Below are 56,266 nucleotides of genomic sequence, written 5' to 3'. Positions count from 1 at the left end.
CTGGTCGGCCTCGCCGCCGTCGCCTTCGCGGTCGGCTGGCTGTCCCGTCCGAGGCGCTGACCCATTCACGCCTCGGCCAGCAATGCTTCGATCGCCGCGATCCTGAGCGGGTGATCCCGTGCGGCGTATCCGACACCGCATAGGGCCTTCACCCCGCCGGCAACCACATCCCGGTGTCGCGACATGATAGAAGCGTGAGGGAGTGATCCCAAAACGGTTCGCCGATGCGCGAGGGAGAGTCGATGGCACGCTTGAGCATCCGGATCGATCTCGGCCCGGACCATCGTGTCGGTCCCGGAAAGGTGCAACTGCTCGAGATGATCGCGGAGCACGGTTCGATCTCGGCAGCGGGCCGAGCGCTCGGCATGTCGTATCGCCGGGCGTGGATGCTGGTCGAGGCGATGAACAAGGGCTTTGGAAAGCCCGTCGTCGATGCGCAGATCGGCGGCAAGTCCGGTGGCGGCGCGCGCCTCTCGGCTTTCGGCGCCGATGTCGTCGCCCATTACCGGGCCATCGAACGGGCGGCGGAAAGATCGGCGCTGCCATTTCTGGCGAAGTTCTCGGCCGACACGGGCGAATAAGCATGCGCAGAGCGCCGCGATCCGGCGGCATGCCGTCGTCTGCGGAATGCGCAGCGCACTCTAGGCAAGCGCCATCGATTCCGGCACAGTCGCTATGTCTTTTTGGATATAGGGCAAGGCGCGGTATCCGTGATGCAAAGCCATCTGCAAGGTGGGCACGCTCCGCGCACGCCGATTGAGACCACCCCGCCGCCGTTCACGGCGGCGGAACGGGCGGAGCTCGCCGAGACGGCGCGCGACGGGATCTGTGCGCTCGCCGACGCGTTGCCGGGCTTCCGCGCCAGCACCGGCCGGGCGCGTGCCGCTGGCAAAGCGCCCATCGCCGTCCCGGAAGCGTCGGCTCATCCCTCGAGGATACCCGGCGCAGAACGGAGTGATCCGAAACGTGGCCGGATCGGCAAGCCCGCGCGGCGTCTGAGCGAAGCCCCAATCCGCCATCCCCAAATCCGCCCTCCCGAAGGGATCGACCGGATTTGGCATGACGGAGCGACGCGCGCCCGAAGCTGAGCCGGCTTCGTCATGCTCGTGCGGCATCTCTCGTTCTTCGTGACGCTGGCGCGGGAGCAGCACTTCGCCCGCGCGGCCGAGGCCTGCAACGTCACGCAATCGACGCTGTCGGCGGCGATCCGCAAGCTGGAGGACGATCTCCAGGTCGCCCTCGTCGTGCGCAATCAGCGGTTCCTCGGCCTGACCGTCGAGGGCGATCATCTGCTGGCCTGGGCCCGGCAGATCCTCACCGATTACGATTCCCTGCGGGAAGACCTCTCCGGCCTGCGCACCGGCCTGAAGGGGACCCTGCGCCTCGGGGTGGTGCCGGCGGCCATGGGCGCCATCGGCTTCCTCACCACGCGCTTTCGCCAGGCCCATCCCGAGGCCCTGATCGAGATCCGCTCGCTGTCGTCGCGCGAGATCCAGAAGGGCCTCGACTGTTTCGAGATCGAGGCCGGCCTGACCTACCTGGAGAACGAGCCCCTCGATCGCGTCCGGCGGCTGCCGCTCTACCACGAGCACTACATCCTCGCGATGGGGGCCGGCCACGCCCTTGCCGGGCGCGCCCGCGTGTCCTGGGCCGAGGCCGCCGGGCAGCGCCTGTGTCTCCTGAGCGAGGACATGCAGAACCGGCGCATCCTCGACAAGCTCGCCGCCCGCCTGTCCCTCACCCTCAGGCCCGTCGTCGTGAGCAACTCGTTCCTCGGCGTCTGCGCCCATCTTCGCCAGGAGGGTTTCGCCAGCATCGTGCCCCACACCTTCCGGCACCTCTTCAGCGGGACGCCCGACCTCGTCATGATCGATCTCGTCGAACCGGTGCACCGGCAGGCCGTCGGCCTCGTCCTGTCCGATCGCGATCCGCTGCCGCCCATGGCGGCGGCCCTCTCGCGCGTCATCCTCGACGCCGATCTGGAGAGCGCGGTCTCGGCGGCCGAGGCGCGGGCCGCCCTGTGATCGCCCGCGTCGATCAGGCCATTCAAGACTTTCGTTTGATGACCGCGCCGTCCCCGTGGAAGCTCTCCTCGTTCGAGACACCGGGCCGCACTCAAGATGGTCTCTGGAAGTCCCGAGCGGGGAAACGCCTGGACCGACCAAGATCATCGAAATGGTTCGCAGAGATGCGGCCGGGCGCGATCCCCTTTGTCCTCACAACAAAGGGATGGATCACATGGCCAAGATTGTTCTCGTGCTCTACGACGATCCCGTCGACGGATATCCGACCGCTTACGCCCGCGACGACCTGCCGAAGATCGAGCGCTACGCCGACAGCCAGACCCTCCCGACTCCGAAGGCCATCGATTTCCAGCCGGGTACGCTGCTGGGCAGCGTCTCGGGCGAACTCGGCCTGCGCCCCTATCTCGAAGGCCTCGGCCACGAACTCGTCGTGACCTCCTCGAAGGACGGCGCCGAGTCCGTTCTCGACCAGCACCTGCACGACGCCGAGATCGTGATCTCGCAGCCGTTCTGGCCGGCCTACATGACGAGGGAGCGGATCGCGAAGGCGAAGAACCTCAAGATCATCGTCACCGCCGGCATCGGCTCGGACCATACCGATCTCGACGCCGCCAACGCGCACGGCATCACGGTGGCGGAGGTCACCTTCTGCAACTCGATCAGCGTCGCCGAGCACGTGGTGATGATGATCCTCGGCCTCGTGCGCAACTACATCCCGTCCTACCAGTGGGTGATGAAGGGCGGCTGGAACATCGCCGATTGCGTCACGCGCTCCTACGACGTCGAGGGCATGCATGTCGGCACGGTGGCGGCCGGCCGCATCGGCCTCGCGGTGCTGAAGCGCCTGAAGCCGTTCGACATGCACCTGCACTACACCGACCGCCATCGCCTGCCCGAGGCCGTCGAGACGGAACTCGGCCTGACCTGGCACGCCAGCCGCGAGGAGATGTACGGCGTCTGCGACGTGGTGACCCTGAACTGCCCGCTCCACCCCGAGACCGAGGGCATGATCAACGACGAGACGCTCAAGCTGTTCAAGCGCGGCGCCTATCTCGTCAACACCGCCCGCGGCAAGCTTGCCGTGACCGACTCGATCGTGCGTGCCCTCGAATCCGGCCAGCTCGCGGGCTATGCGGGCGACGTCTGGTACCCGCAGCCCGCTCCGCAGGACCATCCGTGGCGGACCATGCCGCATCACGGCATGACGCCCCACATCTCCGGCACCTCGCTCTCGGCTCAGGCCCGCTACGCCGCCGGCACCCGCGAGATCCTCGAATGCTACTTCGAGGGGCGGCCGATCCGCGACGAGTACCTCATCGTCCAGGACGGCAGGCTCGCCGGTGTCGGCGCACGCTCCTACAGCGTGAGCGACGCCGGCAAGGAGAAGATGGGTAAGATCTGAGGATCCGGGCGGCCGGCCCGTTGGCCGGCCGCCCTCTTCTTCCACGAGCGGGTGATGGTCTACGGCACGATGTGGAAGGAGCTGATCCAGGAGGATTTCGGCGACGGCATCATGTCGGCGATCGATTTCGACATGACCATGGAGCGGGAGCCCAACAACAAGGGCGACCGGGTGAAGGTGACCCTCGCGGGCAAGTTCCTGCTGTACGAGTACTACGACAACGAAGACGGCATCCCGGAATGCGGCATTAAGGAAAGCTGATCCCTGGTCTCGGCGATCACGACTCCGTGTATCGTCCCCGCGTCACCGTTACCGGCCGCGAGAAAAGACATAGGGTCTCCACACAACCAGACGGCCCAAACCATGGCCGCTGCGGGGGGACGATACGATGACGGTTCGGACCGCGGATGCCGCTTCGTTCACGACGATCCGACCGGGATTCCTGTCCCGCGAACACATCGTCGCCAAGCCCGGCTTCAACCGCTGGCTGGTTCCCCCCGCCGCCCTCGCGATCCACCTGTGCATCGGCATGGCCTACGGCCTGTCCGTGTTCTGGATGCCGCTCTCCCGGGCGCTGAGCGTCGGCGCGCCTGCGCCCGCCGCCTGCCCGGACATGAGCATCGCCACCGCGCTGTTCACCACCACCTGCGACTGGCGCGTCAGCGACCTCGTCTGGGTGTTCTCCATCGGCATCGTCATGCTCGGCCTCTCGGCGGCCCTGTTCGGCGGCTGGCTGGAGCGCGCCGGACCGCGGAAGGCCGGCATCGCCGCCGCGTTCTGCTGGGGCGGCGGATTCCTGATCGGCGCGCTCGGCGTCTTCCTGCACCAGCTCTGGCTGGTCTGGCTCGGCATGGGCCTGATCGGCGGCATCGGCCTCGGGCTCGGCTACATCTCCCCGGTCTCGACCCTGATCAAGTGGTTCCCCGACCGGCGCGGCATGGCCACCGGCATGGCGATCATGGGCTTCGGCGGCGGCGCCATGATCGGTTCGCCGCTCGCCGACACCCTGATCAAGAGCTTCAGGACCACCGACACGGCCGGGGTCTGGCAGACCCTGGCGCTGATGGGCCTCGGCTACATCCTGTTCATGCTCGGCGGCGCCTTCGGCTACCGCGTGCCGCCCGCCGGCTGGAAGCCGGAGGGCTGGACTTCGCCCGCCTCGAAGAACCCGATGATCGCCTCGGGGCACGTCCACCTCGACGACGCCCACAGGACGGTGCAGTTCTGGCTGCTCTGGGCCGTGCTGTGCCTCAACGTCTCCGCCGGCATCGGCGTCCTGGCCCTGGCCTCCCCGATGCTGCAGGAGATCTTCGGCGGGGCATTGATCGGCCAGCCGGGCGTCGGCTTCGCCGGGCTCGACGGGCCACAGAAGGCGCAGATCGCCGCCATCGCGGCCGGCTTCGTCGGCCTGCTGTCGCTGTTCAACATCCTCGGGCGGTTCTTCTGGGCCTCGATGTCGGACAGGATCGGCCGCAAGGTGACCTACGCGACTTTCTTCGCGCTGGGCTGCGCGCTCTACGCGGCGGCGCCCTGGGCGGCGCATCTCGGGTCGCAAGCCCTGTTCGTGGCGTTCTTCTGCGTGATCCTTTCGATGTATGGCGGCGGGTTCGCCACCATCCCGGCCTATCTGGCGGACGTGTTCGGCACCCAGTTCGTCGGCGCGATCCATGGCCGGCTGCTGACCGCATGGTCCACCGCCGGCATCGTCGGCCCCGTCGTCGTCACGAAGATCCGCGAGTTCCAGGCGGCGTCGGGCGTGCAGGGTGCCGATCTCTACGGGCGCACCCTCTACGTCCTGGCCGGCTTCCTCGCCGCCGGGTTCGTCGCCAACCTGCTGATCCGGCCCCTCGCGCCGCGCTGGTTCATGAGCGAGGCCGATGTGGCGGCAGCCCAGGCGGGGCTCGTTTCTCCGACGGCCTCGAAGGGTCCGCTCCCCGACGGCCCGGGCATCGGGCGGGGCGGATTCAGCGTCGGGGCCGCCTTGGCCTGGGCCCTCGTCGGCCTCCCGATCCTCTGGGGCGTCTGGATCACCCTGTCGAAAGCCCTCATCCTGTTCCGGTAGCCCTCCCGGGCTCTCCACCGATCCGAAGCGCGGGCCGGGCATCGCGGCAACTTCCGTCGTCCCGCCGGCCGCACCCGTCTCGGATCAAGGGATGCGCCCCTGTCCTGAGGGCTATGCAAACAAATCCTCTCCATGGGACGCCGGAGGTGGTCATGATCACCTCAGGTCAGGGAGAGATTCCGAATGCGCGCATCGACCGAGAAAATGGAGGCCCGCATCATTGCGCTGGAATACCTCGTCAGCGTCTTGATCGACTGCCTGAGCGACAAGAGCATCGTCGATGGGGTGAAAATCTCGCGCCTCCTTCAAAGTGCCGCCCAGGACCCCGAATCCGCGCGGCACAATCCAGAAGTGCCCCGGAGCCTGATGGACCTGTCGGAACGGACACCCTGATTCGGGGCAGGCCGGTGTCCGAACTCCAGGAGAGAGACAGGAGACGCAGCGGGCCACTTACCGTGCGGGGAGATGCCCCTCGACCCCGCCTACGACGGGCGGGCGCTCTCCACCGTCTCGGGGGCCGGGATCATGATGCCCCCACCGACACGATCCCGATGGCGACCATCGTCCCGTCGATGGCGCTGAAGACGAGAACCGGCGGTGGTCGGGCGTTCTGCGAGGCACTCCAAGCCTCGCCCATTCACGGAACAGGGGCCGGACCCTGCGTGTTGATGGGACAAGCTGCGCCGTTATCGCCGGCGCTCCCCTCAGACCCGGAGCCAGCCATGAGCCTCATCGGACGCCTCGTCACCAAGATCCTCGGCAACGAAGACCGCCCCGTGGTGCGCGACGAGCGCAACTACGAGTCGAGCAGCCCCATCGGCCGCCTCGTCACCAAGCTGCTGCGCAAGTAATCTTGATCTCAGAGCGCCGCTGGCCTTCGGGTCGGCGGCGTGGCCTTTCCCGCGTGAGAAGGCAGGCATGCAAGGCGCTGCGGCGAGCGGCTCACGCCGCCTTGCGCTTACCCTTCTTCTCCCGTCCCTGCCCCGGCGCGCGCTGGCCGGCCCGGGTGCGGTCGAGGACGAACCGGGCGTAGTCGTCCATATCCCCAGCGAACGGCTTGACGGTGTTGTCGGCCGCCAACCAGAGCCGATCCGCCACCAGCTCCATCAGCGAGCGGTCGTGGGTGATGAGGATCACCGCACCGGCGTAGTCGTTGAGCGCGTCGAGGAGCGCGCGTCGGCTGTCGATGTCGAGGTGGTTCGTCGGCTCGTCGAGGATGAGCAGGTGCGGCGCCTGCATCGCCACGAGGTTCAGGAGCAGACGGGCCCGCTCCCCGCCGGAGAGCGCGTCGACCGTCGTCTCCTGCTTGTCGAAGGCGAGGCCGAAACTCGCGAGCTTGGCCCGGCGCGCGGATTCGCTGTCGTCCGGCCGCTCGCGGCGGATGATGGCCAGCGGCGTGTCCTTCGGGTCCATGGCCTCGATCTGGTGCTGGTGGAACCAACCGACCTGCACCCGGCCCTCCCGCACCATCCGACCGTCGCGCACGGACAGCGCGCCCGCCGCCATCTTGGCGAAGGTGGACTTGCCGGCGCCGTTGACGCCGAGCAGGCCGATGCGGTCGTCGACGTCGAGGGTCAGGTTGAGGTCGCGCAGGATTGGCGCGTCCTCGCCGTAGCCGATGCTGGCATCGGTCAGGTGCATCAGGGGTGGGGCCAAGGGCCGCTTCGGCGACGGCAGGTGGAACGGCGCCACGTGCTCCTCGATGGTGGTGGCGATGGGCTCCATCTTGGCCAGCCGCTTCATGCGCGACTGGGCCTGGGCGGCCTTGGAGGCGGACGCCTTGAAGCGATCGACGAAGCTCTGCAGGTGGGCGCGCTCGGCTTCCTGCTTCACCTTGGTCGAGGCCTGCAAACGCGCCTTCTCGGCCCGGCGCTTCTCGAAGTCGTCGTAGCCGCCGGTGTAGAGTTCGAGCTTTTCCCCCGCGACGTGCAGGATCGCATCGACGGAATTGTTCAGGAGTTCGCGGTCGTGGGAGATGATGAGGGCCGAGTGCGGGTAGCGCTTGAGCCGCGCCTCCAACCACAGGGCGCCTTCGAGATCGAGGTAGTTGGTCGGCTCGTCGAGGAGCAGCATGTCGGGCTCGGCGAAGAGGGCGGCGGCGAGCGCCACGCGCATGCGCCAGCCGCCGGAGAACTCGGCCATGGGGCGTTCGAGATCGGCGACGGAGAAGCCGAGGCCGGCCAGGATCTCGCCGGCCCGCGCCGGGGCCCGGTCGGCGTCGATCTCGATGAGGCGGCCGTAGATCTCGCCCATGCGCTCGGGCTCGGCGGTCTCGAGTTCGAGATTCAGGGCCTCGCGCTCGGTGTCGGCGGCGAGAATCGTGTCGATGAGGCTGATGGGGGTGGCCGGGTGCTCCTGATCGACGCTCGCCACGCGGGCGGTCTTCGGCAGCAGGATCGCGCCGCCATCGGGCTGGAACTCGCCGAGGATGATCTTGAACAGGGTCGACTTGCCCACCCCGTTGCGGCCGACCAAGCCGACCTTGGAGCCGGGCGGGATCGCGACGCTGGCGCGATCGAAGAAGCGCCGGCCCCAGGCGCTGAAGGTGAGGTCTTCGATCTGGATCATGCGGGGGCCACGGCTACGCGAACGGCGCGGGCGAGGAAGCGACCCACGGGGAGACCTCCCCTACCGCATTGCAGCATGCAGCACGAGAGCCGCGCCCGCAGGGGTGGCCCTCGTCGCGCGGCCCTCTCGGTCAGCGCGCCTCGGCGACGGTCTTCAGCAGGGGCGAGGTCGGCACGTTCTTGCGCCAGAACGTCCCGGTGCGGCCGGCTTCGTAGCCGCTCTGGTAGAGGCTGCGCATGTAGGCCGTGTCGAAGCCCCGCGCCGCGGTGGTGTTGGGCGCCGATTCGTCGATGTAGGCCAGGTTGAAGCCGATGCCGTTGGCCCGGGTGAAGGCGTAGGTTGTCGCCATGGTGGCGCGGCTGCGGGCGCGGCTTGCCGTGGTGAACGCGCGCTCGACGATGGACAGGGTGTTGTTCTGCGCCAGGTCGAACTCCGGCTCCAGGCGCCCGTTGATGATCACGTAGATGTCCGACTTGGCGCCGGCCTTGAAGCGCCCGTCGCGCAGGAGAAACGATTGCGGCAGGGTGAACACCGGCGTCACCACCGAGCCGTCAACGTGCATCTCCTGGAAGTCGCGGCCTTCCGCCTGCACGTCGAGGAGCTGGGGCGGGAACACCGCGGGGATGCTGGCCGACGCGGTCAGCACGTCGGCGAACAGGTCGAGGGCGGTCGGGCCGCCATTGGCCGCGATGGCGCCCATGTTCCAGATCACGGCGCGCTGCGAATCGAGGTTCGTCGTCACCACGAGGAGGCGGCGGCCCTTGGCGTGCTGGATGGCGATCGCCGCCAGGAGCTCGGGCGTGACGTAGCGGCGCACGAGGCCGCGCAGGCGCCCGTCGCCGAACAGGCCGGAGCCGAACAGCACGTTGGCGACGCTCGGCGACTGCACCAGGGTGGAGGCGACGCCGCTGGTGTAGATGTCCTTCAGGACCGCGTCGTATTCCGGGCCGACGAACGCGAAGGGCGCGATGAGGGCGCCTGTGGAGACGCCCGAGACCAGGGAGAATTCCGGGCGCTTGCCGGATTCCGTCCAGCCATTGAGGATGCCGGCGCCGTAGGCCCCGTCGCCGCCGCCGCCCGAGAGGGCGAGGTAGGCGAACGGCACCTTCTTGTTCTCGGGCCGGGCGGCCATCTCGGTGAAGGTCTTCTCCGCCGCGTCCGCGTAGGCGCGCACGGAGAGGTCCATGCCCGGCACCGTGGCGGCGGCGGCCTCGCTCGCCGTGTAGGAGACGCGGGGGGTCGAGCCGCAGGCACCGAGCTGACCGGCGACGAGGAGGGCGAGAACGCCGCGCGACCATCCGAGACGACGAGACATCGACATTTCCTGAAACTGCCCGACCCCGGGGGACATGCGTAGCACGAAAGAACGAGCTTGGCCGTTGGAGCGTTCCCGCTGTCCCGTCTTCCGCGCCGACGCGTGGCATCGGGGTCACAGACAAGGCTTCGAACCGGGCTCCAAAGTCACGGACGGGCCTCCGGCGGGCGGCGTCTTCGTCAATTCCCGGAGGGATTTGAACTTCTTCACGCGCACGGCATTTGAAGCGGTGCACGGCAACGGTTACGAACCGGACCGGCCCCCATTCTCGAAAACCCGACCTGCGCCACCGCACCGGGCGCGAAACCGGCAGGCCCCAGCGATGGGTCCGGTGTCGGGGCGAAACCGGACGGCGCGGAAGGGATCCGGCAAGCCCGGGACGGCAGGTCAGAAGGCAGGACGATGGAACGAGACGACGCCTGGCACCTCACGGACGACCTGATGGTCGAGCACGGCAAGGGCGATCCCTTCGCCGCCGCCATCCGTGCGACCCGCATGGCGATGATCGTCACCGACCCGCGCCGGGACGACAACCCCATCGTGTTCGTCAACGACGCCTTCCTCCGGCTCTCGGGCTACGAGCGCAACGAGATCATGGGCACCAACTGCCGGTTCCTGCAGGGGGCCGACACCGATCCCAGCGCCGTGCGGCAGATCCGCGAAGCCGTCGCGGCGCGGCGCGACATCGCCATCGACATCCTGAACTACCGCAAGGACAAAACGCCGTTCTGGAACGCGCTCTACATGAGCCCGGTGATCAACGAGGCCGGCGAACTGCTCTATTTCTTCGCCTCGCAGCTCGACATCACCGATCGGGTCGATGCGCAGATGCGGACCCAGAACGAGAAGGAGCATTTCGAGCGCGAGGTCGGCAAGCGGACGCGGGAACTGACGGAGGCGCTGGCGGCGAAAACCATGCTGGTCCACGAGGTCGACCACCGGGTGAAGAACAACCTCCAGATGATCGCTTCGCTCCTGACCATGCAGACCCGCGCCATCGTCGACCCGACGGCGCGGGCGGCGATGAAGACGATGCTGACGCGGATCGAGGCGCTGGGCACGGTGCATAAGCGCCTGTACCAGTCGCAGGACGTCCAGCGCTTCGATGTGGCGGAATTCGCCCGCGAGCTCGCCTCCGACCTCGTGCGCGGCTCGGGCCGCACGGGCATCCGCCTGCGTTTCGACCTCGAAGCGGTGGAGGTGCCCGTCGAGAAGGCGCCGCCCATCGCCCTGATCATGAACGAACTCATCACCAACGCCCTCAAGCACGCCTTTCCCGACGAGCGGCCGGGACGTCTCTCGATCACCGTGAAACCCGACGGCAATTACTTCGAGATCGGGATCAGCGACGATGGGGTCGGCATGCCGCGCGAGGTTCTGGGCAATCGCTCCTTCGGCAAGCGGCTGATCGAAAGCTTGGCACGTCAGTTGAACGCGAGTATCGCTTGGCAGCCGGCCGGTACCGGACCTTCACCGGGAACCTGGATCGACATCCGCCTGCCGCGTGAAACGGCCGGCAGCAGGGAGACCACGTGACCGAACCCCTTCGGGTCCTGATCGCCGAGGATGAGGCCCTCATCCTGATGCAGCTTGAATTCCTGCTCGAGGATTGCGGTCACGCCGTCGTCGCCACCGCCGCCACGGCAGGGGACGCGATCCGCTTGGCCCGGGAGACCCGTCCCGACATCGTGTTCGTCGATCTCCAGCTGCGCGGCGGCTCGTCCGGCCTCGACATCGTCCGGACCCTGCGGGACGAGTCGGACGTGGTGCTCGTGTTCGTGACCGCCAACGCGCGGCGCTTCACCGACGATTTCGAGGGCGCGGCCGGGGTGATCGCCAAGCCGTTCACCGAGGCGGTGATCCTCGACACCATGACCTATCTCGAAGCCTGCGTACGCAACCCGCCGCCCGGGATGGACGCCCCGCTCGGCCTCACCCTCGCGCCGGATTACCGGGCGCACCTGGAGAGCCTGCGGGCCTGACGCGGGCGCGACGGCCTCAACGGTACCCGGCGGCCTGCAACTCGAACAGCTCAGCGTAGCGCCCGCCCTTCGCCTGCAGTTCCGCATGGGTGCCGGCTTCGAGCACCCGGCCGCCGTCCAGCACCAGAATGCGGTCGGCCATGCGCACCGTCGAGAAGCGGTGCGAGATGAGCACCGCCGTGCGGCCGTGGCTGAGGTCGCGAAAGCGCCGGAATACCTCGAACTCGGCCCGCGCATCCAGCGCCGCCGTCGGCTCGTCGAGGATGAGGATCTCGGCCTCGCGCATGTAGGCGCGGCTGAGGGCGATCTTCTGCCATTGGCCGCCCGAGAGATCGACGCCCTCGGCGAACAGCTTGCCCAGCGGCTGGTCGTAGGCGAGCGGCAGGCGGGCGATGACCGCGTCGGCGAGGCTCCGCCCGGCGGCGCGCCTGACGCGCTCGGGATCGTCGCGGGCCTCGATGCGGCCGACGGCGACGTTCTGGCCGGCCGTGAGGTTGAAGCGCACGAAATCCTGGAAGATCACGCCGATGCGGCCGCGCAGGTCGTCGAGGTCGTAGTCGGCGAGGGAGCGGCCATCGAGGAGGACGCGCCCCTCCGTCGGGTCGTAGAGGCGGGTCAGCAGCTTGACGATGGTGGTCTTGCCGGCGCCGTTCTCGCCGACCAGCGCCAGGACCTCGCCGGCGCGGAGATGAAAGTCGAGGTGGCGCACGGCCCAGATGTCCGTGCCCGGATAGCGGAAGCCCACATCCGAAAAGACGATGCCGTGCGTCACGGGGTTCGGGAACGGCACGGGGGAGGCCGGCGAGCGGATGGCCGGGACGAGCGCGAAGAACGCGAACAGGTCGTCGAGGTACTGCGCTCCGGATGCGATCTGCGAGACGCCCTGCAGCAACCCCTCGATGAGGGCGCGCAGGCGCTGGAACGAGCCGGCGAGGAACGCGAGATCGCCGATGGAGAACTGCCCGGCCGCCGTGCGCCAGACGAGAGTGGCGTAGGCGGCGTAATACGCGAGGCTCCCGAGCGCTGCGAAGCCGCCGCCCCAGGCGGCGCGGCGGAGCGCTAGGTCGCGGTTGTCGGCGATGAGCTTCTCGGCGAGCACCGCGTAGCGCTCGGCGATGTAGCCGTTGAGGCCGAACAGCTTCACCTCCTTGGCCGATTCGACGCTGGCGCCCAGGGTCCGCAGGTAGTCGATCTGGCGCCGCTCCGGGGTGCGGGTCCAGGCGAGGCGATAGCCCTGGCGATTGAAGTGGGTCTCGTTGAGGAAGGCCGGGATCAACGCGGCGGCCACCAGCAGGATGAGCCAGGGGGCGTAGGCGGCGAGCCCGATGGCGAAGGCGACGAGCGTGATGAGGTCCTGGCCCTGGCCGAACAGCCCGAACAGCAGGTTCGAGCGGCCGGTGACCTGCCGGCGCGCCCGCTCCAGGCGGTCCTGCTGGGCCGCGTCCTCGAACTGGGCGAGATCGAGGGCGGCGGCGTGGCGCATGAGCCGCAGGCTGGCGGCGTTGCCGTAGCGGTCGGCGACGATCCCGTCGACGAGGCTGCTCGCCCGGCCGAGGAGATCGGACAGGATGGCGAGGCCGAACTCGAGCCCGACGAGGCCGGCGAGGTGCCTGAGCGCCGGGTCGACCAGCCAGGCCTCGAATCCCAGGCCGCTGGGGTGCGGCCGGGCGTGCTCGGCCACGATGGCGTCGAGGATGAGTTTCGCCACGTAGAGCATCCCGACGGGCAGGCTCGCCCGGGCCAGCCGCAGGGCGAGGCTCGTCGGCAGCAGGCGCGGGCTCGCCGCGTAGACGAGGCGGGCCAGTGCCGGCAGGTGGCGCAGGGCACCGAAGCGTTCGGCGAGGGCGCCGCCCGGCGGGGCGGAGACGGGATCGGGGCGGGGTGCGGGCATCGGCGCGGACCATGACGGCGGCGGGCCCGGGCGTCGATCCCGCCCGACCGCGCGCGCCTGTCGCAGGGGTTGCACGGGGCACGAGGTCCGGGCGGATCTGATCGAAGCAACCGGCCGGCGACGAAGAAGCGATCTTATCGACAGGAGCTTGCGGCCGGCGGCGACCGCGTCGAGACTCCGATTCGTCCCCCATGGTAAGCGGACTCTTCTGTTCTCGTGCGTGAGGCCGCCTCGATGCTCAGCGGTTCAGCCTTCCTGAGGGTCGTGGTCCTCCTGGTCGTGGCGGCCGGACTGGCGGGGATCATCCAGCTCTACTGGTCGCCCGCCCCGGTGGAGACCGATCCGGAGCCCGTGGTGATCACCGCCGAGCCGTCGCGCCCGGTGCGCCGGGCCGAGCCCGTTCCCGCGCCTGTCCAGCCCAGCCCAGCGCCTGTCCAGCCGGCGCCTCCGCCCCAGGCGCAGGCGATCTCGCCCGTCGCCCCCCCACCGCCCGCAGCACCCGCCCCCGCCGCCCCCGCTCCCCTGACGTTCGAGCCTTCCATCGCCGCCGGGGAGGACGACGTCGCGAGCGCGTCCGACAATGCCGGTCCGCGCGCCATGGCCATCGTCGATCTCAACAGCGCGAGCGTCGCCGACCTCAACGGCCTCAAGGGCGGCGGCATGATCGGGCGCGCCATCGTCCAGAAGCGGCCCTACACCTCCGTGGATCAGCTCCTGTCGAAGCGGGTCCTGAGCCGGGGCACCTACGAGCGGATCAAGGATCAGGTGACGGTGCGTTGAGGGTGCGTTGCGGGTAGCGCCCGACGCGGCGGATGCCTACACTGAGGCGCGGCGACGCCAGCCGTATCGAGCCCAGGACCGACCATGTTTGCGCAAGCCGGTGGCGTGACCTTTCGCGAGGATCTCGGCGTCGAGGAGACCACCGAGACCGACAACGTCGTCCGCTGGGACGGCGAGAAGCTCTACGTCGAGCACGACATCTACCACAACGGCCAGCTCGTTCACCGCAAGTACCGCAAGACCGTCACCGAGCCCGTGGCCCGGGCCCTTCAGGCGATCATCAACCGCGCGCAGCAATAGCCCCGCGTTGCGGCGCCTCGCCCATATCTCCGACCTGCATTTCGGCCGCACCGACCCGGCCGTGGTCGAGGGCCTCGTCACCGAGCTGAATCACGACCGGCCCGACCTGATCATCGCGTCGGGCGACTTCACCATGCGGGCGCGCAAGGTCGAGTACGAGGCGGCCCGCGCCTTCCTCGCCCGCCTCGACGCACCCTGGATCGCGGTGCCGGGCAACCACGACATCTCGCCGTTCCACCTCGTGCAGCGCTTCCTGCGGCCGTTCGCGCGCTATCGCCGCTACATCGCGGTCTCGACCGAGCCGACCCATCTCGACGACGAGATCGGCATCGTCTGCCTCAACACCGTGCGGACCTGGGCGCCCGAGGCCGACTGGTCGCAGGGCAAGATCCGGCACCGCCAGATCGTCCAGGCCGAGGCGCGGTTGCGGGCGATGCCCGAGGGCGTGTTCCGGATCGTGGTCGGGCACCACCCGTTCATGCCGCCGCCCTGGGACGAGGAGGCCCGCCTCGTCGGCCGCGCCGACCTCGCGCTCGCCGCCTTCCGGCGCCAGGGCGTCGGGCTGACGCTGGCCGGCCACCTCCACCGGCACTACGCCCGCTTCGCGGAAGCCGACGGGGCGGGTGCCGAGAACGACACGGTGGACCAGGGCGTCATGCGCGGCCGGCGCGGGCATCTTCTCGCGGTGCAGGCCGGGTCGGCGACCTCGACGCGCCTGCGCGGCTCGGAGCCCAACGCCTACAACCGCATCGTCATCGCGGACGGCGCCGCCACCGTGACGGTGCGGCTGTGGCACGGCAGCGGCTGGCGGGACGCCGAATAACCCCGGCTGCGCCGCGTGTGCATGCCCCTATCCTCTGCAGACTACGGAATCAGCCACACAATTGGGACGGTACCGATGGCCCCGACTACGGGAATGAAAATGATCCACTTGGGCAGGTTCGCGTCACAACGGCACTCCCTCTCCTGAAAGGAGAGGGTTGGGGTGAGGTGTGGGACATCTCCGGAAAACTCACACACCTCACCCTGTCCCTCTCCTTCTAGGAGAGGGGACCCGCGCTGCCCCCGAGATGTCTGAAGACCGTCGCCCGCAGAGGAGGAGGGTCGCGCCTTGTCCGGCCTCTACTTCCCGATCCAGTCGTGCCCGGCCACCACCACTTCGACGGGCCGGGTCCACGTGCCCGGCTGGTCGGTGGCGCCCGAGCCCAGGGCGCACTGCACCATGACGCTGTCGCTCCAGCGGCCGTACTTGTAGCCCACCGCCGGCAGGAGCCCGACGCGCACGAAGCCGCAGGCCTCGTGGAGGCGCAAGCTGGCCTCGTTCTTCGCGTCGATGTAGCCGATCATCTGGCGGTAGCCGCCGGCCGCGCAGGCCTCGATGAGGGCCGGCAGCAACCGCCGGCCGATGCCCGCACTCAGGTGTTCGTGGTGGACGTAGATCGAGTGCTTGAGGGTGTAGCGGTAGGCCGGCCGCTTGCGGAACGGCACGGCGTAAGCGTAGCCGGCCACCACCCCGTCGCGGTCGGCCACGAGGTGGGGCAGGCGCTTCTTGCGCATGGCCTTGCGGCGCTTCTTGAGGTCGTCCGGGTGGAGCGGGTCCTCCTCGAAGTCGCCGACGTCGCCGACCCCGCGCCGGATGTGGTGGGCGTAGATGTCCACCATGTCCGGCACGTCGGCATCCGACGAGGGCCGGATGACGAGGTCGGGGTCGCCGGCGAGCGCCGCGCGCCCCGGCATCAGCGGGTCTCGCGCATGACGTGGGGCTCTCGCATGACATACGTGTGGAACCGGATGGTGCCGTCGGGATCGACGTTGCGGAACACACCCTGGATCTCGGCCTCGAAGCCCGGGAACAGGTTCGCCGAGCGCTCGAACATCTTGAAATAGTCCAGCATGGGTTTGGCCCGCTCGTCCAATCGCTCGCCCGGCAGCACCGTGCCGATGCCCGGCGGGTAGACCAGAAGCAAGGTCGTCGCCACACGCCCCTCGGCCTCCGCGATCGGCACGTAATCGACGTTGTTGCGGGTCAGCTGCTGCACCGCTTCCTTCGGGGTCATCACCATCTCGGGCAGGTGCCCCGGCTCGAACTGCTTGCGCTGGAGGGTGCTGGTGCCGGCCTCGCGGTGGAAGGCGTGGAAGTCGGCGCAGAGATCGCGCAGGCGCACGCCCTTGTAGCGGTTGGGCCGGCGCCGGACGAATTCCGGCATCGCCTCCTCCAATGGCACGTTGTCGTCGTGCAGGCGCTTGAAGGCGACGAGGCCCGAGATCAGCGTGCCGGCCTTGGAGGATTCGACGCCGGGCGTCAGCAGGAAGAGCAGCGAGTTGAGGTCGTTCTTCTCCGGCACGATGCGGTTTTCACGCAGGTACTGCGCGACGATGGGCGCCGGCACGCCGTGATCGGCGTATTCGCCCGTGCGCCGGTCGAAGCCCGGGGTGAGCACGGTGAGCTTGTTGGGGTCGGTCATGGCGTAGTCCGGCACCACGTGGGTGAAGCCGTGCCAGGCCGCCCCGGGGGTGAGCTCCCAGTACTTGGCGTTGCTCGCGAGTTCGTCGGTGGAGATGCTCTCCCACGGCACCTTGCCGTCCGGTCCCTTCACGGTGTCGGGCACGAAGGGGTCGAAGAACCAGCGCTTCTGGGGATCGCCCTCCTTCTCCTCGAACTCGCGGCGGATGGCGCGGACCTTCTTGCGCCACTCGATGCCGAGCCGGATCGTGTCGTCCCACAGGACGACGCCGGAGCGGCCCTTCATCATCTGCGCGCCGACGTCCAGCGACGCGAACAGGGGGTAGAACGGCGAGGTCGAGGCGTGGACGAGGAAGGTCTCGTTGAAGCGCCGGTGCTCGATGCGCCGGGTCTGGCCGCGGATGTGGCTGTCCTTGGTGTGGATCTGCGAGGCCTGGGAGAAGCTCGCCAGCTGCTTGTGGGTCGATTGGGTGGCGATGATGCCCGGCGAGGTCTCGTCGAGCCCCTTGAGTCCCATGGCGAAGCGCCCGGCGAAGAGCGGGTGGAACTTCATGAAGCCCGCCCAGGCCTCGTCGAACAGGATGTAGTCGCAGAGGTGGCCGATCTTATCGAGGATCATCTGCGCGTTGTAGATCGTGCCGTCGTAGGTGCATTGCTCGACGACCGCCACGCGGAACGGGCGCTCGCGCTTCCACGCGTCGGGGTCCTTCACCAGGGGGTTGGTGCGGATCTTTTCGCGGATGGCGGTCTCGTCCAGGGCCTCGGCGTACATCGGACCGATGAGGCCGAAGCAGTTGCGGTCGGTCTCGAGGAAGACCGGCACGGCGCCGCCGAGGAACAGAGCGCCGTGATGGGCCGCCTTGTGGTTGTTGCGGTCGAACAGCACGAGGTCGCCCTCGGCCACCAGGGCCGACAGCACGATCTTGTTGGAGGCCGAGGTTCCGTTGAGGACGAAGTAGGTCTTCTCCGCCCCGAAGATGACGGCGGCTTCCTTCTGCGCCTTCAGCGCCGGGCCCTCGTGGACGAGGAGGTCGCCGAGATCGAGGACCGAGTTGTCGAGGTCATCGCGAAAGATCGCCTCGCCGAGGTGCTCGACGAAGATGCGGCCGATGGGCGAGCGGTTGTAGAAGATGCCGCCGTTGTGGCCGGGGCAGGTCCAGAGCTGGTTGCCCTGCTCGGCGTAATCGACCAGCGCGCCGAAGAACGGCGTCTTCAGGGTCTCGGCGTACTGCTTCACCCGGCTCACCAGGCCACGGGCGATGTATTCGGGCGTCTCCTCGGCGAGGAAGATGTAGCCGTCGATGAAGTCGAGCACCTCGACGGGGATGTCCTCCAGGCGCTTGCGTCGGACCATGATCACGATGGGCATTTCCAGCCCGCGTTTCCGCATCAGGTTGATCAGCGCCGCCGCCTTGCCGTCGAGCCCGCGCTTGCCCCAATCCACCACCATGCAGCCGATGGCGGCGTCGGTCTGGACCGCGATGGCCGCGTCCTCGACGCGCCGCGCCCGCACCACCTCGAAGCCGAGCTTCTCGATGGAGCTGAGAATCTGCTGGACGCGCACCCCCTCGAGGTCGTCCGGGTCGAAGTTCGGCGCGCACATCAGCACGGTGAAGCGGCGGAAGAAGTCCATGCGGGGAAAGGCTCCAGACGGGGTTTGGCGCACCGTTCGCGCCGGGAGGTGACGCTTCGATGACGGTTGCGCGCGGATCGCGGTGGTTTCAGGCCATCCGCCGCGCGGCAGAGCGCCGGCTTACGACCGGGCGCGGCGTTTGACGAGCCCGAGCCGGCGGATCACGCCGTAGACCGCCAGCGCCGCGAGGCCGCAGATCGCGAGGGCCAGGAACGACCCGTTCTCGAACTCGCCCAGAAACAGGCCCTTGGTGTTCATGCCGAACACGCCGGTGACCAGGGTCGGGGGCAGGAACAGGGCGGTGAGGATCGACAGGGTGAAGAGCTGGCGGTTGGTCTCGGCGGCGGTGCGGCCGGCGATCTCGTCCTGCAGCAGGCGCGTGCGCTCGGACAGGACGTGCATGTCGCGGTGGAGCGAATCGAGGCGCTGGACCACGCGGGCGGCCATGGTCACCACCGCCTCCGGGAGCGCGTCGTCGTCCTCGTCGGTCTCGGCTTCCAGGCGGTGGAACACGGCGGCGAGGCCCGCGAGCTGACGGTGCTGGCGCACGGCTTGTCGCCGGATGGGAGCCAGGGGCTTCGGATCGTCGGCGCGGGTCTCGTCGAGGACGCGGTCCTCGATGGCATCGAGCTCGTCGGAGAAGCGCTTGGCGCAGGCGTCGAGGGAGGCGACGACACCCTCGACGAAGCGCTCCAGCAAACGGGCCGGCGACGTCACGCGGGCGCCGGCCAGGACGGCGTCGCGGGCGGCTTCGGCGCCGGCGGTGGCGTGGCGCCGGCCGCTCACGAGGATATTCGGGCCGAGCACGCAGTGCAGACGCCCCGTCGGCTCCTCGCCGATGCCGCCGTCGAAGGCGCGCTCGCGGTCGGCGATGACCACGCCGAGGCAGGCGCCCTCCACCACCACGCGCTGGTGTTCGTCCCGGGCGAAGGTGGCGGCCGACAGGCGCGGCGGCCCGAACCGCCCGGCCTCGACGAGCCCGGCGACGCGGGCGTCGATGAGATCGATATGGAGCCAGACGAAGCCCTCGCCGTCCGCATCCGGCGCCGGCAGGTCGGCGGCCGACGCGATGGGCGTGGCGCGGCCCTGCCCGTCGAAGCGGAGGGCGAACAGCACGCCCGGCAGGACGGCGTCGTCGGTGAGAAGGCGCGGCATGGGCGTTCGCCGTGTCCCGTGCCGGCAAAATGCCGGATTCCTCTCCGGCACATGGCAAAATCGCGCGACAATGTCGTGACGCGGGCAGCCGTATCAGGCGGGCGTATCAGGACTGTCACATGCGCCTGCTCTAACGCGACCAATCGGGACTTCGAGCGACGGACGGGACGGCGGGCATGGATCACGGGCAGCGGGCGGGCAGCTTCGACATCGAGGCGATCCGGCGGGAGGTCGCCGACGATTTCGACGAGGAGCTCGAGATGGAGCTGGAGGAGGAGCGCCTCGAACAGCTCGCCGACGCCGTCGGGGGCGCCCCGCGTCCGCCGCAGATGGACCGGAAGCGCTACTTCCGCGAGCTGTTCCGGCTCCAGCACGAACTGGTGCGCCTGCAGGACTGGGTGCAGAGCCAGAAGCTGCGCGTCGTGGTGATCTTCGAGGGCCGCGATTCCGCCGGCAAGGGCGGCGCCATCAAGCGCATCACCCAGCGCCTCAACCCCCGCGTCTGCCGCGTCGCCGCCCTGCCGGCCCCGAGCGAGCGCGAGCGCACGCAATGGTACTTCCAGCGCTACGTCAGCCACCTGCCCGCCGGCGGCGAGATCGTGCTGTTCGACCGCTCCTGGTACAACCGCGCCGGCGTCGAGCGGGTGATGGGCTTCTGCACCCCCGACGAGGTCGAGGAGTTCTTCCGCTCCGTGCCGGAATTCGAGCGGATGCTGGTGCGCTCCGGGATCATCGTGCTGAAGTACTGGTTCTCCATCACCGACGAGGAGCAGGAACTGCGCTTCACCATGCGCATCCACGACCCGCTGAAGCAGTGGAAACTCTCGCCCATGGACGTGCAGTCGCGCCGCCTGTGGGAGGATTACACCAAGGCCAAGGAGGTGATGCTCGCCCGCACCCACATTCCGGAGGCGCCGTGGTGGGTGGTGGAGGCCGTGGATAAGAAGAAGGCCCGACTCAACTGCATCGCGCACCTGCTGTCGCAGATCCCCTACGGCGAAGTCGAGCATCCCCCCGTCCACCTGCCCGAGCGCGAGCGCCACGACGACTACGCCCGCCAGCCGGTGCCGCCGGAGATGTTCGTGCCGGCGGTGTTCTGAGGCGGCCTCCCGCCCCTACGGGCAGGCGAGCCCGTAGGGCGCCACCACGATGTCGCCCTGGCGCGGGTTGTTGAGGGCGACGGGCTGGGTGCCGCCGCGGCCGGCCTCGACGTAGCAGCGGTCCATTACCGCCACGGTGTCGAACGAGGCTTGGTAGGCGGGCTCCTGATTGACGGGCTCCAGGCCGGCGACCCGCGACCGGCAATAGACCGCGACATCGACCTGTCCCGACCGGCGGTACAGGATGGTGTGGGCGCGGCGCGGGCGCACGGTGATCCCGGGGCCGCCATCCTGGCTGAACACCACGTCGTGGGCCGTCCGGTTGATCACCTGGCGGATGCAGCCGGCCTCCGCCGCTTGCGCCGTGCCGAGGGCCAGCCCGAGCGCAGCGGCGCCGGCCACGTATCGCATCCATCCGCGCATGGGTCGTCTCTCCCGAGGGCGCGGCCATCGCGCGCCGAATGCCAAATCCGAGATCAACGGACGCATCCGGCGGGCGTTCCCGTCCGGGTTGATCCCAGTCAGGTTGATCCTGGCGAGGTTGATCCTGGCAAGGTTGATCCTGGCGGCCGGGATGGGCAGACCGGGGGCACGTCCACGCCACCCCGGACCCGCCATGAACGCCACATCGACCCCCACCGACGAGATCCTGTTCGCGCAGGACGCGGCCGGCATCGCCCGCCTCGTCCTCAACCGGCCCCAGGCGCGCAACGCCCTCACCTTCGCGATGTACCAGGGGATCATCGACCACTGCGCGCGCATCGCGGACGACCCGTCCGTGCGGGTGCTGGTGATCGCGGGGGCGGGCGAGAAGGCGTTCGCCGCCGGCACCGACATCGCCCAGTTCCGGGCCTTCTCGTCCGCGCAGGACGCCCTCGACTACGAGCGGTTCATGGACCGGGTGATGGGCGCCCTGGAGCGCCTGCGCGTGCCGGTCATCGCGGCGATCGCCGGCGCCTGCACCGGCGGCGGCGCGGCGATCGCGGCGTCCTGCGACCTCAGGATCGCCACCCGCGACGCCCGCTTCGGCTTTCCCATCGCGCGGACGCTGGGCAATTGCTTGTCGCTCGCCAACCTCAAGCGCCTCTCCGGACTGATCGGCCCGGCACGGGTCAAGGACATGATCTTCACCGCCCGCCTCGTCGGGGCGGACGAGGCCTTGGCCATCGGCCTCGTCGGCGAGGTCGTGGCGGACGCTGCCGCCCTCCACGTCCGCGCCACCGAACTCGCCGGCCTCGTCGCCGGCCACGCCCCCCTGACGCTCCAGGCCACCAAGGAAGGCCTGCGCCGGCTCCAAGATGCCGACTTGCAAGATGCCGACTTGCAGGACGCCGGGGAGCGTCCCGGCGACGACCTCATCCGCCTCTGCTACACGAGCGCCGATTTTCGCGAGGGCATGGAGGCGTTTCTGGGCAAGCGCGCACCGGACTGGACCGGGCGGTGAGGCTTTTCCGGCTGAGGTCGAGTCATGCCGGCGAGGAGCGATCGGTCATCGCAGATGCGCAGATTTGTTCGACTACGACCTGACCAAAGCCAGAAGCGGCTCGAACGAATACATTGCAGGCCGGCGCCCAGATGCTGGAGACAAGGTTCTCAGAAGCCCCGCCTCGACCAGGCTTCTTACGAACCGATGGGCCGTGGCTGAAGGTATACCGGATTTACTGGTAAAGACATTGTTTCTAAAAATCGGCCTCGTAAAAACAAAATCGAGCGCCGATATATTCCACTGAGACGAAAGCGTCTCACGAAATTGCTCTTTCATTTTCTCATACAGATCGCGAATTTCTTCTGCTTTCTTCAAGTTCTCGTTTGCCTGCGCCTCTAATGCTTCCAGGAAGAACACAATCCAATCCGTCCATGCGTCAGAGGCAGAAACCTCGCGCATGCGATCGACATACTCGTCCCGACGTTGCTCTAGATACCCACTCATGTAAAAATAGGGCTGCGAAATAACACCAGATCTCCAGAGCATAAGTGGTATCAACATTCTGCCAATACGGCCGTTCCCGTCCTTGAATGGGTGAATAGCCTCGAACTCCAGATGAACGAGTGCAGTTCGAATCAAGATTTCCCAGTCCTCATTCTCCATAAAATGGAATAAGCTGTCGAGACCATCATTCAGACGTTCCGGACTGATGGGAACGAAAAGGACTTTTCGTTTTATACGATCCGCCAGATAATTCTGCTCCGTTTTGAACTCGCCCGGAGACATACTGGCGCCGCGGCCAAATCCGAGCAGCATCTTGTGTGTGGATCGCAGGAGCCACTTCGAAATCGGCGCCCCATCCTTGATGCTCGATTGAGCGACATGCATCGCCCTGCTGTAAAGGTGGACCTCGACAGCCTCGCTACGATATCTCTGCTCCGCGTGCTCTTCGTCGCCTTCTTGATCCGCTTCGTAACGCAAGACCTCGTCGAGCGTACTGATAGTCCCTTCCATGCGCGAGGAGACGACGGCTTCCTGGCTCCTCAATGGGGCGAGAAGAATTTCGCTATTGTGCATCCCTTTGAGCATTTGATCATATCTGGCCAGCGCGGACGCCGCTGCAGAAATGGGTTTTATGAGCCTCTGATAGTCCGTTATTTTTGGAGGAAAGCGTTCGTAGTGATAATCCACCGCACCATTGAGCTCCAAGCCAGATGGTGTCTTGGTCATCTTCCTTGACTCTCCAAGCGGCCGCAAGATGCAAGCCTAGCTCGCTTGGCAGCACTCTGTACGAGACAACGGACTTTGTCTATCAAATCCATCTATTTTTGATATACAAACCGCATTGAGTCGCACATGCGATAGGCAAATTCGCTTGCCTCTCGAAATGCCCACGAAACGGGAGTCAATGCGACCGATCCTCCGGGGCGTCGATGCAACCCCCGATTTCCATTGCGACTCTGCATCTGGCGGTCTGACTTCGACTGGAAACGGCGGGGAAAAATCCTCCCGCCGTTCCTGTTTCTCATCGCGTCGACGGCAGCAGCCAGTTCGGCAGCCAGAGGGCGATGCCGGGGACGAGGCAGAGGATCAGGATCGCCACCGCCATCAGCATCACGAAGGGCAGCGTGCCCCAGATGATGTCCTTCAGCGGAATGTCGGGGGCGATGTTCTTGATGACGAAGATGTTGAGGCCCACCGGCGGGTGGATCAGCCCCATCTCCATGGTGATGGTCATGACGACGCCGAACCAGACGAGGTCGAACCCGGCGGCCTTCAACGGCGGCAGGATGATCGGCGCCGTCATCAGGATGATCGAGACCGGCGGCAGGAAGAAGCCGAGCAGGATCACGAGGCCCAGGATCGTCACCAGCAGCACCCAGGGCGAGAGCTGCATCGCCACGATGGCGTTGGCCGCCGATTGCGAGATGTGCAGGTAGCTCATCACGTAGGCGTAGAGGAGCGACATGCCGATGATGAGCATCAGCATGGTCGATTCCCGCAGGGTCGCGGCGAGGATCGGATTGACGTCCTTCGGGCGCCAGACGCCGTAGATGATGGCGATGAGGCCGAGCGCCAGGAGGCCGCCGAGGCCCGCCGTCTCGGACGGCGTCGAGTAGCCGCCGTAGAGCGCCACCATCACGCCGGTGAGGAGCACCACGAAGGGCAGCACCCGCGGCAGCGTCGAGAAGCGCTCGCGCATGCTGTAGGTGTCTTCCGCCAGGATCGGCGAATGGGTGCCGTTGCGCTCGAAGGCCACCTTCGCGGCGGCGTATTCCGCGCGGAAGCGGTAGACCGACCAGGTGGCGAACAGGCCGACCAGCAGCAAACCCGGTCCGATGCCGGCGAGGAACAGGCGGCCCAGGGACTGCTCGGCCGCCACCGCGTACAGGATCATGGTGATGGAGGGCGGCAGCAGGATGCCGAGGGTGCCGCCGGCGGCGATGATGCCGGCGGCGAAGCCCGGCGAGTAGCCGCGCTTGCGCATCTCCGGGATGCCCGCCGAACCGATGGCCGAGCAGGTGGCGGGCGAGGACCCCGCCATGGCGGCGAACAGCGCGCAGGCGAAGACGTTGGCGATGCCGAGCCCCCCGGGGATGCGGTGCATCCAGGCGTGCATGGCCGAGTAGAGGTCCTGGCCGGCTCGTGAACGCCCGATGGCCGCGCCCTTCAGGATGAAGAGCGGGATCGACAGCAAGGTGATGGAGGCCATCTCCTCGTAGACGTTCTGCGCCACCGTATCGAGGGAGGCGCCCGGCATGAAGAAGTACATGAAGGCGAGCGCCACGAAGCCGAGCGCGAAGGCGATGGGAATGCCGGCCAGCATCGCGCTGAGGGTGGCACCCGCGTAGAGGAAGCCGATGGCCGCGACGCTCATGGGTGGGGGCTCGTCTTGAGGGAGTCAGGGTTCAGTTCGGACCCGAGTCCGACTTTCGGATCGGCCCAGCCGGCGGAGCGCGGGCCGTAGTTCAGGGCCTCGGCGATCTGCAGCAGGAACTGCAGGGCGAGGAAGCTCATGCCCAAAGCCATCAGCGCGTAGGGAATCCACAGGGGCGGCCCCCAGGTCGATTGCGAGACCTGTCCGTCGACCCAGGCCTCGTGGAACAGGGTCCAGCTCTTCCAGGCGAAGAACGTCACGAACACGATGCTGATGACGTCGGCCATGAGCAGGCGCGCCCGGTTGACCCGGGGCGAGAGCAGGCCGCTGAGCGCCTCGATGGCGACGTGGCCGCGCCTGGCCTGGACGGCGGCGGCCGAGAAGAAGGTGGCGCCGACGATGAGGAACACCGCCATCTCGTCCTGCCACTCGGTCGGTTCCTTGAACCAGTAGCGCACGAGCACGCTGTAGCTCAGGACGAGGCAGGCCCCGACGAGGGCGAGGCCGCCGAACACCATCACCACGCCGTTGATGGCCTTCATCACGCGGTCGATGGCCCCGAGCAGGCCGGGGACCCGGGGTTCGGGCGCCGCGCTCGTCGATTCGGATGCGGCCGACGCCGCGTCGAAGGCGTGGCTCACGACACCTGCTCCGCCAGCTTGAGGAGTTCGGCGCAGCCCGCCGATTTGCCCGCGAAGTCCTTCCAGGCGGTGTCCTTGGCGATGTCGCGCCACTGGCCGAGCGTCTTCTCGTCGAGGGGCTGCACCTTGGCGCCCGCCTTGGCGAACACCTGCTCGACGCGGGTGTCGTCGGCCTTGGCGCCGGCCTGCCCGAAGGCTTCGAGCTCGGCGCCGATGGTCATGATGAGGTCCTGCTGGTCCTTCGGCAGGCGGTCGAACACGATCTTCGACATCATGATCGGCTCCCACATGAGCCAGTAGGTGTGCTGGGCGCCCGAGGTCAGGGACTTCGACAGCTCCTCCAGGCGGAACGAGATCAGGCTGGTGGAGGAGGTGATGACGGCATCGCACGCGCCCGTCTGCATGGCGGCGTAGGATTCGTTCGACGGGATCGACAGGGTGGCCGCACCCGCCGCCTTCATCATCAGGTCCATCTCGCGCGAGCCGCCCCGGACCTTGAGGCCCTTGGCGTCACCGGGCGTGAAGAGCGGCCGGTCGCGGCTGGCGACGCCGCCGGCCTGCCACACCCAAGAGACGACGACGACGCCCTTGGACTCGAGGATCTCGGTGAGCTTGCGGCCGACGGGGGCGGTCTTCCAGGCCATGGCCTGCGCGTACGAGGTGACGAGGCCCGGCATCAGGCCGATGTTCATCTCCGGCACCTCACCGCCGGCATAGGGGCTCGGGTACAGGGTCATGTCGAGGGCGCCCTTGCGGATGGCGCCGAACTGGGCGTTGGTCTTCATCAGGGACGAGCCGGGATAGACCTGGAGCTCCAGGGCGCCCTTCGAGCGCTCGGCCAGCGCCGCGGCGAACTTGCGGCAGGCGCGATCGCGAAAGTCGCCCTCGTCGATGGTGCCGCCGGGGAACTGGTGCGAGATCTTGAGGGTGGTGGCGGCCCGGGCGCGCGAGCCCAGGGACAGGATGGCGGGCGCGGCCAGGCCGGCGGCGACGAGGGTGCGGCGTGTCAACGTCATGGGGGTCTTCCTCCTTCGGCAAGCTGGCCGCCCGCCCGATTTTGCAGTGCAGCATTTATACTGCACTGCCCATTCGTTATACCAGAGAACGATGCCTTGTATATTTTGTCAACCTCGCTGCATAAGGTAGAGGGAAGTAACCGTCCCGGCGCGGGGATGAGGCCCATGGCGAAGGAACCGGACCGATGGAACCCGAGCGCGTGAACCAGTCCCTGCGCCTGCGCCAGACCATCGAGACGGAGATCGTCGATGGCCGCCTCGCCATCGGCGCGCGCCTCGACGAGACGGAGCTCGCCGAGCGGTTCGGGGTGTCGCGCACGCCGATCCGCGAGGCGCTGCTGCAGCTGGCCATGACGGGACTCGTCGAGATCAAGCCGCGCCGGGGCGCCCTGGTGAGCGCGCCCGACCCGCAGCTGCTCATCGCCATGTTCGAGACCATGGCGGAGATCGAGGCCGCGTGCGGGCGCCTCGCCGCGCGCCGGCTCGTCCCGTCCGACGAGGCCGACCTCAAGGCCTCCCTCGCCGCCTGCAGGGTGGCCGCCGAGGCGCACGACCCGGAGGCCTATTACGGGGAGAACTACATCTTCCACACGGTGGTCTACCGGGCCTGCCGCAACGCCTTCCTGGCCGAGCAGGCGCGGCTGCTGCACCGGCGCCTCGCACCGTTCCGCCGGATGCAGCTCCGGGCGCGCCACCGCCTCGGGCAGTCGCTGGCCGAGCACGAGGCCATCGTGGCGGCCATCGTCTCCGGTAACGAGACCGAAGCCTCCGAGTTGTTGCGCGCCCACGTGATCGTTCAGGGCGACCGTTTCTCGGATCTGGTCGCGAGCCTGCGGGCCATCAACGACGCGGCGTGAACCGCCCGTGCATGTCGCAAGATGACGGAGGGCCGATTTCGACGCGAAGACGGGCAAACAAACGTTAAGACCTCCCCGCCATGGTTTCCGGACACTTGCGAAGCCTCGTAGACTTGTTCGGACACTCCATGCGCCCCTCGATCAAAGCGACCCTCAGCGGGCTCTTCGCCGTGCTGGCCGTCATCACCGCCGTCCAGGGCATCGTCTCCCTGCGCAAGCTCGACGCCATCGGTGCGCGGATCGAGGAGCTGGCGGGCAACGCCCTGCCGTCGGTCGATTCGGCCCACGCCCTCGGCGCCCTGGCGATGCGCTTCCGCCTCTGGCAGTTCCGCTACCTCATGGCCGAGACCGAGGCGGAGCGGGCCACGAGCGTCAAGAGCGCCGACGAGATGATCCAGAATCTCGAGCAGGCGCGGACCGCCTACGACGCCCTCGTCAATTCCCCGGAGGAACGGGCCCAGTTCGCGACGTTCGGCGCCCAGTGGCAGGCGATGCGGGCGGGCTGGGACGCCCTCCGGAGCATCGATCCGGCCGACCGCGACGGAATCCTCGCGCGCTTCCGCGGCCCGATGAACACCGACTATCTCGCGGCGACGGGCACCGGGCGCAAGCTGGTGGACCTCAACCGCAAGGCCGGCGCGGAGGCGGGCCTCGCCGCGCGGGCGGAGCAGGCCGCGGCCATGCTCACCACCCAGGTGATGCTCGCCGCCGCCCTGGCCTTGGCGCTCGCCGCCATGGCCTTCGCGTTCCTCGGCGTCGCCCGCCCCATCGAGGCGATGACCGCCGCCATGCGCCGGCTGGCCGCCGGCGACACGGACACCCCGATCCCGAGCGTCGGCCGCGGTGACGAGATCGGCACCATGGCGGGGACCCTCGACACCTTCCGCGACAGCCTCGTGCGGACCCGCGCCCTGGAGGCCGAGACGGCCCTCGCCCGGGCCGGGGCGGATGCCCAGCGGCGGGCGGCGGCGCTGGCCCTCGCGGATGGATTCGAGAGCGCGGTGGGCGGCATCCTGACCCGGGTGACGGCGGCGGCGACCCAGCTGCGCGCCACGGCCCAGGGCATGGCCGGCACGGCGACGGACACCGCCCGGCAATCCGTGGCCGTCGCGGCGGCCGCCGAGCAGGCCGGCGCCAACGTCACCATGGTGGCGGCCGCCGCCGAGGAACTCGGCTCGTCCGTGCAGGAGATCGGCAGACAGGTCGACGGGTCCTCGACCCTGGCCCAACGGGCCGTGGACGAGGCGGCGCAGACGGGCGCGCAGATGCGCGACCTCAGCGAGGCCGCCGCCAGGATCGGCGACGTGGTGGCGATGATCGCCACCATCGCGGGCCAGACCAATCTGCTGGCGCTGAACGCCACCATCGAGGCCGCGCGGGCCGGCGAGGCCGGACGGGGCTTCGCCGTGGTGGCGGCGGAGGTCAAGGAACTCGCGAACCAGACCGCCCGGGCGACCCAGGAGATCGGCGAGCAGATCACCCGGATTCAGGGCTCGACGGGCGGGGCGGTCGCGGCCATCGCGGCCATCACCACGCGCATCGAGGAAATCAGCGGGGTCGCCACCTCCATCGCGGCGGCCGTCGAGGAGCAGGGCGCGGCGACGCAGGAGATCGTGCGCAACGTCAACCAGGCCGCGGCCGGCACCGGCGAGGTCACGGCCAACATCTCGGGCGTCGCCGGTGCCGCCGAGGAGACGGGCGCCGCCGCATCCCAGGTCCTGGCCTCGGCCTCCGAATTGTCGCGGGAATCCGAGCATCTCAACGCCGAGGTCGCCCAGTTCCTCGCCACCGTCCGGGCGGCCTGATCGGACCCGGATCGGGGCGCGACGGATTGCGACCGGCCGCGAGGCCGGTCGTTCTCGGAGACGGCCGCGCGCGCCTCGCCCCTCGCGGGGCGAAGAGGCGCGTCTCCGCATGATGGGAAGAACCGTCGCGCGGCGCCGAGGCGGTCTTGCACCCCGATCGATGCCGTCAATCCGTCGGAACCGCCGGTCGGCCCGGAGCGCCGATCGGTCGGGAACACGCGGGACGGCCGAAGCCCACCACCGACGGAAGACCGCCGGTGAGATCAGTCGGCGCGGGGCCTCACTCCACCTTCTCGTAGGGGTAGACCCCCCACAGGCGCTCCTGGCGGACGTAGCCGTCCACGTCGCCGCGCTTCTGCGGCAGGGCGACGACGACCCGGCACCACGTGCCGGTGCAGCTCTTCACGCTGCCGATGACGCCGGCCTGGAGGCGCGCCTCCTCGGCCGACGCGTCGTCGGCGCGGGCGTAGAGGGAGGTCTCGGCCTTCGCCTCGCCCTTGTTATCCCCCTTGCCATCCCCCTTGCCCCCGGCCCTGGTGGCCGTGACGATGGAGGTGCGCCGCCCCGACAGCAGGGAGTGCAGCACCCAGCCCTCCGTGCCTTCCGAATCGCGGATGCGGCGCCAGGTCTCGAACTCGGCCACGATCTCGACGGGCAGGCCGGCGCGCTGGAACACCCACAGGGTGCGGTGATCCTTCGACGGTCCCTCGCGCAGGTTCACCCGGTCGGTCTTGAGGCTGGCGTAGCGCGGCAGGGGCAGCCCGGTCTTCGAGCCGACGGGCGCGCCGGGGACGGCCGCCGGCGGTGCAGGGGCCGCCACGGCCGACACGACGGGTCCCGCCGCGAGGGCGAGCCCGAGGGCCAGGGTCGGGATCAGTCGGGAGGGCAGGTCAGGCGCCATCGTCCAGGGTCCTTCCGCGCGGGGCATGCCGATCCGGGCCGGCATCCCAGCCCTCCGCAGCGTGCATTGTGTTCCAGCGCCTCTCTGGTAGAGAGGCCGTCAGGGCCGGAGACGCGCAGCGGATCGCCGCCGACCTCGGCCCCTGTGTTGTCCTGATCTGTCTTGGCCGATGCGTGGTTAACGCGCCGTAAGCCGCCACGCCATCCTGGGGATGGCAGACCATCCCGGGATGGCACGCCATCCCGCGGACGGCAGGCCGTCCCGGGGACGAGAAAAGGGCGAGCCGAAACTCCGGCCGGACCCGGACAGGGCGGATCGGGGGTCGTTCGCGTCGAGGAGGGTGCATGTCGTCGCTCAAGCGCAAGCCGCTGGTTGTGGTCACCCGCCGCCTCCCGGAGGTGGTCGAGACGCGCATGCGCGAACTCTTCGAGATCCGCCTCAACCCCGATGACAAGCCCTTGTCGCAGGAGGCCCTCGCCGCCGCCTTCCGCGAGGCCGACGTCCTCGTGCCGACGGTGACCGACGAGATCGATTCGGGTCTGCTCGCCCAGGCCGGCCCGAACCTGCGGCTCATCGCGAATTTCGGCAACGGCGTCGATCACATCGATGTCGCCGCCGCCCTGGAGCGCGGCATCACCGTCACCAACACGCCGGGCGTGCTGACGGAGGACACCGCCGACATGACCATGGCGCTGATCCTGGCGGTGGCGCGCCGGGTCACCGAGGGCGCGCGCATCATCCCCGACGACGCCTGGGATTCGGGCTGGTCGCCGACGTGGATGCTGGGCCGGCGCATCACGGGAAAGCGCCTCGGCATCGTCGGCATGGGCCGCATCGGCCAGGCGCTCGCCCGCCGCGCCAAGGCGTTCGGCCTGCAGATCCACTATCACAACCGCCGCCGGGTGCCGGGCACCATCGAGCGCGACCTCGACGCCACCTACTGGGAATCCCTCGACCAGATGCTGGCGCGCGTCGACATCGTCTCGGTGAATTGCCCGCACACGCCGGCGACCTACCACCTCCTGTCGGCCCGCCGCCTCAAGCTGCTCAAGCCCGAGGCCATCGTGGTCAACACGGCGCGCGGCGAGGTCATCGACGAGAGCGCGCTCGCCCGGCTCATCGAGGCCGGCGACGTCTCGGGCGCCGGCCTCGACGTGTTCGAGCAGGAACCCGCCGTCAGCCCCCGCCTCGTCAAGCTCGCCCGGGCCGGCAAGGTCGTGCTCCTGCCGCACATGGGCTCGGCCACCCACGAGAGCCGCATCGACATGGGCGAGAAGGTCATCATCAACATCAAGACCTTCATGGACGGCCACCGGCCGCCGGACCGCATCCTGCCCAGCATGCTCTGAGACCCGATCCGCCCGATCGAAGCGGATCGGGTCGCGGCACGGCCGCGCGGCGTCCGCCCGGACTCGTTCGGAGGGGACAAGTCCCGAACCTGTCCCGCGCGCCGGAACGGGCCGGGACACGGCACGTTGACGGGCGTCCGGCATGTGGTGGGCCGGACGACAGCGCGCAGATCGGGAGCAACATGGCCGCGGACACTCCGTCGAGCGAGGCAGATCCGGGCCATGCGGAGCCGAGCGACGCGTTCCGGCGCTTCTCGGATCTCGTGCCGTTGATGATGTGCCGCTCGGATGCCGAGGGCAACGCCATCCACCACAATGAATCCTGGCTCAGGTTCACCGGGCGCACGCGCGACGAGGAACTCGGGAAAGGCTGGCTCCGGGGCCTCCACCCCGACGACGTCGACGCCTTCACCCAGGTGGTCGGGGAAGCCCGCGCCGCGCAAAAGCCCTTCACGGTGGAGTTCCGCCTGCGCCGGCACGACGGCGCCTATCGCTGGCTCCTCGACACCGCCAAGCCCCTCTACGCGGGCGCGGAATTCCAGGGCTACATCGGCACCAGCTTCGACATCACCGACCGCAAGCAGGCCGAGGAGGAATCCGAGCGGGCGCTCGTCGAGAAGGAGGCCCTCCTGGCGGAGGTCTACCATCGGGTGCGCAACAACCTGCAGGTCATGGTCAGCCTCATCGGCCTCTACGGCCGAGCCGCGCCGCCGCCGTGCCGGGGCAGCTTCGAGGCCCTGGGCCAGCGGGTGCGCGCCATCGCCCTGGTGCAGCAGCACCTGCACGAGGCGCCCCACATCGCCTCCATCGACCTGCGGGACTACCTGCACCGCCTCGCCTCGGGGCTCGGCCAGCTCCGCCGGGCCGGCCGCATCGGCGTCACCATCGACGGGGCCGGCACCAGCCTCGTCGAGCCGCGCACGGCCAACGCCCTGGGGATGATCGTCGCCGAGGTGGTCTCCGAATGCCTCGACACCACGGCCGAGAACGTCGCCTGCGCCATCGGGATCACCATCGATGCGGCGGCCGGCGCCCCCGTGCGCCTGTCCATCGTCTCGGGCGGCGATGCGGGTGACGCGCCCTCCGGCAAGGTCGAGGTGCCCAATCTCGGGCCCCGCCTCATCGCCGCCTACGCGGCCCAGGCCGAGATCGCCGCGCGGGGGACCGGCACCCGGGCCGAGCCCCTCCATCTGCAATTGCCCGAGGTGCTGGTGCATCCGATGGAGTAGGCGGCGGGTTCGAAAGGGGTCGCATCCGGCGGCCGGGCCCCTATATCGGAGGCTTCCCGCTGGCCACGAGACCGTCCCCGCCCATGCTGCCGCCCATCGCGACCATCCTCGAGAACTTCGGCATCCTCGACGAGGGGCCGGACCAGATCGAGTACCTGATCGAGCTCGGCCGCGCGTTGCCGCCCTTCCCCGACGCGCTCATGACCGAGGCCAACCGGGTCCATGGCTGCGAGAGCCAGGTCTGGGTGGCGTCCCACATGGACGATTCGCAGGAGCCGCCCCGGTTGAACCTGCGCGGCACCAGCGATTCCGTGGTCACCAAAGGCCTGATCGCCCTGGTGATGGCGCTCCACGACGGACGGACCCCGCAGGAGATCGCGGAAATCGACGTCTTCCGGGTGTTCAAGGAGATCGGCCTCGGCGCTCACCTCACGTCGAAGCGGGCCAACGGGGTCCGGGCCATGGCCGAGCGCATCCATCGCGATGCCGCCCGGCTCCTGGCGGCCTGAGCGGCGGCGGCCGCGAACGGACTTTTCACGGCCGCCGCTTCCGCGTCGCGGTCAGGGCCGCCCGGCCGCCGGGGCCGCCCGCCACAGGCGCATCCGGCCCCGGTCCGGCCCGACCGCCTCCCGCTCGAGGCCGTAATGCTCGGCCAAGCGCCCGAGGGCGATGCGGGCCACCACCTTGGCCGAGCGCACCGGCCAGCGTCGCTCGGCCTCGATCCGCTCCAGCCCCTTCAGAAAACCGCACAGATCGAGGAGCAGCCCCGAGAGGTCGCTGCCCACCGTGTCGAGCGCCGCGCGCACGCGCTGGCGCGCCGCCAGCATGCTGTCGGAGGCGCTGGACGGATCGCGCGCCCCCGAGCCGTCGACCTTCACCCCGCTCCAATCCGCCCCCATGCGCGGCAGCATCACGGCCTGGGTCAGGTCGCGGCGCAGGCGCTCGCCGGCCTCGTAGCAGGCCGCGTCGATGAGCGGCACGCCGTCGCGGTCGCGGCGCCGGGCCATCCAGGCGAGCGGGCTCTCGGCGGCGTCGCGCAGGGGACGAGCGCCCTTGCGGCCGTCCCCGCCGTCGGTCTTTCCATCGATCTTGCCGTCTGTCCTGCCGTCGCGTCCGCCCTCCTCCACGAGGTCGAGGTGCTGGGCGAGGTAGGGCGGCTGGGCCCCGGCACGCTCGCGCCGCAGGCGGGCGCGCCCCGCCGGGCTGATGGTGAGCCGCGCGTTCCGACCATTCGTCCGCTCGGCGAGGTCGGCGGACAGGAGCGCCGCCCCCGCCGCCGCCGCGAAGCGTCCGGCCCCGAGGGAGACGCCAACACCGCCGCTCCGCACGATCAGGCCCTCCCCCTGCGCCGTCGGGTCCGGCAGGGCGTAGGCCCCCTCCGCCGCGAGAGCGCCGAGCAACCGCGTCGCCTCGCGTCCGAGAACCGGCGCGAGGCCGGCGGGACGGGCCGAGACGCGGGTCGCCGACGGGACGGAGCGAATTTTGTTCATGTTTTGTTCCATAAGCTACGCGGGCGGGGCACGCCGCCCTGCAACCCATGGTAAAGGACATAAATCCTAAATCAAGCCCCGTTCGACACACCGCGCCCGCTCCGCGGCCCGCCCGGGCCAAAGGCCTTCCGGGCGCCGTCCCGTCCGAATCCCGGAGGGGCGGCGCCGCGATTTCCCTGAAGAGCCGAGTTCTCCGAAAGAGCCGAAGCCGGATCAGGCGGCTTCGTCGTAGTTCCCGTTGCGGGTCTGTCCGAGGCCGATGGCCTTGGCGAGGTCCGAGCGAGCCTTGGCGTAGTTCGGCGCGACCATCGGGTACTCGGGCGGCAAGCCCCACTTGGCGCGATACTGCTCGGGGCTCATGTCGTACTTCGCGCGCAGGTGGCGCTTCAGCGACTTGAAGACGCGGCCGTCCTCGAGGCAGATGATGTGATCGGCGGTCACGGACTTCTTCACCGACACCGCCGGCTGCTGCGGGGCAGAGGGGGCCTTGGGCTCTTCCTGCCCGCTGCCGATCTGGACCAGCGAGCCGTGAACCCGGGCGATGAGCTGTGCCAGCTCGGCCGAGGGAACAGGGTTGTTGCTGACGTAGGCCGAGACGATGTCGACCGTCAATTCCACGTAATCCACTGAATTCTCGATTTCACTCATAGACTTAAGGTTTCCTTCCATGCGCCATGATCGAGGGACCGCTGCAGAATGATCGATCCCGCGACCTATGCCTTCATGGGTTGATGCTGGTTTACAGCATTGAATGCCGCCCTCCCGCAGGAGTGTAATCTATGGCGTCATCCAATGCTATGGCGCGCATGTGAGATAGACAGTTCGAAGTCGAGAAACAAGGCATTCGAACCCGTCACACTGCGCGACACTGGATTGAATAATAATTCATTTGTTTCCAACGCGCCGTCCGACACGGGCGCCCCTCCTAAGCTTCGACAGCGTGCGATAAGGTACTATCGATCCAGTCGATCGCGACCCCGGAGGCTTGACCGGACCGGGTGAGGTTCCGGCACCGGCTCGGGATTTCCGCCTTGCCGACCGGGCGCCGACACGGCACACGGCGGGTACGATAGCGCGTGGACCCCGGCCGGATCATGCCAGGCCCTTCCGCCCTGTCTCGCGCCAGCCCGATCCGAGGACTTTGGCCATGGTATCCGACCGTACTCCCATCACAGTTCCGTCAGCCGCACCGGTGGCCGAGGCGCGACCCCATGCCTTCACGGTCCACGACCGGACGATCACCGACGATTATGCCTGGCTCAAGGCGGAGAACTGGCGCGCCGTCCTCAAGGACCCGGCCGCCCTGCCGGACGAGATCGGTGCGTACCTGAAGGCCGAGAACGCCTACGCGGACGCCGCCCTTGCGCCGGTCGCCGAATTGCGAAAAACCCTGGTGGCCGAGATGCGCGGCCGCATCCGCGAGGACGACAGCGGCGTGCCCGAGCCCGACGGGCCGTTCGCCTACTACACCCGCCACCGCGACGGCGGTCAGCATCCCCTGGTGTGCCGGCGGCCCCGCACCGTCGTGGTGATCCCGGGGCAAGGCGCCGAGACCGCCGCCGAGGGCGGGCCCGAAGAGGGCGAGGTGATCCTGCTCGACGGCGACCACGAGGGCGCCGGCCTCGCCTTCTTCGAGATCGCGGCGGCCGTCCATTCCGACGACCACGCGCGGCTGGCCTGGAGCGCCGACACCAACGGCTCGGAACTCCACACCATCCGGGTGCGCGACCTCGAGACCGGCCTCGACGGCCCTGACCGCATCGAGGCGACCACGGGCGAGGTGGTGTGGACGAAGGACGGCGGCGCCTTCCACTACGTGGCGCTCGACGACAACCACCGCCCGGCCCGGGTGATGCGCCACCGCCTCGGCACGGCGCAGGCGGAGGACCTTCTCGTCTACGAGGAGGCGGATTCGGGCTTCTTCGTCCACATCGAAGAGACCCAGTCGGGCGACTACCTCGCCATCACGGCGAGCGATCACGAGACCTCGGAGGTCCACCTTCTGGATCGCGCGGGCGCCGACGCCGTCCCTCGGGTCGTGCAGCCGCGAACCCCGCTGCTGATCTACTCTGTGGAGAACTGGGGACCCCACCTCTTCATCCTCACCAACGCCGGCGGGGCGGTGGACTTCAAGATTGCCACCGCCCGGATCGAGACGCCGGGCCTCGAACACTGGAGCGACGTGGTCCCGCACCGGGCCGGCGTGATGATCCGCCATCAGCACGTCATCGCCGAGCACATCGTGCGGTTGGAGATCGAGAACGCCCGGCCCCGCATCGTCGTGCGCGACATGGCGGGCTCCGAGCACGTGGTCGCCTTCGCCGAGGAGGCCTACTCGCTCTCGCTCCAGCCGGGCCACGAATTCGAGACGGCGGTGATCCGCTTCACCTACTCGTCGATGACGACGCCGGCGGAGACCTACGACTACGATTGCGTCACCCGCTCGCGGCAGCTGCGCAAGCGCCAGGCGATCCCGAGCGGCCACGCGCCGCAGGACTACGTCACCCGCCGCCTGTTCGCCACGGCGCCGGACGGCGAGACCGTGCCGATCTCGCTCCTGCACCGGCGCGACCTCGCGCTGGACGGCACGGCGCCCCTGCTGCTCTACGGCTACGGCTCCTACGGCACCCTGATGCCGGCGGCGTTCCGCACCAACCTGCTGTCGCTCGTCGACCGCGGCTTCGTCTACGCCATCGCCCACGTGCGCGGCGGGACCGAGAAGGGCTGGAACTGGTACCTCGACGGCAAGCGCGAGAAGAAGCCCAACACGTTTTCGGATTTCGTCGCCTGCGGTCGCGCCCTGATCGAGGCCGGTTACACGGCGCAAGGCAACATCGTCGCCCATGGCGGCTCGGCCGGCGGCATGCTCATGGGGGCGGTGGCCAACCTCGCGCCGGAGCTGTTCGCCGGAATCGTCGCCGACGTGCCCTTCGTCGACGTGCTCAACACCATGCTCGACGCCGACCTGCCGCTCACCCCGCCGGAATGGCCCGAATGGGGCAATCCGGCCGAGAGCGTTGCCGCGTTCGAGACGATCCTGTCCTACTCGCCCTACGACAACGTGGCCCCGAAGGCCTATCCGGCGATCCTGGCGCTCGGCGGTCTCACCGATCCCCGCGTGACCTACTGGGAGCCGGCGAAATGGGTCGCGCGCTTGCGCGCCACCATGACGGGCGGCGGCCCGGTGCTCCTGCGCATCAACATGGAGGCGGGCCACGGAGGGGCGGCCGGCCGCTTCGACCGCCTGGAGGAAGTCGGCCTCATCTACGCCTTCGCCCTCCTGGCGGTGGGTCGCGCGGAGCGTTAGGGCCGGACGACCGGCCTGCTTCGGTCCTGCTGCCGTCAGGCAGGGCGCTGGCACAGGGATACGCGTGGCCTGCGCATGAACGCGGACGATCCGAGCGCATCCCCTCTCCCCGCGTGCAGCGCAGGTCCCCTCTCCTAGAAGGAGAGGGAGCACCGATGCGACCGCTCGATCCGAAGGGATCGACCGGATTTGACATCCCCAGTCTCGAACCCGCTCCAAACGGCGAAATCCATCGGCCGTCGCCCTTCCACACCGGGGGAGAAGGGACCCGGCACGGCCGCAGTTCTCGCCATGGAGGTCAGGGCTGAGGGGCGGCCTGCGGCTCGGGGGCCGCGTCCTGACGCCGGGCCGCCTCCTCGGCCGCGCGGGCCTGCCGGGCGGCCTCGGCGGCGCGCTCCGCCGCGGCCTTCTCGGCGCGCAGGCGGGCCTGTCGCGCGGCCTCCTCCGCCGCGAGCTTATCGGCCAGGGCCTTCTCGGCGGCGGCGCGGTCGGCGGCCGCCTTGAGGGCGGCGGCGCGGGCCTTGTCCATCTCGATGCGGGCGCGCCGGCGCAGGCGCTCGGTCTGGTCGGCCTCCAGGAGCTCGATGCTCTCGAGTTCCCGCTGCAGCACGAGGGCGGCGAGGCCGTTGGTGGAGGGGCCGGCATCGACCTGTCGCGCGGGCGTCGCCACCGGCCCGGAAAAGCCGAGCTGGATCGCGGGCGCCCCGCCCGTCCAGGCCTTTGGAGCGGTGGCGGCCGTGAGGGTGCCGCGCGCGTCGAGGCGGCCGCTGCGCAGGTCGAGGCCCAGCGTGCCGGTCCAGCGCGCGGGCCCGAGGTCGAGGGTCAGGGGGCCGCCGCGCAGGTTGCCGCCCACCAGGGTCACGGGCGTGGTGACGGGGCCGGGCGCGGTGAGCGGCCCGGCGCCGAGTTCCTCGGCCACCAGGGCCTGGAGGCGGCCCTCGCGTAAGGGATCGTCCTCGGCCAGCGCCCGGTCGAGGGCGCGGGCGAGGCCCGCCGGGTCGGCGCCCGGCAGGGTCAGGGCCGCGAGGGTGAGGGAACCGCTGCCGCCGAGGTTGTTGCCCAGCGCGGCCGGGGTCTCGCCCGACGTGCCGAACCGCAGGCTCGCGCCGAGGCGGCCGGAGACGGGGCCGGGGCCGACGAGGCCGGCAAGCCCCGCCCCGCTCAACGCGCCCTCGCCCGCGATGGACGCCGCTCCGCCCTGGCGCGACAGGGTGACGGCGCCGGTGAGGCGCCCGCCCGCCAGGGTGCCGGCGAGGTCGGACAGGCCAAGGGTCCCGTCCTCCAGGCGCGCCGTCAGGGTGGTGCCCGTGGCCACGAAGCCGCGCCCGAGGTCGAGGCTCTCGACGCCGAGGGCGAGGACGATGCGCGGGCGGATGGCGGGCGGGGCGGAAAAGCGCGCGAAGGCCGCGTCGGCGCCGGGCCGGCCCTCCGGCATCACCAGGGCGGCGGCGAGCGCCGGCACCGACAGGCGCCCGAGGCTGGCGCGGCCGGTGATCTCGCCTCCGGGGGCGATTCCGATCTCGCCCGAAACGGCGCTGCCGGCGAACCGCCCGGTCACCGCCACGCGGGCCTCGTCGCCGGCCCGCGACAGGCCGAGGGTGAGGTCGGCGGGCAGGGTCGCGGGGATCGGCGCGGTACCGCCCACGAGGCGCACGAACGGCGCGAGGTCGGGGCTGCCGAGACGGATCTCGCCGGCGCGCGCAAGTCCGAATCCGGCCTCGCCGTCCAGGAGGATCGGCCGGGTGGTGGCGATGGTGAGGTCGGCGACCGTCCCGGTCACCCGGAGGGCGAGGCCCGACGCCTCGCCCTCGGCCCCGGCGGCGCGGATGCCGGAGAGGTGGAGGCGGGCGGGTCCGGCGAGCCCCGCCCCGCCGGCGCGGCCGAACCAGGTGGCGGCGGAGGGGGCCGCCAGGGTGAGGTCGAGCTGGCCGATGCGGCCGGCGCGGCTGACGAGGTCGAGGTCGAGGCTGCCGCCCGCCGCCGCGCCCTTGGCCGTGGTGCGCAGGGTGTCGGCGGCGCCCGCGTCGCGCTCCAGGGTCACCCCCAGATCGAGGCCGCCCTCGCGAAACGCCTGCGGAACGAGGCGCGCCTCGGCGATCCAGGCCTTGTCGAGCAGGGCCAGCAGCGGCGCCGCCACCGGTGCGGAGACCCGGCCGGCGATGCGCCCGGCCCCGTCGGCGCCGATGCGGCCGGACAGGCTGGCGTTGGCGCCGGCGAGGTCGGTCACGTCGAGGCTGTCGATGGCGAGACTCGCCCCGTCCGACTGGATGCTCGCCGCGATGGTGCCGTTGCCGGAACTCGCCGGACCGTAGCGCACGTCGCGGGCCTGGAGCACGAGGCCGAGATCGTGGCCCTGAAGGTCGGCGAGCGCCCCGCTGAACGACGGCAGGGCGGCGATGTCGATCCCCTGCGCGGCGAGCTGCGCGTCGACGCGCCCGCGCGTGCCGGCCTCGGGGGCCCGGTAGCGGGCATTGCCGGTGATCCGCGCCGGGCCGAGGTCGAGGCGCAGGTTGCGCAGGGACACGGAGAGGGGCGCCGCCGACAGGTCGGCCGAAGCCCGGATCGGGCGCCCGTCCAGGAGGGCGATCCCCGGCCCCTCCAGCCCGAGCTTGCCGAGGTAGCGCCCGAACCCGTCCGAGGCCGGTGCGTCGAGGGCGAGCTGCCCGGTGAAGCGGGGGGTCGGATCGGCGTCGATCTCGCCGGACGCGCTCACCGTGGCGGCCCCGGGCGCGGTGGCGGAGAACCGCTTCAGCACGAGGCCGCCCGAGCGCTCGAGGGTGCCGGCGAGCGCCAGGTTCGACCAGTCTTCGAGGCCGAGGGCGAGGCTGTCGATGGCGAGATCGACGTCGATGCTCACCGGCAGATGGGTCCCGGCCCTGGGCAGGCCGCGGGCCAGTAGGGCCTGGCCCGCGGCCGAGAGCAGGAAGGCGTCGAGGTCGAGGCGGCGCGCGCCGAGCGCCAGGGCGGCGCGGCCGTTGCGAACATCCACCCGCCCGGTGCCCGACAGGCGCAGGGCGCGGCCGCCCGGGTCGATGTCGAGGTCGAGAGACTTGAACCGGGCGACGGCGCCCCGCGCGGTGAACGCACCGCCGAGCGTGACGGGCAGGTAGGCGCCGGCGGCCTGGGAGGGCGGCCCGACGACGAGGCGGGCCGTGCCCTCCGCCTGCGGGATCACCGCGCGCTCGCTTGGGCCGGCGGCCCCGGCGGCGGCGGCGAGGGAGACCTTCGCGTCGATCTCCGCGTAGGGCCGGGTGTCGCCACCGGCCGAGAGCTTGACGGGCAGGAGGCCCTCCGGCGTCGGCTCGCCGGTGCTCACCCGGAACGGGACGCCCCGGCTCGTGCCCTCCGCGCGCCACGGCCCGGTGAGGCGCGGGGCCGAGAGCCGCACGGCCTCGGCGTAGATCTGGTCGGTACGGCCCGTGGCCGGCACCTGGGTGGTGATGAGGAACTGGCGGACCTGGAGGTCCTCAATGGCGAGATCGCGCCCGGCCAGTCCCGCCGCGAGGTCGGCGGGCACGAGGATCGCCTCGCCCTCGGTGACGGGCAGACGGAGTTCGGCCCGCCCGATCCGGGTCTCGGTGAACCGCACCGCGCCCGTGAGGAGGGGGGACAGGGCCACCTCCGCCTTCACGAAATGCAGGTCGAGGCTGGGCTTGTCGAGGCCGGGCTTGTCGAAGCCAGGCTTGGCCGGCTGATCCCCGAGCCGCAGGCGGTCGAAGCGCAGGCGCGGCGAGGGCAGGAGCCGGACCTCGATGCGGCCCTCGCTGCGGGCGGGCAGGCCCAGCGACCGGGACACCGCGCCGTCGATGAGGCCGCGCTGCCCCTCCCACGCCACGAAGGGCGGAACCGCCAGCGCCGCGACGAGGAGGAGGACGACGATTCCCGCCAGCGCGGTCAGGATGTCACGCACGCTCGTCTCGTTCCGCCGCGCCCCCGGAGGCGGGGCCGTTCCCACGGGATCGCGTCCCGTCCGAGGGGCGGCATATCACACCGGCCGGGGTTGTGTGCACCGGGGCCGGGCCTGTCCATCGATCCGTCGCCGGGGCGAACAGCCGGCAAAGGGGCCCCGCACAGGGTGCGCGACCCCCGATGGCCGCCGCTACCGCCGCGGGGCGACGATGGTCGGTCCGGCGCTCGGCTCCGGGCGGAACAGCTCGTTGCGCTGAATCTGCATCCGGTTCTGGCTGTTGTCGAATTGCTGCTGGGTCTGGACGCCGCGGATCTGGCTCTGGGTCGCGAGCCGATCGTTCATGTTGTTCAGGGTGTTGGGATTGCCCGACGATTGGGCGAGGGCCGGGCCGGCGCCCGCCACCAGCAGGGCGAGGCCCGCGAGGGTGCGGACGGATGTGGTTCGGAGCGTTGGGGTCATGGCGAAGCGTCCCTGTGGGGCGATGCGTGTGTGGGGACGACGCCCGAGGCGAGAGCCGGGTTCCCGCGATGGCACGTCGCGGGCAGGCCCCGCGCGCGCGACCCTCGACGCCGTTCGTGTTTTGGTCCAGGGATGCGGCATGACCCAACACCCCGACACGGCGGGGGCCTCGCGGCCGGTGCCCGCTTCCGACGCGCCCACCTCCATCGCAGCCCGCGCCATGGCTTCCCTGCGGCCGCAGGGCTCACCCTATCTCGACGGCCTCAACGACGAGCAGCGCCGCGCCGTCGAGGCGACGGACGGCCCCGTCCTCGTGCTCGCCGGGGCCGGCACCGGCAAGACCCGGGTGCTCACCACGCGGATCGCCCACCTCATCGCAACATCGAAGGCCCGGCCGTTCGACATCCTGTCGGTGACCTTCACCAACAAGGCCGCGCGGGAGATGAAGCACCGCATCGGCGCACTCATCGGCCCGGCCGGCGAGGGCATGCCGTGGCTCGGCACCTTCCACTCCATCGGCACCAAGATCCTGCGCCGCCACGCCGAACTCGTCGGCCTGCGCTCGGACTTCACGATCCTGGGCATGGACGACCAGCTGCGGCTGATGAAGCAGGTCATCGTCGACCAGAACATCGACGAGAAGCGCTGGCCGGCCCGCGCCCTGTCCTCGGCCATCGACGGCTGGAAGAACCGCGGCCTCCTGCCCGAGCAGGTGCCGCCGGGCGAGGCGGGAGCCTTCGCCTTCGGCAAGGGCGGCGCCCTCTACACCGCCTACCAGGCCCGGTTGCTCACCCTCAACGCCGCCGATTTCGGCGATCTCCTGCTGCTCTGCCTCAAGCTGTGGCGCGAGAACCCGGACGTGCTGGAGAACTATCAGCAGCGCTTCCGCTACATCCTCGTCGACGAGTACCAGGACACCAACGTCGCCCAGTACCTGTGGCTGCGCCTGCTGGCGCAGGGCCACCGCAACGTGGCGTGCGTCGGCGACGACGACCAGTCGATCTACGGCTGGCGCGGGGCCGAAGTCGACAACATCCTCCGGTTCGAGCACGACTTTCCCGGCGCCACCGTGGTGCGCCTGGAGCGCAATTACCGCTCCACCGGCCACATTCTGGCCGCCGCCTCCGGGCTCATCGCCAAGAACGAGGGCCGGCTCGGCAAGACCCTGCGCACGGAGGATGTGCCCGGCGAGAAGGTGACGGTGGCGGGTGCCTGGGATTCGGAGGAGGAAGCCCGCCAGCTCGCCGAGGCCATCGAATCGCTTCAGCACAAGCAGCACCCCCTCTCCGAGATCGCCGTGCTGGTGCGCATCTCGGCGCAGATGCGCGAGATCGAGGACCGCTTCGTCCAGCTCGGGCTGCCCTACCGGGTCATCGGCGGCCCGCGCTTCTACGAGCGCGCCGAGATCCGCGACGCCCTCGCGTATCTCCGCGTCACCATGAATCCGTCCGACGACCTCGCCTTCGAGCGGATCTTCAACACGCCGAAGCGCGGCCTCGGCGACGCCACCCTCCAGATCCTGCACGGCTATTCCCGTGCCCAGGGCGTGCCCCTGCTCCAGGCCGCGCGCCTGCTCACGGAGACCGACGAGCTCAAGCCCCGCGCCCGCACGGGCGTCCGCGCCCTCGTCGAGAGTTTTTCGCGGTGGGCCCGGACGGTGGGCACCAAGCCGCATTCCGAGGTGGCCCAGACCATCCTGGAGGAATCCGGCTACACCGAGATGTGGCAGAAGGACAAATCCGCCGACGCCGCCGGGCGGCTGGAGAACCTCAAGGAGTTCGTGCGCTCCATGGAGGAGTTCCCCGACATGGCCGCCTTCCTCGAACACGTCTCCCTGGTGATGGAGGCGAGCGAGCAGGAGGGCGCCGACCGGGTCTCGCTCATGACGCTGCACGCCGCCAAGGGCCTCGAGTTCGACACGGTGTTCCTCCCCGGCTGGGAGGACGGCCTGTTCCCGAACCAGCGGGCCCTCGACGAGAGCGGCCGGGCCGGCCTCGAGGAGGAACGCCGCCTCGCCCATGTGGGCCTCACCCGCGCCCGCAAGCGCGCCAAGCTGTCGTTTGCCGTCAACCGCCGCATCCACGGCCTGTGGTCGTCCACGGTGCCGAGCCGGTTCATCGACGAGTTGCCGCCGGGCAGCGTCGACGTCATCGACGCGCCCGCGCATTTCTCGGCCGGCGCCTCGCGCTTCGACCGCAACCCGACGCCGTTCGGTTCGTCCTACGGCACGCCGGGCTGGCAGCGGGCCCAGGCCGCCACCGCCAACACGGGCAATTTCGGGGGCGGGCCCTCCCGCAACCCGGCCAACCGCTCCGGCGGCCCGCGCCAGATCGAGGGCGAACTCATCGCGAAATCCACCGGTGCGCCGTCGGCCTTCTCCGTGGGCATGCGGGTGTTCCACACCAAGTTCGGCCCCGGCGACGTCGCTGCCGTGGACGGCAACAAGCTCACCGTCGATTTCGACAAGGCCGGCCAGAAGATGGTGCTGGACAGCTTCATCCAGCCGGCGTGATCGGGGCGTGTTCCCCTCGCCGCGCTGCCGAGACGAAGGGCGCGCCGTCGATCGGATGAGCGCGCCCGGGAACCGTTCCGGTCTCGGGAAGGGAACGGTTTGGTGGCCGTCGATAAAAGGCGTACGCTACCGTACCGTCGATGCCACACCTTCACGGCCCGGGTCCGGACAACCAAGGTCCGCACAACCAAGGGCTGTCTTCGCGCCGTCATAAGGGCGGATGCGTTGGCCGGTTGCGCGCAGGAATCCCCATCGCGGAAGAGCATTTGGGTCCCACGATGTCGTCCATTGCAGAGCTTGCTGCCGTCCTGCGTCAGGTCGCCTCGCCGGGCATCAAGCCCAAGGAGCTGATCCACGCCGTGCGGGAAAAGCACCCTGACGTCACCAAGAAGGACATCGTCCGGGCCGCGTTCTTCGCCCTATCGGACGGGCCTGCTTCGAACGCGACCCAGTCGGACGAACTCCATGACTTTGCGCTCAAGGAGCGCGGCAAGGAGGATGAGCCGGCCGCGAAGCCCCGTAAGGCCAAGAAGAAGAAAGCCCGTCCGGAGCCGAGGGGACAGAACGGCGCTGCGTGACTTGCTGCGAATGGTGACTTGCCGCGAATGCGTGAGTGCCTCGCGTGAAGCGCCCGCCGCGCCGTGGTGCCCGGAGAGAGACTCGGCGGTGTCCTTGGCGGCGTCCGGGCGCTTCGTGAGGCGCTCGCGAGCCACCGTCGACGTCTCCGGGTGAGGCCACCGCATGCCGCCCGATAGGAGCGCGCGTGCTCTGTCCCGCGTCGGATTTGCGGATGGGGCGGGATCAGCATCGCCCGCCCGCGAAAAAACCTCCCGCCTCGCGTCCAAGTCTAAAACCGTGCGGACTTTCTACATCAATGATCGAGAATATCGACCGTCACGCCGCCGTCGCTTCCGGCACGGCATGGTGCGTGCAACGATACGGTGCGGACGAAGACCGGGGCGCCCCTGCCATCCACAGGCAAGGTTGTCCGGGTGGGAACCGCCCACTTGCGGCCGGATTGGCTGTCAGCGGACACTGATGTCCGGTGGGGAGGAAACGAGGGTTACGAGACAGGATAAAGTTCGGCGCGTCACGTTCAACAAGTGCAGTTCAGATTGAGTCCGGTTGGCAAGTCCAGGTGGAGTATTGATCGATGAAGAGACGGCGCACACGACTTGAACTGGTGGAAGATCGTCCGGTCCGGTTGCACCGGACCCGCTTCGACGAGGAACGCAACCTCAGTCCGATCCAGCCTCTCACCGACCGGCAGGCCCAGTATCTCGACGCCCTGGCGCTTCACAAGCAGGTGATCGTTCTCGGCCCCGCCGGCACCGGCAAGACCTTCATCGCCGGCACCCGCGCGGCGGATCAGCTCCGCCAGCGCCGCATCGGCAAGGTGATCATCACCCGCCCCAACGTGCCCTCGGGTCGCTCCCTCGGCTATTTCCCCGGCACCCTGGAGGAGAAGATCGCCCCCTGGGTGGCCCCGCTCACCGAGACCATGAAGGAGCGCATGGGCGCGGCCGCCTTCGACATCGCGGTCAAGACCGGCGACATCGAGGTGGTGCCGTTCGAGGTGATGCGCGGGCGCACCTTCAAGAACTGCCTCGTGATCCTCGACGAGGCGCAGAACACCACGACGGCCGAGATCAAGATGTTCCTCACCCGCATCGGAGACGATTGCCAGGTGATCATCAACGGCGACGTTTCGCAGACGGACCTGCGCGAGACTTCGGGCCTGCGCACGGTGATCCACCTCGTCAAAAGCCGGATGATGCCGATCCCGGTGGTGGAATTTACCCTCGACGACATCGTGCGCTCGGGAATTTGTGCTGATTGGGTACGGGCTTTCGAGGAAACGAATCTCTGACTCGTGGGTTATCAGCGGCGGGCACCTGCGGAGCCTGCCGCCCACCCCGGTGTGCGACACGCGTCGTCCGACCACGGGACGGGCGCACGGGCCGGGTGCCGCACTCGGACAAGAACACAACGGGAGTTCCACGTGAGGAAACTGACCTTCGCCATCGCCGTGCTCGCCTCGCTCGGCGGCGCCAGCCTCGCCACCTCAGCCTCGGCCGCCCCCGGCGCGCCCATGGGCGTCACCGCTCCCGAGACCGTGTCCACCGTGCAGATGCGCATGGAGCGTCGGATGGAACGCCGCATGATGCATCGGCGCATGGAGCGTCGCATGATGCACCGTCACATGCACCGCAAGATGATGCATCGCCGGATGATGCGCCGCATGTGATCGATCGGTTTCCGATCGAGAACGAAAGGGTCCCTCGCGGGGCCCTTTTTTCGTTCGGCCCGCGCGTTTCGCGGTCCTGCCTCCCGCGAAGCGCACGCGTCGCCGGGGCGGGCGGGTGTATGGCGAGGGCGAGATCCCTGAACCGGTCGCGAATCATGACGCTCCACACGTGGTGGCTCTTCTTCACCGCCGTCTTCCTGCTGAGCGCGACGCCGGGCCCCAACATGCTCCACGTGCTGGGGCGCAGCGTCCGCTTCGGCCTACGCGGCAGCCTCGCGGCCATGGCCGGGTGCCTCTCGGCCGTCCTCCTCGTGCTGCTGGCCTCCGCCGCCGGCCTGAGCGCCGTGCTGCTGGCCTCGCCGAGGCTGTTCGACGCCCTGCGCTACGCCGGCGTCGCCTATCTGATCTTCCTCGGCGTCCAGGCCTGGCGGGGCGCCGAGGCACCGATCCGCGTCGGGACGGCCGGGGCGCCCCCGGTGCGTCCGTCGTCCGGCCGCCTCGTCCGGGACGGTTTCCTCATCGGCGCGAGCAACCCGAAGCTGCTCCTGTTCGCCGGCGCCTTCTTCCCGCAATTCGTCGATGCGGGCCTGCCGCAGGGGCCGCAATTCGCGATCCTGGTCGCGACCTTCGCGGCGGCGGAGATGTTCTGGTACGGCGTCTACGCCCTGAGCGGCGCCCGCCTCGCCGCGACCCTGACCCGCCCCGGCCTCAAGCGCCTGTTCGACCGGGCCACGGGGGCGATCTTCATCGGCTTCGGCGCGGTGCTGCTGGGAACGCGCCCGTAGGGCGTCGCGTCTGCGTGATCGCCGCGTCGTCCCTTCGCGCGAGATTGCCCCCGCGCGCGAGATTGCCCCCCGCGCGAGAACGAACGCTTAATCCGATGCCCGGATGATGAGTGGACGGCGCGCCGCCGCGATGGATCTCGGTCTTGGTGAGAGGGTTTCCCTCAACGAACGCGGGTTTCGCGCGGGAACGCCCGGCCCTGCACCGGTTGCGCGTCGGGCTGACGGTGGCCGGGGTGGTGCTGACGTTCGCCGTCTCGTCGATGCTGCTCGCCACCGTCGGCTACCATTACGAGACGTCGGGCGGGCTGCCCTTCGAGAAATTCCATCCAGGCACCCTGATGGTCTTCGCCGCCTTCGCGCTCCTCGTCGTCGAGGACGGGCCGGACGCGACCGTTGGGCGCCTGCTGCGGGACGACCGCCTCTCGCTGATCTACGTCGCCTGCCTGGCGTTCTACATGCTCTACGTGCCCCTGGTGCTGGGCCGTCCGGTGACGTTCATCGTCGATACGCTGATGGCGCCGGCCGTCGTCGCCGTTCTGCTGGCCCGCACCGACCCCCGCTCCCTGCGGATCATGGACCGGATCATCCACGGGCTCATGGCCGCCAACGCCGTGATCGGGAGCCTCGAATCCCTGCTGAAATGGCGGCTGGTCCCGTACTACATCGGCGACGAGATCATCACCTTCGACTGGCGCTCCACGGCGCTGCTCGGCCATCCCCTGCAGAATGCCGGCGTCACGGCGGTCTACGCCCTGCTGCTGCTCACGGGCCTGCGCGGCGGCCTGCCGGCCCGCTGGGCGCTGCCGGCCTTCGTGCTGCAGCTCGCGGCCCTGCCGGCCTTCGGCGGCCGCACGGCGGCGGCGGGGCTCGCGGCGGCGGCCCTGGTCTGGCTCGGCGTGCGCGCCCTGCTCATCCTGTCGGGACGCCGCTTCGCGCTGTCGAGCCTCCTGTGGGTCGCCCTACTCTGCCCCCTCGTCGCGGCCGGAATCTGGTTCGCCAGCGGCAGCGACTACGTCGCGCTCTTCGTCGATCGGTTCGTGGACGATTCCGGCAGCGCCGAGACCCGGGTGCGGATGCTGTCGCTGTTCGGCGATTTCTCATGGGGCGACCTGTTCATCGGCCCAGACCCCGAGACCCTGGCCGCCCTGCAGATCCGCGAGGGGCTGGAACTCGGCCTCGAGAGCTTCGTCGTCGCCTTCCTGCTCACGAGCGGAATCTTTGCCAGTTCCGTGCTGTTCCTCGGACTCGGCCTGTTCGTGATCGCGCTCGGCCGCCTGGTGCCCTGGCAGGGCAAGGCGGCCCTCGGCCTCTACCTCATCCTCAACGTCACCTCGACGGGCTTTTCCAGCAAGGGCGTCGCCTTCAGCCTTGTGGTGATGCTGCTTCTGGTGCTGACCTGGGCCTCCCCGCGCGGGGAGGCGGAAGGTCAGCGCCGTAGGGCGTCCGCCATGGCGTGATAGGCGGGCTTCGGCGCGTAGGCCCGGTCGAAGGGGAGCGGGCGTGGCTTGCGGTCGAGCAGGCCGGCCTCGCCATTGAGCCAGGACTGGCCGTCGGACAATTGCCAGGTCTGGATCACCTTGATGGCGGGTTCGGCCAGGGCCGCCCGCATGATTTCGCTGTAGCGGTCCGCCACCTGCGCGTCGCGCCGGGTCTCGTTGCCCGGCATGCGCAGGTCGTTGACGTCGAGTTCCGTGAGGTAGACGTCGAGCTTTCGCGCCGCGAGATCGCGCACGAGCTTGGAAAATCCCTCGCGCTCGAACACGAAGTCGGGAAACCAGTGGCATTCGAGGCCAACCGCATCGAGGCGGATTCCGGCATGCTGGAGATCGTCGACGAGGCGCAGGAGGGCGGTCTTGTAGGTCTCCGTCGGCTCGAACGCGATCTTCCACTCCGGACTGGCCTCGTTGAGAACGAGGCGGACGCCCGGATCGGCCCGGTGGGCGGCGACGAAGCTGCGGCGGATGTAGTCGGGGCCGAGCGCGCGGAACCACGGGCCGCCGCGCAGGTGCCCCGGGTTGCCGTCGCCGGGCCACAGGGGCTCGTTGACCACGTCCCACGAATGCAGGCGCCCGGCATAGCGGCCCACCGTCTCGGCGATGTGGCGCTCCAGCCAGTAGGCGCCCTCCTTGGGGCTGAGCTTCTCCACCCAGTCCGGCTGGTAGGCGTTCCACGCGAGGGTGTGGCCGCGCACGGCCAAGCCCGCCTTCGCGGCGAACGCCACCAGGGCGTCGCCCTCCGAATAGTCGGCGACGTTCGGCTGCGGGCGGATCGACCCGAACTTCAAGGCGACATCGGTGGTGACGATGCGGGTCTGGTGCCGGTAGAGCTCGGCCAGCCTCGCATCGGTGAGGACCGTGACGTCGATGGAGGCGCCGAAGCTGATCCCGCGCGCCGCCGCGAGGGCGCCGAGCGACGGGACGGCGGCGATGGCCGCGGCGCGCACCGGGCCGGCGGTGCCGGCGGCGATGGCCGCCCCGCCGAGGACGACGGATCGGCGCGAGACATCCCGCATCACAGCTTCAACCGCTTGAACACGCGCTCGGGGATGGCGCGGATGATGGCCATGACGAGGACCCAGACCGGCCGGACATAGATGACGTCGCGCCGGGACACCTCCGCACCGCGAAAGATCGCGGCGCCGACTTCGGCGGGTTCGGCCGTGAGGAGCTTCGGCAGCGGCATCCCCGCCGTCATGCGGGTGCGGACGAAGCCGGGCTTGACCGTGAGCACGTGGATGCCGGACGCCGCGAGGCGGTTGCGCAGGCCCGACAGGAAGGCGGTGAATCCGGCCTTGGCCGCCCCGTAGACGTAGTTCGAGGCTCGACCGCGCTCGCCCGCCACCGACGAGACGCCCACGAGGGTGCCCGAGCCCCGCGCGGCGAAGCGCTCCGCGAACAGGCCGAGCAGGAGGGACGGCCCCTCGAAGTTCGAGCGCATGACGAGCGCCGCGTCGTCGAGGTCGGATTGAGCGCGGGCCTGGGTGCCGAGCAGCCCGACGACGCTCACCACCGTGTCGGGCAGGCGCGGCAGGCCATCGACAAAGGCGGTGAAGGCCGTGGTCTCGGTGATGTCGAGGGTGAGGACCGGCACCGGCCGCCCGGTGCGCGCGGTCAGGTCGGCGGCGTTGCGGGAAGCCGCCGCCGCGTCGCGGGCGGCCAGGATCACGTCCCATCCGCCCTGCGCGTAGGCCAGGGCCGTGGCGTGGCCGATATCGGAGGTGGCGCCCACGAGGAGCATGAGTTTTCGCATCGGCACGGGAACGGTCTCGGTCATGCGGCCTCGGACGGGTTGGAGTGGGGCCGGATGGGCAGGGTCGTGCGGCAAGCGTGACCACCCGGTTCGGGTACGGACGGCCTCACAGCGCCAACCGCCGCGACAGGCCGGAGGCGATCCGGTCCGTGGCGCCGAGGTCCCGCCGCAGGGCCCGGAACCGCGCGGCGGCGTCGCCGTAGCCGGCCTCGAAGGTGTCGCGGCTCTGGCGGGCATCCTTGGCGAGGTAGAGCCGGCCGCCGGCCGCCCGCACGATGGTGTCGAGACTGTCGAGCAGGGCGAGGTTGGCGGGGCTCGCGGGGAAATCGAGGGTGAGGGTGTAGCCCTCCAGGGGGAACGACATCACGCCGCCGCCCGGCCCCAGGAGCTTGAGCACGGCGAGGAACGAGGGCGCCGCGTGGGCGACACGGTCGAGGATCTCGGCCAGGGCCGCCCGGCTGCGGGCTTTGGGGATCACGCATTGGTGCTGGAGGAAGCCGCGCGCGCCGTAGATGCGATTCCAGTCGCGGATGCCGTCGAGGGGGAAGAAGTACGGTGCCCAGCCGACGAGTGTTTCGCGATTCCCCCCCGCGCGGCCGCGCCCGTAATAGAGGGCGTTGAAGGCGCCGACGCTCAGGCGGTTGAGGGTGAAAGCCGGCAGGTCCAGTGGCACCGCGAGGGCGCCCCCACCCGCGGGCGGGTTCAGGGGCGCATCGGGGGCGAGGTCCGCGACGTCGGCCCGGGTGGCGTGCTCGCCGCGATAGACCAGGGCACGGCCCCGCGCGGCGCCGCGCGCGAGGCAATCGATCCAGGCGACCGCGTAGGTCGATCCGTTGGCCGCCTCGAGGGCCTGCATGGCGGCGTCGAGGTCGGCCGCCGCCACGGTGCGCTGGCGGATCCAGCCGGTCTCGACCCGGCGCAGGCGAAGGGTCGCGCGCAGGATCGTGCCCGTCAGCCCCATGCCGCCGAGGGTGGCGGCGAACAGGTCGGCGTTCGCGTCGGGCCCGCAGGTGCGGACCGCCCCGTCGGGCAGGGCGAGGGTGAGGTTCTCGACATGGGCGCCGAAACCGCCGGCGCCGTGGTGGTTCTTGCCGTGGACATCCGCCGCGATGGCGCCGCCGACGGTGACGTAGCGCGTGCCCGGCACCACGGCGGGGAAGAACCCGCGCGGCAGGAAGGCGTCGATGATGTCGGCGAGCAGCACCCCGGCCTCCACGGCGAGGTGGCCCGTCTCCGGATCGAAGGCGATCATCCGGTCGAGGCCGCCGAGCGCCAGGGTGGTGGTGTCGCCCAGCGCGGCATCGCCGTAGGCCCGGCCGTTGCCGCGGGCGATGAGCCCGGTCTCGGCCCGGTGGAGGGGCGCCACGGCGGCTTCTTCGCGCACGGGAATGAGCCGCGTGACGCGGCGCGGGTAACGGCCCCAGCCGGCGATCGTTTGCGTGTCGGTGCTCACGGGGTGCGCCCGGTGAAGACGAAGCGCCGGTCGAGGCCGTACTTGACCGCGTATCCCACGCCGAGGCCGAGGATCGCGCCGGCATACTTGGCCGTGCTCGTGCCCCAGAGTGCGAAGAATCCGAACTCGAACACCCAGAACACCAGGGTGGTGACGACGCTGAACAGGCCGTAGAGCCCGATCTTGCGCGCCTCCTCGCTCCGGCTCGCCGAGGAATCGAAGAACACGAAGTACTTGTCGAGGCCGTACTTGGCGACGAACCCGACGCCCGTGCCCATGGCGACGGAGACGAGGAGCGGCGCCCACGGCGCGATCCGCACGGTGGCCTCCTGCGCCAGGAGGTTCGCCGCGGTGGCGAGCACGGCGAAGCCGACGTAGCGCAGGCCGAGGGCGACGGGGCCCGGACGGGTCATCGGGGGATGAGGATGAGACTTGGCGGGCGCGCTCATATGGCGGCGAGCACCAGGGCACCGACGGTGGCCGCCGTCACGAGGCTGACCCGGTCGCGGAGCGCGAAGACGATGGGGTCGTCGTGCATCATCCGGCGGTGCGCCATGAGCAGCGCCCGCGAGATCCAGTACAGGATCACCGGGCCGACGCACCACAGGAGCTTCGGGCGCGAATAGAGCTGCGTCACCGCCTCGGACGACAGGTAGAGGGACAGCACCACCACGGCGTTGTAGCCGGCGGCCGCCGCGAGCGCGGCGACGATGGGCAGGTCGGACAGTTCGTAGTTGCGGTTGGTCGGGCTCGGCAGGCCCCGATCGAGGCGGCTCGTGAGTTCGGTGTAGCGCTTGATCAGCGCCAGCGACATGAACATGAACAGCGAGAAGGCCAGGAGCCAGTCCGACAGGACCGCGCCGACGGCCACCCCGCCGCCCACCACCCGGATCGTGTAGAGGCCGGCCAGCGTCACCACGTCGACGAGCATCTTGCGCTTGAGCGAGAACGAGTACGCGCTGGTGAGCGCGAAGTAGCCCAGGATCACCGCCGTGAAGGCGCCGGACACCGTGAGGCTCACCGCCAGCGCCGCCCCGAACAGCAGCGGCGCCGCGAGCATGGCCTGCACCAGCGGCACCCGACCGCTCGCGAGCGGGCGGTTCCGCTTCGTCGGATGCGCCCGGTCGGCCTCGATGTCGATGAGGTCGTTGATGAGGTAGACGCTCGACGCGCACAGCGAGAACGCGACGAAGGCGAGGAGGGCCGCGAGGAAGGCCGGCCCGTCGAAGCGGTGCGCCATCAGCAGCGGCACGAACACCAGGGCGTTCTTGGCGTACTGGTGCACCCGCAGGAGCCGCGCCCAGGTCCGCACCCGCGTGACGCGATCCGTCCCGGCCTCGGGCAGGAAGACGGCGTCGGGCGTCATGGCGACGAGGCGCCGGCGCGCGCCGGGCGCGAGACGCACGGCGACGGCACGGCGGGCGCGGGCCCAGACCGGCAGGTCGTCGGCATGGTTGCCGATATACTCGAACCCGTTCGCGCCGAAGGCCGCCACGAGGCGGTCCGCCTTGGCGGCGCCGGACAGGTTCACGGCGTGATCGGAGGCGAACCAGCCGTCGAACAGGCCGAGATGGTCCGCGATCTTCTGGACGAGCACGGCGTTGCTGGCCGAGGCGAGGTAGACCGGGCGTCCGGCCGCCCGCGCCGCGCCGATCCAGTCCAGCACCGCCGGGTCGTAGGGCAGCCGCGCCACGTCGAGGTCGGCCGTGCCGAGGTGGTGCTTGATCGCCGCCTTGCCCCGGGGCACCGCCCGCGCCAGGGCTAGGATTGCGCGCGGGTCGCCGCCGATCTCGGCAAAGAAGCTCTCGATGAGGAGGTCGGAGCGGATCAGGGTGCCGTCGAGGTCGACCACGAGGGGCAGGCCCGGCGCGAGCCCCCCGCGCGCGACGTCGCGCGCGGCCTCCACGCGGCCGAAGCCGTCCCGCGGGCCGTCCTGAGGGCCGTCCTGGACCAGGGACCGTTCGAACATGCGTCTAGACCTCGGAGCGTGCGGCGCGCGCGGCGGCACCGGCCATCATGACGAAGGGAATCCCGACGCGGGACACGATGAGGGACGTCACGGCGCGGCGGCCTCCACCCGAGGGGCGGCCGTGAGGCAGGCCGGCGCGACCCGGTAGAGGGTCAGGGGCGTGCCGTCGAAGGGGAGATCCGGCCGGATGGTCCGCTCCGGCACGGCGCAGCGGGCGAGCGTCCCGTCGGCGTAGCCGCCGCGCCGCCCGCCGGAGTCCGAGAACAGGGTCGGGAAATCGACGAGGTAGCGGATGCCCCGGTCCGCGAGGTAGGGGGCGAGGCGCCCCTGCACCACGGCCGGGTAGACGTCGTCGTTGACGAGGCCGTCGAGGTTCATCACCGGGCGTTCGGCGAAGTAGGCGACGATGCCGGCGTTCCAGGCCGCCACCGGGGCAAGGCCGGGCTCGGCGCGCAGCATCCGCCCCGCCTCCATGGTGGCGACCTGCCACGGCCAGGGCGGGTGGGCGAAGCGCCAGGCGGCGGAGGCCGCGTAGAGCAGGATGAGGAACGGGACCACCGCCCCGCGCGGGGCCAGGTTCGCCACGAGGCCGGCGGCGAGGAGGGCGACGGCGGGAAAGAACGTCGCGGCGTACCAGTACTGCACCGCCCCGTTCAGGCTGTAGGCGGCGACGTAGCCGAGGATCGCCACCACGGAGCCGAGGCTGAGGGGATGGTCGAGGAGGGCGCGCAGGCGCCCGCGCAGGACGACTCGGAGGCCGAGGCCGGCGAGCACCACGGGGACGAGGACGCGGGGCAGGCCGTAGGGACCGAACAGCTCGACCACCCGCGCCACGCCCGGCCACGGGGTGTAGCCCGACACCGAGGCCCAGAAATGCTTGATGCTGGCGCTGCGCTGCACGAAGCCGCCGGTGAAGTGGTGGGTGTGGAGCGTGACGAGGCCGATGCCGATGAGCGCACCGAGGCACAGCATCGCCGGCACCCGGAGATCGCGCCCCGGCCGGCGCCGGTGCCAGAGGGCGTGCAGCACGAACCCGGCGAGCAGGGCGAAGGGCAGCAGGGCGTAGTCCGACCGGGCGAGCACGCCGACGATTCCCGTCACCACCGCGGCGACCATGACCGCGCGGGTGGCCCCGCCCGCCTGCATGTTCCCGGCGACGAGCCGGTACGACAGGGCGGAGGCGGCGATGACGAGGCAGGATTCCATCGGGAAGCCGACGAGGTGCAGGCCGCCCGCCGACAGGGCGACGAGGACCACACCGAGCTCTCCCCCACCCGCTCCCTCCGAGCCATGCCCGCCACTGAACGTCTCGCGGGCGGCGAACGTGTCGCGGGCGGCTTGAGCGAGCCAGTACACGGCGGCCGTCATCAGGCCCGCATTGAGGAGCGACACGACGAGATAGGTCTCGACGAAGCCGATCCCGGGTGCGATCCGGTACAGGCCGGCGAGACCGTAGCCGAACAGGAGATGGAAACCGGTGGCGGCGTGCACGCCGTCGAAGGTCCAGGTCCCCAGGGTCGAGAAATTCCGGGCCAGGACGAAATAGTAGAACGCGTCGTCGGGAATGCGCGTGATGATGCCCGCCGGCCCGAGGAGGACGGGGGCGAGGCCGAAGGCCAGGGCGACGCCGAGGGTGATCAGCGCAGCGATTCCGGGCGATACTCTGTCCATGACCACGCTCGCGGGCACCGAAGACCGGCCCGCCGCAGCATTCGCGCCATCGCCTTAAAACATCATGACGGGCAACCGTCGTATCCGGAGGAACCGGCGCGGTGTCCACCGCGCGTTCCCGAGCGCGGATGTTTCGAGGGTTTCCGTGGATGCGCCGCCGAGCGAGGCCCCTCCCCTGCCGGGATCGCCCTGACTCGACGAAGGGTACCGGACGGTCCGCGAACCCATCGCCCGAACGCGAACAGGCCGCCCTGTGTGGGGCGGCCTGTTTCGGTGGTGATCGTCTGGAGGGACTGTTTGTGATTGATGTGCTGTGCAGGTCTGGCGGCGACCGACTCTCCCGTGTCTTGAGACACAGTACCATGGGCGCTGGTGCGTTTAACGGCCGAGTTCGAGATGGGATCGGGTTCTGGGCACACCGCTCAAACCACCAGA

At 69.8% G+C, this 56,266-nt stretch carries 49 protein-coding genes, 1 rRNA gene and 1 pseudogene (1 of these 51 cut by a window edge); 28 read left to right on the top strand and 23 right to left on the bottom strand.

Going from position 1 to position 56,266, the window contains the following annotated elements:
• The 9 genes and pseudogenes from MKK49_RS10995 to MKK49_RS10955 form a co-directional block, all read left to right on the top strand.
• Positions 1 to 60, top strand: the 3' portion of a protein-coding gene (locus tag MKK49_RS10995) for a CsbD family protein (RefSeq protein ID WP_244028321.1). The gene continues 324 nt to the left of window position 1, outside the view; only the last 60 of its 384 coding nucleotides appear in the window; its start codon lies off the left edge, out of view; it ends in the stop codon at positions 58 to 60.
• A 182-nt stretch (positions 61 to 242) separates the two neighbouring features.
• A complete protein-coding gene (locus MKK49_RS10990) occupies positions 243 to 581 on the top strand; it encodes a winged helix-turn-helix domain-containing protein (protein ID WP_244028319.1) in 339 nt (112 codons plus the stop codon).
• Between the two features lie 132 nt (positions 582 to 713).
• A complete protein-coding gene (locus tag MKK49_RS10985) occupies positions 714 to 1,088 on the top strand; it encodes a hypothetical protein (protein ID WP_244028317.1) in 375 nt (124 codons plus the stop codon).
• 12 nt (positions 1,089 to 1,100) lie between these two features.
• Positions 1,101 to 2,024, top strand: coding sequence for a LysR family transcriptional regulator (locus tag MKK49_RS10980; RefSeq protein WP_244028315.1), 924 nt, complete (start codon positions 1,101 to 1,103; stop codon positions 2,022 to 2,024).
• Positions 2,025 to 2,238: 214 nt separating this feature from the next.
• On the top strand, positions 2,239 to 3,426 hold the full coding sequence (locus MKK49_RS10975; protein WP_244028313.1) for an NAD-dependent formate dehydrogenase: 1,188 nt from the start codon (positions 2,239 to 2,241) through the stop codon (positions 3,424 to 3,426).
• 39 nt (positions 3,427 to 3,465) lie between these two features.
• Positions 3,466 to 3,687 (top strand): annotated as a pseudogene (locus MKK49_RS10970) (cyanase); the annotation flags it as partial.
• A gap of 127 nt (positions 3,688 to 3,814) precedes the next feature.
• Positions 3,815 to 5,488, top strand: a complete 1,674-nt coding sequence (locus MKK49_RS10965) for an OFA family MFS transporter (protein ID WP_244028311.1) — start codon at positions 3,815 to 3,817, stop codon at positions 5,486 to 5,488.
• Positions 5,489 to 5,671: 183 nt separating this feature from the next.
• A complete protein-coding gene (locus MKK49_RS10960) occupies positions 5,672 to 5,881 on the top strand; it encodes a hypothetical protein (RefSeq protein WP_244028309.1) in 210 nt (69 codons plus the stop codon).
• 329 nt (positions 5,882 to 6,210) lie between these two features.
• Positions 6,211 to 6,339 carry a hypothetical protein gene (locus MKK49_RS10955; protein WP_056087800.1) on the top strand — a complete coding sequence of 43 codons (129 nt, stop codon included), beginning with the start codon at positions 6,211 to 6,213 and terminating at the stop codon, positions 6,337 to 6,339.
• A gap of 91 nt (positions 6,340 to 6,430) precedes the next feature.
• Here the strand turns inward: MKK49_RS10955 and MKK49_RS10950 are convergent, their stop codons facing one another.
• Together MKK49_RS10950 and MKK49_RS10945 are read right to left on the bottom strand one after the other, a co-directional pair.
• On the bottom strand, positions 6,431 to 8,056 hold the full coding sequence (locus MKK49_RS10950; protein ID WP_244028307.1) for an ABC-F family ATP-binding cassette domain-containing protein: 1,626 nt from the start codon (positions 8,054 to 8,056) through the stop codon (positions 6,431 to 6,433).
• Between the two features lie 130 nt (positions 8,057 to 8,186).
• Positions 8,187 to 9,377 carry a patatin-like phospholipase family protein gene (locus MKK49_RS10945; RefSeq protein ID WP_409565055.1) on the bottom strand — a complete coding sequence of 397 codons (1,191 nt, stop codon included), beginning with the start codon at positions 9,375 to 9,377 and terminating at the stop codon, positions 8,187 to 8,189.
• Positions 9,378 to 9,773: 396 nt separating this feature from the next.
• Here MKK49_RS10945 and MKK49_RS24505 point away from each other — a divergent pair, with 396 nt between their 5' ends.
• The gene (locus MKK49_RS24505; protein WP_279595460.1) at positions 9,774 to 10,907 is read left to right on the top strand and encodes a histidine kinase dimerization/phosphoacceptor domain -containing protein; all 1,134 of its coding nucleotides are present in this window, start codon (positions 9,774 to 9,776) and stop codon (positions 10,905 to 10,907) included.
• Entirely contained in the window at positions 10,904 to 11,353 is a 450-nt protein-coding gene (locus MKK49_RS10930; RefSeq protein ID WP_244028304.1) for a response regulator, read from the top strand. Before MKK49_RS24505 ends, MKK49_RS10930 begins: the two co-directional genes overlap by 4 nt.
• A 16-nt stretch (positions 11,354 to 11,369) precedes the next feature.
• Here the strand turns inward: MKK49_RS10930 and MKK49_RS10925 are convergent, their stop codons facing one another.
• A complete protein-coding gene (locus MKK49_RS10925) occupies positions 11,370 to 13,244 on the bottom strand; it encodes an ABC transporter ATP-binding protein (protein WP_244028302.1) in 1,875 nt (624 codons plus the stop codon).
• A gap of 234 nt (positions 13,245 to 13,478) precedes the next feature.
• Here MKK49_RS10925 and MKK49_RS10920 point away from each other — a divergent pair, with 234 nt between their 5' ends.
• The 3 genes from MKK49_RS10920 (at position 13,479) to MKK49_RS10910 (ending at position 15,147) form a co-directional block, all read left to right on the top strand.
• Positions 13,479 to 14,024 carry a ComEA family DNA-binding protein gene (locus MKK49_RS10920; RefSeq protein WP_244028300.1) on the top strand — a complete coding sequence of 182 codons (546 nt, stop codon included), beginning with the start codon at positions 13,479 to 13,481 and terminating at the stop codon, positions 14,022 to 14,024.
• Between the two features lie 84 nt (positions 14,025 to 14,108).
• Entirely contained in the window at positions 14,109 to 14,324 is a 216-nt protein-coding gene (locus MKK49_RS10915) for a hypothetical protein (RefSeq protein ID WP_056087818.1), read from the top strand.
• 7 nt (positions 14,325 to 14,331) lie between these two features.
• Positions 14,332 to 15,147 carry a metallophosphoesterase family protein gene (locus tag MKK49_RS10910; protein ID WP_244028298.1) on the top strand — a complete coding sequence of 272 codons (816 nt, stop codon included), beginning with the start codon at positions 14,332 to 14,334 and terminating at the stop codon, positions 15,145 to 15,147.
• A gap of 299 nt (positions 15,148 to 15,446) precedes the next feature.
• Here MKK49_RS10910 and MKK49_RS10905 read toward each other — a convergent pair whose 3' ends face one another.
• From MKK49_RS10905 to MKK49_RS10895, 3 genes are all read right to left on the bottom strand, one after another.
• Positions 15,447 to 16,061 (bottom strand): GNAT family N-acetyltransferase, encoded by a 615-nt coding sequence (locus MKK49_RS10905; RefSeq protein WP_244028297.1) that lies wholly within the window; start codon positions 16,059 to 16,061, stop codon positions 15,447 to 15,449.
• Entirely contained in the window at positions 16,061 to 18,421 is a 2,361-nt protein-coding gene (locus tag MKK49_RS10900; protein WP_244028294.1) for an Orn/Lys/Arg decarboxylase N-terminal domain-containing protein, read from the bottom strand. The genes MKK49_RS10905 and MKK49_RS10900 overlap by 1 nt, the downstream gene beginning before the upstream one ends.
• Positions 18,422 to 18,541: 120 nt before the next feature.
• Positions 18,542 to 19,576, bottom strand: coding sequence for a CorA family divalent cation transporter (locus tag MKK49_RS10895; protein WP_244028292.1), 1,035 nt, complete (start codon positions 19,574 to 19,576; stop codon positions 18,542 to 18,544).
• A gap of 176 nt (positions 19,577 to 19,752) precedes the next feature.
• On the opposite strand from MKK49_RS10895, the gene ppk2 reads away from it, so the two are divergent.
• Entirely contained in the window at positions 19,753 to 20,676 is a 924-nt protein-coding gene (ppk2, locus tag MKK49_RS10890) for a polyphosphate kinase 2 (protein ID WP_244028290.1), read from the top strand.
• 15 nt (positions 20,677 to 20,691) lie between these two features.
• On the opposite strand, the gene MKK49_RS10885 is transcribed toward ppk2, so the two are convergent.
• Complete coding sequence (locus MKK49_RS10885; RefSeq protein WP_244028288.1) at positions 20,692 to 21,099, bottom strand: hypothetical protein; 408 nt, start codon at positions 21,097 to 21,099, stop codon at positions 20,692 to 20,694.
• A 193-nt stretch (positions 21,100 to 21,292) separates the two neighbouring features.
• Between MKK49_RS10885 and MKK49_RS10880 the strand changes: the two genes are divergently transcribed.
• A complete protein-coding gene (locus MKK49_RS10880; protein ID WP_244028286.1) occupies positions 21,293 to 22,120 on the top strand; it encodes an enoyl-CoA hydratase/isomerase family protein in 828 nt (275 codons plus the stop codon).
• A gap of 72 nt (positions 22,121 to 22,192) precedes the next feature.
• On the opposite strand, the gene MKK49_RS10875 is transcribed toward MKK49_RS10880, so the two are convergent.
• The 4 genes from MKK49_RS10875 to dctP all read right to left on the bottom strand — a co-directional run bounded on the left by MKK49_RS10875 (position 22,193) and on the right by dctP (position 26,637).
• On the bottom strand, positions 22,193 to 23,332 hold the full coding sequence (locus MKK49_RS10875) for a Fic family protein (RefSeq protein WP_244028284.1): 1,140 nt from the start codon (positions 23,330 to 23,332) through the stop codon (positions 22,193 to 22,195).
• 295 nt (positions 23,333 to 23,627) lie between these two features.
• Positions 23,628 to 24,980 carry a TRAP transporter large permease gene (locus tag MKK49_RS10870; RefSeq protein WP_244028282.1) on the bottom strand — a complete coding sequence of 451 codons (1,353 nt, stop codon included), beginning with the start codon at positions 24,978 to 24,980 and terminating at the stop codon, positions 23,628 to 23,630.
• On the bottom strand, positions 24,977 to 25,621 hold the full coding sequence (locus tag MKK49_RS10865) for a TRAP transporter small permease (protein WP_244028280.1): 645 nt from the start codon (positions 25,619 to 25,621) through the stop codon (positions 24,977 to 24,979). The genes MKK49_RS10870 and MKK49_RS10865 overlap by 4 nt, the downstream gene beginning before the upstream one ends.
• The gene (gene dctP, locus MKK49_RS10860; protein WP_244028278.1) at positions 25,618 to 26,637 is read right to left on the bottom strand and encodes a TRAP transporter substrate-binding protein DctP; all 1,020 of its coding nucleotides are present in this window, start codon (positions 26,635 to 26,637) and stop codon (positions 25,618 to 25,620) included. Before dctP ends, MKK49_RS10865 begins: the two co-directional genes overlap by 4 nt.
• A 185-nt stretch (positions 26,638 to 26,822) precedes the next feature.
• Here dctP and MKK49_RS10855 point away from each other — a divergent pair, with 185 nt between their 5' ends.
• Complete coding sequence (locus tag MKK49_RS10855; protein WP_279595459.1) at positions 26,823 to 27,494, top strand: GntR family transcriptional regulator; 672 nt, start codon at positions 26,823 to 26,825, stop codon at positions 27,492 to 27,494.
• A gap of 128 nt (positions 27,495 to 27,622) precedes the next feature.
• Positions 27,623 to 29,299, top strand: coding sequence for a methyl-accepting chemotaxis protein (locus MKK49_RS10850; RefSeq protein WP_244028277.1), 1,677 nt, complete (start codon positions 27,623 to 27,625; stop codon positions 29,297 to 29,299).
• 280 nt (positions 29,300 to 29,579) lie between these two features.
• On the opposite strand, the gene MKK49_RS10845 is transcribed toward MKK49_RS10850, so the two are convergent.
• The gene (locus MKK49_RS10845) at positions 29,580 to 30,200 is read right to left on the bottom strand and encodes an SH3 domain-containing protein (RefSeq protein ID WP_244028276.1); all 621 of its coding nucleotides are present in this window, start codon (positions 30,198 to 30,200) and stop codon (positions 29,580 to 29,582) included.
• A 344-nt stretch (positions 30,201 to 30,544) separates the two neighbouring features.
• Here MKK49_RS10845 and MKK49_RS10840 point away from each other — a divergent pair, with 344 nt between their 5' ends.
• The 3 genes from MKK49_RS10840 to MKK49_RS10830 all read left to right on the top strand — a co-directional run bounded on the left by MKK49_RS10840 (position 30,545) and on the right by MKK49_RS10830 (position 33,287).
• Positions 30,545 to 31,549 (top strand): 2-hydroxyacid dehydrogenase, encoded by a 1,005-nt coding sequence (locus MKK49_RS10840; protein ID WP_244028275.1) that lies wholly within the window; start codon positions 30,545 to 30,547, stop codon positions 31,547 to 31,549.
• 182 nt (positions 31,550 to 31,731) lie between these two features.
• Complete coding sequence (locus MKK49_RS10835) at positions 31,732 to 32,778, top strand: sensor histidine kinase (RefSeq protein ID WP_244028274.1); 1,047 nt, start codon at positions 31,732 to 31,734, stop codon at positions 32,776 to 32,778.
• A gap of 83 nt (positions 32,779 to 32,861) precedes the next feature.
• Positions 32,862 to 33,287 carry a SufE family protein gene (locus tag MKK49_RS10830; RefSeq protein WP_244028273.1) on the top strand — a complete coding sequence of 142 codons (426 nt, stop codon included), beginning with the start codon at positions 32,862 to 32,864 and terminating at the stop codon, positions 33,285 to 33,287.
• A gap of 51 nt (positions 33,288 to 33,338) precedes the next feature.
• Here MKK49_RS10830 and MKK49_RS10825 read toward each other — a convergent pair whose 3' ends face one another.
• Both MKK49_RS10825 and MKK49_RS10820 read right to left on the bottom strand, forming a co-directional pair.
• On the bottom strand, positions 33,339 to 34,268 hold the full coding sequence (locus MKK49_RS10825) for a DUF6456 domain-containing protein (protein ID WP_244028272.1): 930 nt from the start codon (positions 34,266 to 34,268) through the stop codon (positions 33,339 to 33,341).
• Positions 34,269 to 34,481: 213 nt separating this feature from the next.
• Positions 34,482 to 34,916 carry a MucR family transcriptional regulator gene (locus MKK49_RS10820; protein ID WP_056087860.1) on the bottom strand — a complete coding sequence of 145 codons (435 nt, stop codon included), beginning with the start codon at positions 34,914 to 34,916 and terminating at the stop codon, positions 34,482 to 34,484.
• Positions 34,917 to 35,415: 499 nt separating this feature from the next.
• Here MKK49_RS10820 and MKK49_RS10815 point away from each other — a divergent pair, with 499 nt between their 5' ends.
• Positions 35,416 to 37,575, top strand: a complete 2,160-nt coding sequence (locus MKK49_RS10815; RefSeq protein WP_244028269.1) for a S9 family peptidase — start codon at positions 35,416 to 35,418, stop codon at positions 37,573 to 37,575.
• A 298-nt stretch (positions 37,576 to 37,873) separates the two neighbouring features.
• On the opposite strand, the gene MKK49_RS10810 is transcribed toward MKK49_RS10815, so the two are convergent.
• Together MKK49_RS10810 and MKK49_RS10805 are read right to left on the bottom strand one after the other, a co-directional pair.
• On the bottom strand, positions 37,874 to 41,485 hold the full coding sequence (locus MKK49_RS10810; protein ID WP_244028267.1) for an AsmA family protein: 3,612 nt from the start codon (positions 41,483 to 41,485) through the stop codon (positions 37,874 to 37,876).
• A gap of 189 nt (positions 41,486 to 41,674) precedes the next feature.
• Complete coding sequence (locus MKK49_RS10805; RefSeq protein ID WP_244028265.1) at positions 41,675 to 41,944, bottom strand: hypothetical protein; 270 nt, start codon at positions 41,942 to 41,944, stop codon at positions 41,675 to 41,677.
• Between the two features lie 139 nt (positions 41,945 to 42,083).
• Here MKK49_RS10805 and MKK49_RS10800 point away from each other — a divergent pair, with 139 nt between their 5' ends.
• The 6 genes from MKK49_RS10800 to MKK49_RS10775 all read left to right on the top strand — a co-directional run bounded on the left by MKK49_RS10800 (position 42,084) and on the right by MKK49_RS10775 (position 48,946).
• Positions 42,084 to 44,456 carry an ATP-dependent helicase gene (locus tag MKK49_RS10800; protein WP_244028263.1) on the top strand — a complete coding sequence of 791 codons (2,373 nt, stop codon included), beginning with the start codon at positions 42,084 to 42,086 and terminating at the stop codon, positions 44,454 to 44,456.
• A gap of 278 nt (positions 44,457 to 44,734) precedes the next feature.
• The gene (locus MKK49_RS10795) at positions 44,735 to 45,034 is read left to right on the top strand and encodes a hypothetical protein (RefSeq protein ID WP_244028262.1); all 300 of its coding nucleotides are present in this window, start codon (positions 44,735 to 44,737) and stop codon (positions 45,032 to 45,034) included.
• Between the two features lie 575 nt (positions 45,035 to 45,609).
• The gene (locus MKK49_RS10790) at positions 45,610 to 46,326 is read left to right on the top strand and encodes a PhoH family protein (protein ID WP_244028261.1); all 717 of its coding nucleotides are present in this window, start codon (positions 45,610 to 45,612) and stop codon (positions 46,324 to 46,326) included.
• 132 nt (positions 46,327 to 46,458) lie between these two features.
• Positions 46,459 to 46,704, top strand: coding sequence for a hypothetical protein (locus tag MKK49_RS10785; RefSeq protein ID WP_238228441.1), 246 nt, complete (start codon positions 46,459 to 46,461; stop codon positions 46,702 to 46,704).
• A 155-nt stretch (positions 46,705 to 46,859) separates the two neighbouring features.
• A complete protein-coding gene (locus MKK49_RS10780; protein ID WP_244028260.1) occupies positions 46,860 to 47,489 on the top strand; it encodes a LysE family translocator in 630 nt (209 codons plus the stop codon).
• A 146-nt stretch (positions 47,490 to 47,635) separates the two neighbouring features.
• Positions 47,636 to 48,946, top strand: a complete 1,311-nt coding sequence (locus tag MKK49_RS10775) for a VpsF family polysaccharide biosynthesis protein (protein WP_244028259.1) — start codon at positions 47,636 to 47,638, stop codon at positions 48,944 to 48,946.
• Here MKK49_RS10775 and MKK49_RS10770 read toward each other — a convergent pair.
• The 7 genes from MKK49_RS10770 to rrf form a co-directional block, all read right to left on the bottom strand.
• Positions 48,916 to 50,001: an endo-1,4-beta-xylanase gene (locus MKK49_RS10770; protein ID WP_244028258.1), complete on the bottom strand. Its 1,086-nt coding sequence runs from the start codon at positions 49,999 to 50,001 to the stop codon at positions 48,916 to 48,918. The genes MKK49_RS10775 and MKK49_RS10770 overlap by 31 nt on opposite strands.
• Positions 50,001 to 50,762 carry an SDR family oxidoreductase gene (locus tag MKK49_RS10765; protein WP_409565054.1) on the bottom strand — a complete coding sequence of 254 codons (762 nt, stop codon included), beginning with the start codon at positions 50,760 to 50,762 and terminating at the stop codon, positions 50,001 to 50,003. Before MKK49_RS10765 ends, MKK49_RS10770 begins: the two co-directional genes overlap by 1 nt.
• 82 nt (positions 50,763 to 50,844) lie before the next feature.
• Positions 50,845 to 52,191: an FAD-binding oxidoreductase gene (locus tag MKK49_RS10760; protein ID WP_244028257.1), complete on the bottom strand. Its 1,347-nt coding sequence runs from the start codon at positions 52,189 to 52,191 to the stop codon at positions 50,845 to 50,847.
• Positions 52,188 to 52,604, bottom strand: a complete 417-nt coding sequence (locus MKK49_RS10755; RefSeq protein WP_244028255.1) for a GtrA family protein — start codon at positions 52,602 to 52,604, stop codon at positions 52,188 to 52,190. The genes MKK49_RS10760 and MKK49_RS10755 overlap by 4 nt, the downstream gene beginning before the upstream one ends.
• A gap of 32 nt (positions 52,605 to 52,636) precedes the next feature.
• Entirely contained in the window at positions 52,637 to 54,160 is a 1,524-nt protein-coding gene (locus tag MKK49_RS10750; RefSeq protein WP_244028254.1) for a UbiA family prenyltransferase, read from the bottom strand.
• Positions 54,161 to 54,247: 87 nt separating this feature from the next.
• Positions 54,248 to 55,831: a hypothetical protein gene (locus MKK49_RS10745; protein ID WP_244028253.1), complete on the bottom strand. Its 1,584-nt coding sequence runs from the start codon at positions 55,829 to 55,831 to the stop codon at positions 54,248 to 54,250.
• A 319-nt stretch (positions 55,832 to 56,150) separates the two neighbouring features.
• Positions 56,151 to 56,266, bottom strand: a 5S ribosomal RNA gene (gene rrf, locus MKK49_RS10740).

This window comes from Methylobacterium sp. J-090, assembly GCF_022829345.1.
Taxonomy (GTDB): Bacteria; Pseudomonadota; Alphaproteobacteria; order Rhizobiales; family Beijerinckiaceae; genus Methylobacterium.
The sequence above is the reverse complement of the archived record's forward strand: the minus strand, read 5'-3'. Positions and strand labels throughout refer to the sequence as shown.

Excerpts from the sequence above, each read along its gene's own strand:
- MKK49_RS10955 (WP_056087800.1), top strand. The coding sequence starts at position 6,211 with ATGAGCCTCATCGGACGCCTCGTCACCAAGATCCTCGGCAACGAAGAC.
- MKK49_RS10870 (WP_244028282.1), bottom strand. The coding sequence starts at position 24,980 with ATGAGCGTCGCGGCCATCGGCTTCCTCTACGCGGGTGCCACCCTCAGC.
- MKK49_RS10855 (WP_279595459.1), top strand. The coding sequence starts at position 26,823 with ATGGAACCCGAGCGCGTGAACCAGTCCCTGCGCCTGCGCCAGACCATC.
- MKK49_RS10920 (WP_244028300.1), top strand. The coding sequence starts at position 13,479 with ATGCTCAGCGGTTCAGCCTTCCTGAGGGTCGTGGTCCTCCTGGTCGTG.
- MKK49_RS10950 (WP_244028307.1), bottom strand. The coding sequence starts at position 8,056 with ATGATCCAGATCGAAGACCTCACCTTCAGCGCCTGGGGCCGGCGCTTC.
- MKK49_RS10825 (WP_244028272.1), bottom strand. The coding sequence starts at position 34,268 with ATGAACAAAATTCGCTCCGTCCCGTCGGCGACCCGCGTCTCGGCCCGT.
- MKK49_RS10980 (WP_244028315.1), top strand. The coding sequence starts at position 1,101 with ATGCTCGTGCGGCATCTCTCGTTCTTCGTGACGCTGGCGCGGGAGCAG.
- MKK49_RS10835 (WP_244028274.1), top strand. The coding sequence starts at position 31,732 with ATGGCCGCGGACACTCCGTCGAGCGAGGCAGATCCGGGCCATGCGGAG.
- MKK49_RS10900 (WP_244028294.1), bottom strand. The coding sequence starts at position 18,421 with ATGGACTTCTTCCGCCGCTTCACCGTGCTGATGTGCGCGCCGAACTTC.
- MKK49_RS10990 (WP_244028319.1), top strand. The coding sequence starts at position 243 with ATGGCACGCTTGAGCATCCGGATCGATCTCGGCCCGGACCATCGTGTC.
- MKK49_RS10840 (WP_244028275.1), top strand. The coding sequence starts at position 30,545 with ATGTCGTCGCTCAAGCGCAAGCCGCTGGTTGTGGTCACCCGCCGCCTC.
- MKK49_RS10925 (WP_244028302.1), bottom strand. The coding sequence starts at position 13,244 with ATGCCCGCACCCCGCCCCGATCCCGTCTCCGCCCCGCCGGGCGGCGCC.
- MKK49_RS10905 (WP_244028297.1), bottom strand. The coding sequence starts at position 16,061 with ATGCCGGGGCGCGCGGCGCTCGCCGGCGACCCCGACCTCGTCATCCGG.
- MKK49_RS10880 (WP_244028286.1), top strand. The coding sequence starts at position 21,293 with ATGAACGCCACATCGACCCCCACCGACGAGATCCTGTTCGCGCAGGAC.
- dctP (WP_244028278.1), bottom strand. The coding sequence starts at position 26,637 with ATGACGTTGACACGCCGCACCCTCGTCGCCGCCGGCCTGGCCGCGCCC.
- MKK49_RS10780 (WP_244028260.1), top strand. The coding sequence starts at position 46,860 with ATGACGCTCCACACGTGGTGGCTCTTCTTCACCGCCGTCTTCCTGCTG.
- MKK49_RS10985 (WP_244028317.1), top strand. The coding sequence starts at position 714 with ATGCAAAGCCATCTGCAAGGTGGGCACGCTCCGCGCACGCCGATTGAG.
- MKK49_RS10795 (WP_244028262.1), top strand. The coding sequence starts at position 44,735 with ATGTCGTCCATTGCAGAGCTTGCTGCCGTCCTGCGTCAGGTCGCCTCG.
- MKK49_RS10765 (WP_409565054.1), bottom strand. The coding sequence starts at position 50,762 with ATGACCGAGACCGTTCCCGTGCCGATGCGAAAACTCATGCTCCTCGTG.
- MKK49_RS10960 (WP_244028309.1), top strand. The coding sequence starts at position 5,672 with ATGCGCGCATCGACCGAGAAAATGGAGGCCCGCATCATTGCGCTGGAA.
- MKK49_RS10975 (WP_244028313.1), top strand. The coding sequence starts at position 2,239 with ATGGCCAAGATTGTTCTCGTGCTCTACGACGATCCCGTCGACGGATAT.
- MKK49_RS10945 (WP_409565055.1), bottom strand. The coding sequence starts at position 9,377 with ATGTCGATGTCTCGTCGTCTCGGATGGTCGCGCGGCGTTCTCGCCCTC.
- MKK49_RS10885 (WP_244028288.1), bottom strand. The coding sequence starts at position 21,099 with ATGCGCGGATGGATGCGATACGTGGCCGGCGCCGCTGCGCTCGGGCTG.
- MKK49_RS10770 (WP_244028258.1), bottom strand. The coding sequence starts at position 50,001 with ATGCGGGATGTCTCGCGCCGATCCGTCGTCCTCGGCGGGGCGGCCATC.
- MKK49_RS10845 (WP_244028276.1), bottom strand. The coding sequence starts at position 30,200 with ATGGCGCCTGACCTGCCCTCCCGACTGATCCCGACCCTGGCCCTCGGG.
- MKK49_RS10965 (WP_244028311.1), top strand. The coding sequence starts at position 3,815 with ATGACGGTTCGGACCGCGGATGCCGCTTCGTTCACGACGATCCGACCG.
- MKK49_RS10790 (WP_244028261.1), top strand. The coding sequence starts at position 45,610 with ATGAAGAGACGGCGCACACGACTTGAACTGGTGGAAGATCGTCCGGTC.
- ppk2 (WP_244028290.1), top strand. The coding sequence starts at position 19,753 with ATGGATCACGGGCAGCGGGCGGGCAGCTTCGACATCGAGGCGATCCGG.
- MKK49_RS10915 (WP_056087818.1), top strand. The coding sequence starts at position 14,109 with ATGTTTGCGCAAGCCGGTGGCGTGACCTTTCGCGAGGATCTCGGCGTC.
- MKK49_RS10875 (WP_244028284.1), bottom strand. The coding sequence starts at position 23,332 with ATGACCAAGACACCATCTGGCTTGGAGCTCAATGGTGCGGTGGATTAT.
- MKK49_RS24505 (WP_279595460.1), top strand. The coding sequence starts at position 9,774 with ATGGAACGAGACGACGCCTGGCACCTCACGGACGACCTGATGGTCGAG.
- MKK49_RS10745 (WP_244028253.1), bottom strand. The coding sequence starts at position 55,831 with ATGGACAGAGTATCGCCCGGAATCGCTGCGCTGATCACCCTCGGCGTC.
- MKK49_RS10805 (WP_244028265.1), bottom strand. The coding sequence starts at position 41,944 with ATGACCCCAACGCTCCGAACCACATCCGTCCGCACCCTCGCGGGCCTC.
- MKK49_RS10800 (WP_244028263.1), top strand. The coding sequence starts at position 42,084 with ATGACCCAACACCCCGACACGGCGGGGGCCTCGCGGCCGGTGCCCGCT.
- MKK49_RS10815 (WP_244028269.1), top strand. The coding sequence starts at position 35,416 with ATGGTATCCGACCGTACTCCCATCACAGTTCCGTCAGCCGCACCGGTG.
- MKK49_RS10895 (WP_244028292.1), bottom strand. The coding sequence starts at position 19,576 with ATGCCGCGCCTTCTCACCGACGACGCCGTCCTGCCGGGCGTGCTGTTC.
- MKK49_RS10820 (WP_056087860.1), bottom strand. The coding sequence starts at position 34,916 with ATGAGTGAAATCGAGAATTCAGTGGATTACGTGGAATTGACGGTCGAC.
- MKK49_RS10750 (WP_244028254.1), bottom strand. The coding sequence starts at position 54,160 with ATGTTCGAACGGTCCCTGGTCCAGGACGGCCCTCAGGACGGCCCGCGG.
- MKK49_RS10755 (WP_244028255.1), bottom strand. The coding sequence starts at position 52,604 with ATGACCCGTCCGGGCCCCGTCGCCCTCGGCCTGCGCTACGTCGGCTTC.
- MKK49_RS10850 (WP_244028277.1), top strand. The coding sequence starts at position 27,623 with ATGCGCCCCTCGATCAAAGCGACCCTCAGCGGGCTCTTCGCCGTGCTG.
- MKK49_RS10830 (WP_244028273.1), top strand. The coding sequence starts at position 32,862 with ATGCTGCCGCCCATCGCGACCATCCTCGAGAACTTCGGCATCCTCGAC.